The sequence below is a fragment of the Actinosynnema sp. NPDC004786 genome, assembly GCF_053601135.1.
The window spans coordinates 1-54776 of record NZ_JBSGBG010000052.1 but is presented as its reverse complement, the minus strand read 5'-3'; the positions used below and the strand labels follow the sequence as shown (position 1 = coordinate 54776).

General features: G+C 72.8%; 60 protein-coding genes, 2 tRNA genes and 3 pseudogenes. 19 read left to right on the top strand and 46 right to left on the bottom strand.

All coding sequences use genetic code 11. The annotated features are described in order from the left end of the window. The first annotated feature begins 196 nt into the window (after positions 1-196). Positions 197-2449, top strand: a complete 2253-nt coding sequence (locus tag ACWEFJ_RS33545; RefSeq protein ID WP_449716184.1) for a HelD family protein — start codon at positions 197-199, stop codon at positions 2447-2449. Here ACWEFJ_RS33545 and crcB read toward each other — a convergent pair. Genes crcB through ACWEFJ_RS33530 form a run of 3 tightly spaced genes read right to left on the bottom strand, consistent with a single transcriptional unit; the run spans position 2439 to position 3548 of the window. After that, entirely contained in the window at positions 2439-2771 is a 333-nt protein-coding gene (gene crcB, locus ACWEFJ_RS33540) for a fluoride efflux transporter CrcB (protein ID WP_378093683.1), read from the bottom strand. The genes ACWEFJ_RS33545 and crcB overlap by 11 nt on opposite strands. Continuing rightward, on the bottom strand, positions 2768-3121 hold the full coding sequence (locus tag ACWEFJ_RS33535) for a fluoride efflux transporter FluC (RefSeq protein WP_378093681.1): 354 nt from the start codon (positions 3119-3121) through the stop codon (positions 2768-2770). The genes crcB and ACWEFJ_RS33535 overlap by 4 nt, the downstream gene beginning before the upstream one ends. Then, entirely contained in the window at positions 3111-3548 is a 438-nt protein-coding gene (locus ACWEFJ_RS33530) for a MarR family winged helix-turn-helix transcriptional regulator (protein ID WP_378093679.1), read from the bottom strand. The genes ACWEFJ_RS33535 and ACWEFJ_RS33530 overlap by 11 nt, the downstream gene beginning before the upstream one ends. A gap of 417 nt (positions 3549-3965) precedes the next feature. On the opposite strand from ACWEFJ_RS33530, the gene ACWEFJ_RS33525 reads away from it, so the two are divergent. Together ACWEFJ_RS33525 and ACWEFJ_RS33520 are read left to right on the top strand one after the other, a co-directional pair. Then, positions 3966-4772, top strand: coding sequence for an SAM-dependent methyltransferase (locus tag ACWEFJ_RS33525; protein ID WP_378093677.1), 807 nt, complete (start codon positions 3966-3968; stop codon positions 4770-4772). Then, positions 4769-6826, top strand: coding sequence for an EAL domain-containing protein (locus tag ACWEFJ_RS33520; protein ID WP_449716183.1), 2058 nt, complete (start codon positions 4769-4771; stop codon positions 6824-6826). Before ACWEFJ_RS33525 ends, ACWEFJ_RS33520 begins: the two co-directional genes overlap by 4 nt. Positions 6827-6837: 11 nt before the next feature. Here ACWEFJ_RS33520 and ACWEFJ_RS33515 read toward each other — a convergent pair whose 3' ends face one another. The 5 genes from ACWEFJ_RS33515 to ACWEFJ_RS33495 all read right to left on the bottom strand — a co-directional run bounded on the left by ACWEFJ_RS33515 (position 6838) and on the right by ACWEFJ_RS33495 (position 12198). Then, a complete protein-coding gene (locus ACWEFJ_RS33515) occupies positions 6838-8205 on the bottom strand; it encodes an NAD(P)(+) transhydrogenase (Re/Si-specific) subunit beta (protein WP_378093673.1) in 1368 nt (455 codons plus the stop codon). After that, a complete protein-coding gene (locus tag ACWEFJ_RS33510; RefSeq protein ID WP_449716182.1) occupies positions 8202-8522 on the bottom strand; it encodes an NAD(P) transhydrogenase subunit alpha in 321 nt (106 codons plus the stop codon). Before ACWEFJ_RS33510 ends, ACWEFJ_RS33515 begins: the two co-directional genes overlap by 4 nt. Then, the gene (locus ACWEFJ_RS33505; RefSeq protein ID WP_378093701.1) at positions 8519-9610 is read right to left on the bottom strand and encodes a Re/Si-specific NAD(P)(+) transhydrogenase subunit alpha; all 1092 of its coding nucleotides are present in this window, start codon (positions 9608-9610) and stop codon (positions 8519-8521) included. Before ACWEFJ_RS33505 ends, ACWEFJ_RS33510 begins: the two co-directional genes overlap by 4 nt. A gap of 107 nt (positions 9611-9717) precedes the next feature. Continuing rightward, positions 9718-10887, bottom strand: coding sequence for a nitric oxide synthase oxygenase (locus tag ACWEFJ_RS33500; protein ID WP_378093671.1), 1170 nt, complete (start codon positions 10885-10887; stop codon positions 9718-9720). Between the two features lie 192 nt (positions 10888-11079). Next, positions 11080-12198, bottom strand: coding sequence for an FAD-dependent monooxygenase (locus ACWEFJ_RS33495; protein WP_378093669.1), 1119 nt, complete (start codon positions 12196-12198; stop codon positions 11080-11082). Between the two features lie 53 nt (positions 12199-12251). Between ACWEFJ_RS33495 and ACWEFJ_RS33490 the strand changes: the two genes are divergently transcribed. Together ACWEFJ_RS33490 and ACWEFJ_RS33485 are read left to right on the top strand one after the other, a co-directional pair. Then, a complete protein-coding gene (locus tag ACWEFJ_RS33490) occupies positions 12252-12836 on the top strand; it encodes a TetR/AcrR family transcriptional regulator (RefSeq protein WP_449716181.1) in 585 nt (194 codons plus the stop codon). A 136-nt stretch (positions 12837-12972) separates the two neighbouring features. After that, entirely contained in the window at positions 12973-14127 is a 1155-nt protein-coding gene (locus tag ACWEFJ_RS33485) for a macrolide family glycosyltransferase (protein ID WP_449716180.1), read from the top strand. Positions 14128-14170: 43 nt separating this feature from the next. Here ACWEFJ_RS33485 and ACWEFJ_RS33480 read toward each other — a convergent pair whose 3' ends face one another. From ACWEFJ_RS33480 to ACWEFJ_RS33470, 3 genes are read right to left on the bottom strand one after another with little or no spacing between them, the layout of a single operon-like run. Then, positions 14171-14413: a helix-turn-helix transcriptional regulator gene (locus ACWEFJ_RS33480; protein ID WP_378093663.1), complete on the bottom strand. Its 243-nt coding sequence runs from the start codon at positions 14411-14413 to the stop codon at positions 14171-14173. After that, a complete protein-coding gene (locus ACWEFJ_RS33475; RefSeq protein WP_449716179.1) occupies positions 14410-15261 on the bottom strand; it encodes an ABC transporter permease in 852 nt (283 codons plus the stop codon). Before ACWEFJ_RS33475 ends, ACWEFJ_RS33480 begins: the two co-directional genes overlap by 4 nt. Then, the gene (locus ACWEFJ_RS33470) at positions 15258-16130 is read right to left on the bottom strand and encodes an ABC transporter ATP-binding protein (RefSeq protein WP_378093699.1); all 873 of its coding nucleotides are present in this window, start codon (positions 16128-16130) and stop codon (positions 15258-15260) included. The genes ACWEFJ_RS33475 and ACWEFJ_RS33470 overlap by 4 nt, the downstream gene beginning before the upstream one ends. A 188-nt stretch (positions 16131-16318) precedes the next feature. Between ACWEFJ_RS33470 and ACWEFJ_RS33465 the strand changes: the two genes are divergently transcribed. Together ACWEFJ_RS33465 and ACWEFJ_RS33460 are read left to right on the top strand one after the other, a co-directional pair. Continuing rightward, on the top strand, positions 16319-17518 hold the full coding sequence (locus tag ACWEFJ_RS33465; RefSeq protein ID WP_378093659.1) for a cytochrome P450: 1200 nt from the start codon (positions 16319-16321) through the stop codon (positions 17516-17518). Then, entirely contained in the window at positions 17515-17709 is a 195-nt protein-coding gene (locus ACWEFJ_RS33460; RefSeq protein ID WP_378093657.1) for a ferredoxin, read from the top strand. The genes ACWEFJ_RS33465 and ACWEFJ_RS33460 overlap by 4 nt, the downstream gene beginning before the upstream one ends. A gap of 51 nt (positions 17710-17760) precedes the next feature. On the opposite strand, the gene ACWEFJ_RS33455 is transcribed toward ACWEFJ_RS33460, so the two are convergent. The 8 genes from ACWEFJ_RS33455 to ACWEFJ_RS33420 all read right to left on the bottom strand — a co-directional run bounded on the left by ACWEFJ_RS33455 (position 17761) and on the right by ACWEFJ_RS33420 (position 23893). Then, on the bottom strand, positions 17761-18108 hold the full coding sequence (locus ACWEFJ_RS33455; RefSeq protein WP_449716178.1) for a type II toxin-antitoxin system PemK/MazF family toxin: 348 nt from the start codon (positions 18106-18108) through the stop codon (positions 17761-17763). Further along, positions 18095-18325 (bottom strand): ribbon-helix-helix domain-containing protein, encoded by a 231-nt coding sequence (locus ACWEFJ_RS33450; protein ID WP_378093653.1) that lies wholly within the window; start codon positions 18323-18325, stop codon positions 18095-18097. The genes ACWEFJ_RS33455 and ACWEFJ_RS33450 overlap by 14 nt, the downstream gene beginning before the upstream one ends. A gap of 161 nt (positions 18326-18486) precedes the next feature. Continuing rightward, positions 18487-19452, bottom strand: coding sequence for an LLM class flavin-dependent oxidoreductase (locus tag ACWEFJ_RS33445; RefSeq protein ID WP_449716177.1), 966 nt, complete (start codon positions 19450-19452; stop codon positions 18487-18489). Between the two features lie 238 nt (positions 19453-19690). After that, entirely contained in the window at positions 19691-21133 is a 1443-nt protein-coding gene (locus tag ACWEFJ_RS33440) for an MFS transporter (protein ID WP_449716176.1), read from the bottom strand. A gap of 153 nt (positions 21134-21286) precedes the next feature. Further along, positions 21287-22357 (bottom strand): sigma-70 family RNA polymerase sigma factor, encoded by a 1071-nt coding sequence (locus ACWEFJ_RS33435; protein WP_378094259.1) that lies wholly within the window; start codon positions 22355-22357, stop codon positions 21287-21289. A 339-nt stretch (positions 22358-22696) separates the two neighbouring features. Next, positions 22697-22771 (bottom strand) — tRNA-Ile (locus ACWEFJ_RS33430). A gap of 86 nt (positions 22772-22857) precedes the next feature. After that, positions 22858-23703: an oxygenase MpaB family protein gene (locus ACWEFJ_RS33425; RefSeq protein WP_449716175.1), complete on the bottom strand. Its 846-nt coding sequence runs from the start codon at positions 23701-23703 to the stop codon at positions 22858-22860. A gap of 118 nt (positions 23704-23821) precedes the next feature. Then, positions 23822-23893 (bottom strand) — tRNA-Asn (locus tag ACWEFJ_RS33420). Positions 23894-24031: 138 nt separating this feature from the next. Here ACWEFJ_RS33420 and ACWEFJ_RS33415 point away from each other — a divergent pair. Further along, entirely contained in the window at positions 24032-24268 is a 237-nt protein-coding gene (locus tag ACWEFJ_RS33415) for a hypothetical protein (protein ID WP_378094263.1), read from the top strand. Positions 24269-24343: 75 nt separating this feature from the next. Here ACWEFJ_RS33415 and ACWEFJ_RS33410 read toward each other — a convergent pair whose 3' ends face one another. The 3 genes from ACWEFJ_RS33410 to dnaG form a co-directional block, all read right to left on the bottom strand. Continuing rightward, complete coding sequence (locus ACWEFJ_RS33410; protein ID WP_449716174.1) at positions 24344-25090, bottom strand: trans-aconitate 2-methyltransferase; 747 nt, start codon at positions 25088-25090, stop codon at positions 24344-24346. 67 nt (positions 25091-25157) lie between these two features. Continuing rightward, positions 25158-25670, bottom strand: coding sequence for a hypothetical protein (locus tag ACWEFJ_RS33405; protein ID WP_449716173.1), 513 nt, complete (start codon positions 25668-25670; stop codon positions 25158-25160). Next, a complete protein-coding gene (gene dnaG, locus ACWEFJ_RS33400; RefSeq protein WP_378092887.1) occupies positions 25670-27565 on the bottom strand; it encodes a DNA primase in 1896 nt (631 codons plus the stop codon). Before dnaG ends, ACWEFJ_RS33405 begins: the two co-directional genes overlap by 1 nt. A gap of 34 nt (positions 27566-27599) precedes the next feature. Here dnaG and ACWEFJ_RS33395 point away from each other — a divergent pair, with 34 nt between their 5' ends. Continuing rightward, positions 27600-28499: a sigma-70 family RNA polymerase sigma factor gene (locus ACWEFJ_RS33395; RefSeq protein ID WP_449716172.1), complete on the top strand. Its 900-nt coding sequence runs from the start codon at positions 27600-27602 to the stop codon at positions 28497-28499. Positions 28500-28662: 163 nt separating this feature from the next. Here the strand turns inward: ACWEFJ_RS33395 and ACWEFJ_RS33390 are convergent, their stop codons facing one another. The 5 genes from ACWEFJ_RS33390 to ACWEFJ_RS33370 form a co-directional block, all read right to left on the bottom strand. After that, complete coding sequence (locus ACWEFJ_RS33390) at positions 28663-29229, bottom strand: carboxymuconolactone decarboxylase family protein (RefSeq protein ID WP_449716171.1); 567 nt, start codon at positions 29227-29229, stop codon at positions 28663-28665. A gap of 61 nt (positions 29230-29290) precedes the next feature. Then, positions 29291-30337: a serpin family protein gene (locus ACWEFJ_RS33385; protein ID WP_449716170.1), complete on the bottom strand. Its 1047-nt coding sequence runs from the start codon at positions 30335-30337 to the stop codon at positions 29291-29293. After that, positions 30316-30498, bottom strand: a complete 183-nt coding sequence (locus ACWEFJ_RS33380) for a hypothetical protein (protein WP_378092900.1) — start codon at positions 30496-30498, stop codon at positions 30316-30318. Before ACWEFJ_RS33380 ends, ACWEFJ_RS33385 begins: the two co-directional genes overlap by 22 nt. 86 nt (positions 30499-30584) lie before the next feature. Beyond that, on the bottom strand, positions 30585-31847 hold the full coding sequence (locus ACWEFJ_RS33375; RefSeq protein ID WP_449716169.1) for a deoxyguanosinetriphosphate triphosphohydrolase: 1263 nt from the start codon (positions 31845-31847) through the stop codon (positions 30585-30587). Between the two features lie 17 nt (positions 31848-31864). Beyond that, positions 31865-32503, bottom strand: coding sequence for a YdcF family protein (locus tag ACWEFJ_RS33370; RefSeq protein ID WP_378092905.1), 639 nt, complete (start codon positions 32501-32503; stop codon positions 31865-31867). A 46-nt stretch (positions 32504-32549) separates the two neighbouring features. On the opposite strand from ACWEFJ_RS33370, the gene ACWEFJ_RS33365 reads away from it, so the two are divergent. The 3 genes from ACWEFJ_RS33365 (at position 32550) to ACWEFJ_RS33355 (ending at position 34717) form a co-directional block, all read left to right on the top strand. Next, positions 32550-33281, top strand: coding sequence for a Type 1 glutamine amidotransferase-like domain-containing protein (locus ACWEFJ_RS33365; RefSeq protein ID WP_378092907.1), 732 nt, complete (start codon positions 32550-32552; stop codon positions 33279-33281). Between the two features lie 15 nt (positions 33282-33296). Beyond that, a complete protein-coding gene (locus ACWEFJ_RS33360) occupies positions 33297-34169 on the top strand; it encodes a serine hydrolase (RefSeq protein WP_378092909.1) in 873 nt (290 codons plus the stop codon). 86 nt (positions 34170-34255) lie between these two features. Then, the gene (locus ACWEFJ_RS33355) at positions 34256-34717 is read left to right on the top strand and encodes a DUF6194 family protein (RefSeq protein WP_378092911.1); all 462 of its coding nucleotides are present in this window, start codon (positions 34256-34258) and stop codon (positions 34715-34717) included. Between the two features lie 43 nt (positions 34718-34760). On the opposite strand, the gene ACWEFJ_RS33350 is transcribed toward ACWEFJ_RS33355, so the two are convergent. The 3 genes from ACWEFJ_RS33350 to ACWEFJ_RS33340 form a co-directional block, all read right to left on the bottom strand. Beyond that, positions 34761-36215, bottom strand: a complete 1455-nt coding sequence (locus ACWEFJ_RS33350) for a SulP family inorganic anion transporter (RefSeq protein WP_378092913.1) — start codon at positions 36213-36215, stop codon at positions 34761-34763. A 210-nt stretch (positions 36216-36425) separates the two neighbouring features. Next, a complete protein-coding gene (locus ACWEFJ_RS33345) occupies positions 36426-36764 on the bottom strand; it encodes a hypothetical protein (RefSeq protein WP_449716168.1) in 339 nt (112 codons plus the stop codon). Positions 36765-36949: 185 nt separating this feature from the next. After that, positions 36950-37369, bottom strand: a complete 420-nt coding sequence (locus tag ACWEFJ_RS33340; RefSeq protein WP_449716167.1) for an anthrone oxygenase family protein — start codon at positions 37367-37369, stop codon at positions 36950-36952. A 95-nt stretch (positions 37370-37464) separates the two neighbouring features. On the opposite strand from ACWEFJ_RS33340, the gene ACWEFJ_RS33335 reads away from it, so the two are divergent. Next, positions 37465-38391 carry an AraC family transcriptional regulator gene (locus ACWEFJ_RS33335; protein ID WP_378092919.1) on the top strand — a complete coding sequence of 309 codons (927 nt, stop codon included), beginning with the start codon at positions 37465-37467 and terminating at the stop codon, positions 38389-38391. A gap of 88 nt (positions 38392-38479) precedes the next feature. Here the strand turns inward: ACWEFJ_RS33335 and ACWEFJ_RS33330 are convergent, their stop codons facing one another. Both ACWEFJ_RS33330 and ACWEFJ_RS33325 read right to left on the bottom strand, forming a co-directional pair. Beyond that, positions 38480-39865: a glycine--tRNA ligase gene (locus ACWEFJ_RS33330; RefSeq protein ID WP_449716166.1), complete on the bottom strand. Its 1386-nt coding sequence runs from the start codon at positions 39863-39865 to the stop codon at positions 38480-38482. A gap of 152 nt (positions 39866-40017) precedes the next feature. Next, positions 40018-40398: an antibiotic biosynthesis monooxygenase family protein gene (locus tag ACWEFJ_RS33325; RefSeq protein ID WP_449716165.1), complete on the bottom strand. Its 381-nt coding sequence runs from the start codon at positions 40396-40398 to the stop codon at positions 40018-40020. A gap of 17 nt (positions 40399-40415) precedes the next feature. On the opposite strand from ACWEFJ_RS33325, the gene ACWEFJ_RS33320 reads away from it, so the two are divergent. The 3 genes from ACWEFJ_RS33320 to ACWEFJ_RS33310 are packed head-to-tail and all read left to right on the top strand — an operon-like array spanning position 40416 to position 41556. Beyond that, positions 40416-40682: a DUF6703 family protein gene (locus ACWEFJ_RS33320; RefSeq protein ID WP_449716164.1), complete on the top strand. Its 267-nt coding sequence runs from the start codon at positions 40416-40418 to the stop codon at positions 40680-40682. A gap of 44 nt (positions 40683-40726) precedes the next feature. Continuing rightward, a complete protein-coding gene (locus tag ACWEFJ_RS33315) occupies positions 40727-41128 on the top strand; it encodes an ArsR/SmtB family transcription factor (protein ID WP_378092926.1) in 402 nt (133 codons plus the stop codon). After that, entirely contained in the window at positions 41125-41556 is a 432-nt protein-coding gene (locus tag ACWEFJ_RS33310; RefSeq protein ID WP_378092928.1) for a Fur family transcriptional regulator, read from the top strand. Before ACWEFJ_RS33315 ends, ACWEFJ_RS33310 begins: the two co-directional genes overlap by 4 nt. Here ACWEFJ_RS33310 and ACWEFJ_RS33305 read toward each other — a convergent pair. Both ACWEFJ_RS33305 and ACWEFJ_RS33300 read right to left on the bottom strand, forming a co-directional pair. Then, a complete protein-coding gene (locus ACWEFJ_RS33305; protein ID WP_378092930.1) occupies positions 41544-42278 on the bottom strand; it encodes a TIGR03943 family putative permease subunit in 735 nt (244 codons plus the stop codon). The genes ACWEFJ_RS33310 and ACWEFJ_RS33305 overlap by 13 nt on opposite strands. Positions 42279-42291: 13 nt before the next feature. Beyond that, on the bottom strand, positions 42292-43302 hold the full coding sequence (locus ACWEFJ_RS33300; protein ID WP_378092932.1) for a permease: 1011 nt from the start codon (positions 43300-43302) through the stop codon (positions 42292-42294). Between the two features lie 178 nt (positions 43303-43480). On the opposite strand from ACWEFJ_RS33300, the gene ACWEFJ_RS33295 reads away from it, so the two are divergent. Next, a complete protein-coding gene (locus ACWEFJ_RS33295; RefSeq protein ID WP_449716163.1) occupies positions 43481-44269 on the top strand; it encodes a hypothetical protein in 789 nt (262 codons plus the stop codon). Between the two features lie 332 nt (positions 44270-44601). Here the strand turns inward: ACWEFJ_RS33295 and ACWEFJ_RS33290 are convergent, their stop codons facing one another. From ACWEFJ_RS33290 to era, 5 genes are read right to left on the bottom strand one after another with little or no spacing between them, the layout of a single operon-like run. Continuing rightward, positions 44602-44874 carry a hypothetical protein gene (locus ACWEFJ_RS33290; RefSeq protein ID WP_378092935.1) on the bottom strand — a complete coding sequence of 91 codons (273 nt, stop codon included), beginning with the start codon at positions 44872-44874 and terminating at the stop codon, positions 44602-44604. Then, positions 44874-45236, bottom strand: a complete 363-nt coding sequence (locus ACWEFJ_RS33285) for a hypothetical protein (protein ID WP_378092955.1) — start codon at positions 45234-45236, stop codon at positions 44874-44876. The genes ACWEFJ_RS33290 and ACWEFJ_RS33285 overlap by 1 nt, the downstream gene beginning before the upstream one ends. Positions 45237-45295: 59 nt before the next feature. Beyond that, positions 45296-46117 carry an isoprenyl transferase gene (locus ACWEFJ_RS33280; protein ID WP_378092937.1) on the bottom strand — a complete coding sequence of 274 codons (822 nt, stop codon included), beginning with the start codon at positions 46115-46117 and terminating at the stop codon, positions 45296-45298. A gap of 40 nt (positions 46118-46157) precedes the next feature. Next, the gene (recO, locus tag ACWEFJ_RS33275; protein ID WP_378092939.1) at positions 46158-46910 is read right to left on the bottom strand and encodes a DNA repair protein RecO; all 753 of its coding nucleotides are present in this window, start codon (positions 46908-46910) and stop codon (positions 46158-46160) included. Next, complete coding sequence (era, locus tag ACWEFJ_RS33270) at positions 46911-47807, bottom strand: GTPase Era (RefSeq protein WP_378092941.1); 897 nt, start codon at positions 47805-47807, stop codon at positions 46911-46913. Between the two features lie 282 nt (positions 47808-48089). Between era and ACWEFJ_RS33265 the strand changes: the two genes are divergently transcribed. Next, positions 48090-48944 (top strand): C39 family peptidase, encoded by an 855-nt coding sequence (locus ACWEFJ_RS33265; protein WP_449716162.1) that lies wholly within the window; start codon positions 48090-48092, stop codon positions 48942-48944. 4 nt (positions 48945-48948) lie between these two features. Here ACWEFJ_RS33265 and ACWEFJ_RS33260 read toward each other — a convergent pair whose 3' ends face one another. The 6 genes and pseudogenes from ACWEFJ_RS33260 to ACWEFJ_RS33235 all read right to left on the bottom strand — a co-directional run. Then, positions 48949-49281 (bottom strand): cytidine deaminase, encoded by a 333-nt coding sequence (locus tag ACWEFJ_RS33260; protein ID WP_378092945.1) that lies wholly within the window; start codon positions 49279-49281, stop codon positions 48949-48951. Beyond that, positions 49274-50614 (bottom strand): hemolysin family protein, encoded by a 1341-nt coding sequence (locus ACWEFJ_RS33255; protein ID WP_449716161.1) that lies wholly within the window; start codon positions 50612-50614, stop codon positions 49274-49276. The genes ACWEFJ_RS33260 and ACWEFJ_RS33255 overlap by 8 nt, the downstream gene beginning before the upstream one ends. Continuing rightward, positions 50586-51140 carry an rRNA maturation RNase YbeY gene (gene ybeY, locus ACWEFJ_RS33250; protein ID WP_378092949.1) on the bottom strand — a complete coding sequence of 185 codons (555 nt, stop codon included), beginning with the start codon at positions 51138-51140 and terminating at the stop codon, positions 50586-50588. Before ybeY ends, ACWEFJ_RS33255 begins: the two co-directional genes overlap by 29 nt. Before the next feature lie 5 nt (positions 51141-51145). Next, positions 51146-51511 (bottom strand): annotated as a pseudogene (locus tag ACWEFJ_RS33245) (PhoH family protein); the annotation flags it as partial. 255 nt (positions 51512-51766) lie between these two features. Continuing rightward, positions 51767-52240, bottom strand: a pseudogene (locus ACWEFJ_RS33240) (LAGLIDADG family homing endonuclease); the annotation flags it as partial. Positions 52241-52591: 351 nt separating this feature from the next. Further along, a pseudogene (locus ACWEFJ_RS33235) lies at positions 52592-53302 on the bottom strand (PhoH family protein); the annotation flags it as partial. Between the two features lie 146 nt (positions 53303-53448). On the opposite strand from ACWEFJ_RS33235, the gene ACWEFJ_RS33230 reads away from it, so the two are divergent. Then, complete coding sequence (locus ACWEFJ_RS33230; protein WP_449716188.1) at positions 53449-54225, top strand: GNAT family N-acetyltransferase; 777 nt, start codon at positions 53449-53451, stop codon at positions 54223-54225. Here the strand turns inward: ACWEFJ_RS33230 and ACWEFJ_RS33225 are convergent. Further along, positions 54222-54563, bottom strand: coding sequence for a histidine triad nucleotide-binding protein (locus ACWEFJ_RS33225; RefSeq protein ID WP_449716160.1), 342 nt, complete (start codon positions 54561-54563; stop codon positions 54222-54224). The two genes, ACWEFJ_RS33230 and ACWEFJ_RS33225, sit on opposite strands and share 4 nt — an antisense overlap. Between the last annotated feature and the right edge of the window lie 213 nt (positions 54564-54776).

Genomic DNA, 54776 nt, shown 5'->3' with positions numbered 1-54776 from the left:
CCGTCGAGCACCGCTCGGCGGCGGCTCTCGCGCGTCACGGACCCGGTCACGGGCGGGCCTCGGCGAGCGCGGTTGTTCACGCACCGCGGCGAAGAACGTGTAGTAGATTAGACGTTCTGCGCGGGACAAGGCGCAGGGAACTGTCAGCCGATAGCGACACAGGCTGATAAACCACGCTATCCAGAAATGAGGCACGTTGTCAAGCCCCTCCGATGACCTCCGGCTCGCGGAAACCGAGTCGGAGCAGGAATACGTGTCGATGCTGTACGGCAGACTGGACGACCTCCGCGAACAGAGCTCGAAGCGCCTGGCCTCGGCGCTGCGGCAAACGGGCGGCACGCACCAGATGCGCTCCGAGCGGGACACCTCGGTGGCCATGTACTCCGACCAGTTGGCGCAGTACAGCGCGGTGGAGAACGGGTTGTGCTTCGGCCGGCTCGACTTCGACACCGACGACCGGTTCTACATCGGCCGAATCGGCTTGTTCGACGAGGACAAGGAGTACGAACCGCTCCTGATGGACTGGCGCGCGCCCGCCGCCCGCCCCTTCTACCTGGCCACCGCGGCCGCGCCGGAGGGCGTGCGCCGGCGCCGGCACCTGCGGACCAAGCAGCGCAAGGTCGTCGGGTTCGACGACGAGGTGCTGGACATCAACTCGGTCGACCCGACCCGCCCGTCCGAGGGGCTGACCGGCGAGGCGACCCTGCTGGCCGCGGTGAACGCGAGCCGCACCGGCCAGATGGGCGACATCGTCGCGACCATCCAGGCCGAGCAGGACAGGATCATCCGCACCGAGCTGAACGGCGTGGTCGTCGTGCAGGGCGGTCCGGGCACGGGCAAGACGGCGGTGGCGCTGCACCGCGCCGCCTACCTGCTCTACACGCACCGGCGGCAGCTCGCCAAGCGCGGCGTGCTGGTGGTCGGCCCGAACGCGACGTTCCTGCGCTACATCGGCCAGGTGCTGCCGTCGCTGGGCGAGACGGGCGTGCTGCTGTCGACCGTCGGCGAGCTGTTCCCCGGCCTCACCGCGGTGGGCCGCGAGCCCGCCGAGGTGGCCGCGCTGAAGGGCCGCATCGAGATGGCCGACGTGGTGGCGCGCGCGATCCGGGACCGGCAGGAGGCGCCGGGCCTGGTCGAGGTGCCGTTCGACCAGGACGTGCTGCGGCTGGACCGGCGCGCGATCAGCGACGCCCGCGGCCGGGCGCGGCGGACCCGCCGCCCGCACAACGAGGCGCGGCGCACGTTCCAGCGCGAGATCATCTCGACGCTGGCGGCGCAGGCGGTGTCCCGGCTGGGCAGGCACCTGCTGGACCAGGCCGACGTCGACGACATCCGGCGCGAGCTGCGGGAGGACCCCGCGGTGCAGGCGGTCGTCGAGCGGCTGTGGCCGACGCTGTCGCCGCAGCAGCTCCTGGAGGACCTGTACGCCTCGCCGAAGCGGATCGCCAAGGCCACGCCGAAGATGTCGCCGGCCGAGCGCGAGCTGCTGCTCCGGCCGCGCGGCTCGGAGTGGACGCCCGCCGACGTGCCGCTGCTGGACGAGGCGGCGGAGCTGCTCGGCGAGGACGACACCGAGGCCAAGGCGCGGGCCGAGCGGCAGCGGCGGCAGGCGATCGACTACGCGCAGGGCGTGCTGGACATCCTCGACCTGGAGGACGACGCCGACCCGGACATCCTGATGGCGACCGACCTGGTGGACGCCTACCGGCTGGCGGAGCGGCACGGCGCGGAGCGCTACGAGACGGCGGCCGAGCGGGCGGCGGCGGACCGGACGTGGACGTTCGGGCACGTCATCGTGGACGAGGCGCAGGAGCTGTCGCCGATGGCGTGGCGGACGCTGATGCGCCGCTGCCCGTCCAAGTCGATGACCGTGGTCGGCGACATCGCGCAGACCGGCGACATCGCGGGGGCGTCGTCGTGGCACGAGGTGCTGTCGCCGTACGTGATGGACCGCTGGAAGCTCACCGAGCTGACGGTGAACTACCGGACGCCGTCGGAGATCATGGCCGTGGCGGCGGACGTGCTGGCCTCGGTGGACCCCGACCTGGCGCCGCCGACGTCGGTGCGCGACAGCGGGTTCGAGCCGTGGAGCCTGCGGGTGGACTCGGTGCCCGACGCCCTGCCCGCGGTGGTGGGCAAGGAGCTGGCCGCGATCGGGGACGGCAAGCTGGCGGTGATCGTCCCGGCGGCGTCGGTGGCGTCCCTGCGCGCCGCCGTGCCGGGCGCCTCCGACGACCTGGAGGCGCAGGTCGTGGTGCTCGGGGTGGTCGACGCGAAGGGCCTGGAGTTCGACTCGGTGCTGGTGGTGGACCCGGCGGGCATCCTGGCCGAGTCGCCGCGCGGCGCGAGCGACCTGTACGTGGCGCTGACCCGGGCGACGCAGCGGCTCGGCGTCGTGCACACCGGCGACCTGCCGGAGGTGCTGGGCAGGTTGGCGCCTACCGGGTGAGGGCGTAGCCGAGGGCGGCCGCGGCGACGCCGGCGGCGATGCTGCCGGCGGCGTTGGCGAACGCCTGCCGGTGGCGGCCCTCCTCGGCCAGCCGGATCGTCTCGTAGCTGAACGTGCTGTACGTGGTGAGGCCGCCGCACAGGCCGGTGCCCAGGAGCGCGACCAGGGTCGGCTCGGCGCCCGCCACGCAGCCCAGGACGAACGAGCCGACGACGTTCACCGCGAGGGTGGCCCAGGGGAACGACCTCCGCAGCCACCGCGCGGTGAGGTACCGCAGCGTCGCGCCGACCGCGGCGCCGACGAACACCAGCGCCGCGGTCATGCCGTGACCCGGCGGGTCACGGCCATGGCGGCGAACGTCGCGCCCACGGCCAGCAGCAGGGTCGCGAGCAGGTACGCGAACGCCGCGAGGCCGCCCAGCCGCACGGCGTCCAGCGCGTAGCCGGAGAACGTGGTGAAGCCGCCGAGCACGCCGATGCCCAGGAACGGCCGGGCGAGCGGGTGCAGGCGCGGCGCCACGACCATGAGCACGCCGATCAGGGCGCAGCCCAGCACGTTGACCAGCACCGTGCCGAGGGGTCCGGGCACCACCGCCGCCAGGCCGTGGCGCGCGGCGCCGCCGAGGCCGCCACCCAGGGCGACCGCGGCGACGACCCGGACCTCAGTGCGCACGGAGGTGGTCCACCAGGTGGTCCAGGGCGGACAGGGCGCGGACCACGTCGGCGCGCTCGGCCGGGTCCAGCTTGTCCAACGCCGCCCCGATGCGCTTCTCGTGGGCGGACTGCCAGATCGCCAGCTGCTCGTGCCCGCGCGGGGTCACGGAGAGGCGGGCCACCCGGCGGTCGGTCGGGTCGCCGCCGCGCTCGACCAGCCCGCCCTCGATCAACTGGCCGACCAGGCCGCTGACCGTGTTGGGCGCGAGCCGCAGCTCGGCGGCGAGGTCGCCCACGCGCATGGGCGCACGCTCGGCGAGCGTCTGGAGCAGCTCGACCTGCGCCATCGGCAGGGAGTCCCACGGCCAGTCCGACCGGATGCTCGTGCGCAGCGCCCGCCGGAGCCTGGTGACCACGTCGGTGAGCGAGCGTGCCTCGTCTGACATGCGCGAAGGGTACTGGGTCGGAACATCTCGGGAACCGATCCGATCGGAGCGCGAGCGATCGTGACCGTCGCACCGCCCGCAGGGCCGTGACCTGCGACGAAAGAGCGCGGCAACGGTTCGGGGCACGCCACGTCGGACGGCTCGGAGCGATCCGCGTCACATCGCGGCGCCCGCATCGCGGGACGGTTGGACGGGGGCCGGCGGGGTTGCGCGCCGCGTCCGCCGCGCGGGCTGACCACTCGCCACGGGTGTGAGCGCAGCGTGTTCGAACGCACACTTTCCGTGGTGGTGCGATCACCCCATGTACGCCGATCGGGGACAAGCGGCTCCGCCCTCTGCCCACGACGCCACCCGGCTCAGTAATCTCGCCCCGCCGGGGCGACGGCTCCGTCGGGCACACACACGGGTGAGGGAGCGGTGGCGGATCGGCTGGGCTGGATCCCCGACGACGTCGACACCGGGATGCCCAGCGCGGCGCGCCTGTACGACTACCTGCTCGGCGGCGGCCACAACTTCGCGGTCGACCGGGCGCTGGCCGAGAAGTTCCTGCGCGCCCAGCCCAACGCCCGCACCATCGCCCGCCTCAACCGGGCGTTCCTGCGCCGGGCGGTGCTGCACCTGGTGGACGCGGGCGTGCGGCAGTTCCTCGACCTGGGCTCCGGCATCCCGACCGTCGGCAACGTGCACGAGATCGCGCAGAAGGCCGCGCCCCGGTCGCGCGTGATCTACGTGGACTACGAGGACGTCGCCGTCGCGCACAGCCGGATGATCCTCGCCGGCAACGGGCGCGCCGCCGTGCTCCAGGAGGACATGACCGACCCGGCCGCCGTGCTCGCGGGCGTCCGCGCCACCGGCCTGGTCGACTTCGCCGACCCCGTCGGGGTGCTCGCCGTCGGGGTGTTCCACTTCGTGCCGCCCGAGCGCGACCCGGCCGGCGTGGTGGCGGCGTACCGCGACGCCGTGCCGCCGGGCAGCTTCCTGGCCCTGTCCCACTTCACCACCGACCTGCAACCCCACGAGATGGCCCGGGTGGTGGCCGTGATGGACGAGAGCGCGGACCCGATGTTCCCGCGCGACCGGGCCGGGATCGTCGCCCTGTTCGACGGCTTCGAGCTGGTGGAGCCGGGCGTGGTGCCGCTGCCGCTGTGGCGTCCCGAGGAGGGCGCCGTCGAGGAGGACGCGGACCGCGCCGGGATCCTCGCGGGGTTGGGCCGCAAGCGGTGACCGACGCACCGCCGCCCGCCCGGACCCGGCGGCAGGAGATCGCCCGCGAGTGGATGCGGGCGGTCTACCCGACCGCGTACGTGCCGATGTCGCCCGTCGAGATCGAGCTGTACCTGCTCGACCTGGTGGACGTGGTCGCCGAGGCCCTGCGGGCCGAGCCGTTCACCGCCGACCCGGTCGTCGTGGTGGGCGAGCGGCTGGTCGAGGCGCGCTTCACCGGCCCGGAGACGCTGCGGCGCACGGTGGACGTGCTCGGGCGCGCCCTGCCCGCCGACCCCGGGGCGCGGGACGTGCCGGACCTCGTGACGAGGGTCGTCGCCGTGCTCGGCGGCGTGGCCGCGGGGTTCGCCGCCGCGCTGCGGACCGACGCGCTCGACCAGCAGGAAGAGGTCAAGCGGGCGCTCATGGCGGCCAAGCTCCAGGCCGAGCGGGTGCTCGAGGTCAGCGAGGCCCGGTTCCGCGAGGTGTTCGACTCCTCCGCGCTCGGCATCGCGATCACCGACCTGGACGGCCGGTGCGTCGAGGTGAACGAGGCGCTGGCCGGGATGGTCGGCCGCGACCGCGCCGGGCTGGCCGGGCGGCGGCTGGTCGAGCTGTTCGACCCGGTGGACGGCGTGGCGATGGAGAGCACGTACCAGGCGGTCGCCGCCGGCCGGGAGGTCCGCGTCCGCGAGCGGCGGCGGCTGCTGCGCGAGGACGGCGAGCCGGTGTGGGCGCACCTGGTGGTGTCGCCGCTGCCGGCCGCCGACGGCGCACCGGCCTACCACGTGACCATGGTCGAGGACGTCAGCGAGCTGCACCTGCTGCAGAAGAACCTGGACTTCCAACTGCTGCACGACTCGCTCACCGGGCTGTCCAACCGGCAGCGCTTCGCCACCCGGCTGGAGGCGCTGCACGGCACGTCGACCCACGGGATCACGCTCTACCACCTCGGGCTGGACGCGTTCTCCGCGGTGAACAACGGGCTCGGGCACGCGGTCGGCGACCGGCTGCTCACCGAGATCGGGCACCGGCTCGAAACGCTGGTCCAGGGCGAGACCGCGGTGGTCGCGCGGATGGGCGGCGACGAGTTCGCGATCGTGGTGGACAACTCGCCGACCACGCCGAGCGTGCCCGCCATGGTCGACCGGATCAACGAGGCGCTGGGCCGCCCGATGGACGACGGCACCGCCGCGGCCGCCGCCATCGGCGTGGTCGACCGGCCGCCCGCCGCGTGGGACGTCGCCGAGATCCTGCGCGCGGCGGACGCCACCCTGCGCCGGGCCAAGGCGTGCGGCAAGCGGCAGTGGCTGCCCTACGACCGGCACGCCGACCAGCTGTTCCGGACCCGGCAGGCGCGGGCCGCGCGGATGCCGGGCGCGTTGGCGGAGCGCGAGCTGGAGGTCGAGTACCAGCCCGTGGTCGACCCGACCACCCGCCGGGTGCTCGGGCACGTGGCCCGGCTGCGCTGGGACGACCTCGGGCACGACGAGTGCGTGGCGCTCGCCGAGGAGACCGGGCTGTCCCTGGCGCTCGGCCAGTGGGCGCTGGGCGAGGCCGCCGCCGACGCGAACGGTCCCGCGTCGTTCGGCGTGCTGCACTTCGAGCTGTCGCCGATGCAGTCGCGCGACGAGGACCTGGTGCGCACGGTGGTGCGGACGCTGGAGGAGACGGGCCTGCCGGTGTCGCGGCTGCGGGTCTTCCTGGACGCCCGGTCGATGCTCGACGTGCCGGGCGACGACACCGCGCAGGTGTTGCGCGACAACGGGATCGCCGTCGGCCTGACCCGGTTCAACGGCGGGCAGGCCGAGCTGTCGCTGCTCGACGACCTGCCCGTGGACGCGCTCGTGCTCGACCCCTCGGTGGTGCGCCGGCTCGCCGACCGGCCCCCGTCGTTCCTGCACGAGGCGGTGTCCCGGATGGTGGCCCTGATCCGGGACTCCGGGGTGTCGGTGACGGTGCCCGACGTCTCGACGCCGGACCGGGCGGACTGGTGGACGGGCGTCGGGGTGGACGCCGCGTACGGCGACCACCTCGCGCCCGCCGTGCCCGTCTACGAGCTGTCCGACGCCTGAGCGGTGCGGCGCTAGACCTGCTTCACCGCGGCCAGCAGCTTGGTCAGCGACTCCTTGGCGTCCCCGAACAGCATGGTGGTCTTCGGGTTGTAGAGCAGGGTGTTGTCCACGCCCGCGAACCCCGGCCGCATCGAGCGCTTCATGAACACCACGGCCTTGGCCCGGTCCACGTCGAAGATCGGCATGCCGTAGATCGGGCTGCTCGGCTCGTCCCGCGCGCCCGGGTTGACCACGTCGTTCGCGCCGACCACGAGCACCACGTCGACGCTGCCGATGCCGGGGTTGACGTCGTCCAGCTCCTTCAGGTGCTCGTACGGCACGTCCGCCTCGGCGAGCAGCACGTTCATGTGGCCCGGCATCCGGCCCGCGACCGGGTGGATGCCGTAGTGCACCGTGACGCCGCGCTGCTCCAGCACCTGCGCCAGCTCGCGCGCGGCGTGCTGGCCCTGCGCCACCGCCAGGCCGTAGCCGGGGACGACCAGCACGGAGTGCGCGTAGCCGAGCAGGATGGCGACGTCCTCCACCGTGCCGGCGCGCACGGTGCGCTGCTCCTCCGTCCGCGCGGTGGCCGCGGTGGCCTGGAACGCGCCGAACAGGATGTTGGTCAGCGAACGGCCCATGGCCTGCGCCATCAGCCGGGTCAGGATGGTGCCGGACGCGCCGACGAGCGTGCCGGACACGATCAGCAGGGTGTTGGCCAGCACGTAGCCGGACGCGGCGACGGCCAGGCCGGTGAACGCGTTGAGCAGCGAGATCGCGATGGGCACGTCCGCGCCGCCGACCGGCAGCACGAACAGCGCGCCCAGCGCGAGACCAGCCACCGCCAGCAGCACGAGCAGCACGCCGTTCCCGGTGAGCACGACCGCCAGCGCGAGCAGCGCGCTCACCGCCGCCACGCCGATGGCGAGGAACTGGCCCGCGGGCAGCAGCACGGGCCGGGTGGTCATGATCTCCTGGAGCTTGAGGAACGTGACCACGCTGCCGGAGAAGCTGACCGAGCCGATCAGCACGGTGAGCACGGTGGCGACCTGGAACAGCACCGAGCCGTGCGGCACGGCGAGGAACTCGGTCAGCGCCACCAGGGCGGCCGCCGCGCCGCCGACGCCGTTGAACAGCGCGACCATCTGCGGGATGGCGGTCATCTTCACCGACCGCGCGGCCGGGATGCCCACCACCACGCCCGCGGCCACCGCGAGCAGGATCGCCGGTCCGTTGTGGACCGCGCCGTGGACGTACGCCGTGACCACGGCCAGGGCCATGCCCGCCGCGCCGAGCAGGTTGCCCGCGCGGGCGTGCTTCGGCGTGCTCAGGCCCTTGAGCGCGAGCACGAAGCACAGGGCGGCGACCAGGTACGCGAGCTGGACCCAGGTGGGGCTCATGTCCCGCTCCCCCGGTGCCCGTTGCCCTCGCTCGGGACGGGTTTGGCCTTGTGCCCCTTGAACATCTCCAGCATCCGGTCGGTCACCACGAAGCCGCCGACCACGTTGACCGTGGCGAGGAAGACCGCGAGCAGCCCGAGCGTGATCTCCAGGGCGTTCCCGGCGCGGCCGGTGATGAGGATGGCGCCGACCAGGATCACGCCGTGGATCGCGTTCGCGCCCGACATCAGCGGCGTGTGCAGGATCGTGGACACCTTGGACACGACCTCGAAGCCGACGAACACGGCCAGCACGAAGATCGTCAACAGGTCGATCACGGCAGCTCCCTCCTCAGCTCGCCCGCGTGCGTGAGGCAGCAGCCGGACAGCACCTCGTCGGCGAGGTCCGGCTCGACCCGGCCGTCCTTGGTCATCATCATCAGCAGGTTGGCGACGTTGCGCGCGTAGAGCCGGCTCGCGTGCACCGGCATGGAGCTGGGCAGGTTCCGCGCGCCGTAGACCAGCACCTCGCCGACCCAGGTCTCCTCGCCGGGGCTGCTGGCGGTGACGTTGCCCCCGGACTCGGCGGCCAGGTCGACCACCACCGAGCCGGGCGCCATGGCCTTGAGCATGTCGTGGGTGACCAGCACGGGCGCCTTGCGGCCGGGGATGGCGGCGGTGGAGATCACCACGTCGGCGGCGGCCACCCGCTCCGCGATCAGCTCGCGCTGGCGCTCCAGGAACGTCTCCGACTGCGCCTCGGCGTAGACGCCCTGCTGCGTCTCCAGGTCCAGCTCCAGGAACCGCGCGCCGAGGCTCTTGACCTCTTCCTTCGCCGCCGCGCGCACGTCGTACGCCTCGACCACGGCGCCGAGGCGGCGGGCGGTGGCGATGGCCTGGAGCCCGGCCACGCCCGCGCCGAGGACGAGCACCTTGGCGGGCGGGATGGTGCCCGCGGCCGTGGTGAACATGGGCAGGAACTTCGGCAGCCGGGCGGTGGCCTCGACCACCGCCCGGTAGCCCGCCACCAGGGCCTGCGACGACAGGGCGTCCACCGACTGCGCCCTGGTCACCCTGGGTAGCAGGTCCAGGCTGAACGCGGTGACCTTGTTGGCCTTGAGCACCTCGATCAGCTCCGGCTCGGCGTTCGGCTGGAGGAAGCTGATCGTGATGTCGCCCTCGCGGAGGGCGGCGGCCTGCTCGGGGGTCGGTGGTTGCACGGAGACGACCACGTCGGACTGGCCGGCCGGGTGGTCGGCGATGACGTTCGCACCGGCTGCGCGGTAGGCGGCGTCGGAGGCGTGGGCGTGTCTGCCCGCTCCGGCTTGCACGTCGACCGTGAGTCCGGCACCGATCAGCGTGGTCACCGTTTCCGGTAGACCGGCTACGCGGCGCTCAGCGGGCCGCGCCTCGACGGGTATGCCCACTCTCACGGAGAGTCACCCTAGACCGCTGAAGGTGATCTACGCCACACGTGGGCGTTGACGTTAACCGTACATACGTCTTGCTGAGACCGGGGCGTGTCCGGGCGCGTTCAGTGGATCACCGGGCACACGCCCCTGGTGTCGCCGGGGAAGAAGTTCGGCACCAGCTCCCGCTTGTCGTAGTAGCGGTGGAACACGCTGGTGACGCCGCTGGACATGGGCGGCACGATCCACGTCCAGTCCGCCGGGCACGAGCGGCCCGCCGCCTCCTCCTTCTCCAGGTGGGTGAGGAACCGGTCGGACTCGGTGTGGTGGTCGGTGATGGTCACCCCGGCCTCGCCGAACGAGTGCAGCACCGCGCGGTTCAGCTCGACCAGCACCCGGTCCTTCCACAGCGTCCGGACCGAGGAGGTGTCCAGGCCCATCCGCCGGCCCAGGTACGGCAGCAGGTCGTAGCGGTCCACGTCGGCGAAGTTGCGGGCGCCGATCTCGGTGCCCATGTACCAGCCGTTGAACGGCGCGGCCGGGTAGTCGACCCCGCCGATGCGCAGCCGCATGTTGCTGATCGCGGGCACGGCGTGCCAGCGCAGCCCGAGGTCGGCGAGCCAGGGCAGCTCGGGGTGGCGGATCGGCACCTCCAGCACGGCGTCCGCGGGCAGCTCGACCAGGCACGGCTCGGCGTCCTCCCGCTCCACGACCAGCGGCAGCACGTCGAACGGACCGCGGCGGGCGGGCGGTCGCCAGCCCAGCGCGACGGCCTGCTCGGTGAGCGCGACGTTGCGCCGGTCGCCCAGCACGCCGCCGTCCGAGCCGACGTAGCCCGCGTAGCGGATCAGCTGCTCGTTGCGGATGCGCGGTCCGGGCCGGCCGGGCTCGTCCGGCGCGAACACGGTGATCACGGGGCGGACCTTGCCGCCGTTGGTGGCCAGCCGCAGGTGCTCGACGCACTCGTCGGCGACCTCCTTGGGGTCGCCGAGGTCGCGCAGGTCGCGGACCTTGAGGCTGCGCCAGTACAGCCGGCCGATGCAGCGGGCGCTGTTGCGCCACGCCACCCGCGCGCCGAAGGTCAGCTCCTCGGGCGTGTGCCGGTAGGTGCCGGTGGCGGCGACCTCGGCGTGCACCTCGGCGAGGCGGTGCTCGACTGGGCCCAGCTCGGGGTGCTCGGCGCGGTGCAGGCGGAGGAACTCCTCGGCTTCGGCGAGGTCGACGGTGTCGGCGGCGGGATCGGTGGTCGCGGTCGCGGGGATGGCTTCAGCCGGGCACGAGGGGACGGGGGCCATGGCGCGACACCGTAGTTGGCCCCCGGCTCCGATCGCACCGCCGTGACGCGGGCCGGCCCGCAGCGAAGCCGCGCAGTTCGTGCCACAGAGTGAGCGCTTGATCGCGCAGAAGAGTGAGCCTTCCTGCGAGAACGAGTGATATTCGATCGTTATCCGCACGAAGCCCGGCGGTAATATGTGATTTAGATCACGTCATGGATTTCCACTATCGGGTGACAACGACGGTGGGGTCCACCCGAGCACCCGGGCCATGCCGCCGACGCCGATCCCCGCCGGGACGGCGCGCACCACCGCGTTGCGGACCGCCACGGCCACCGGGTTGCGCAGCCGGTGCCCCACCCGCCCGGCCAGCCTGGACATCCTGGCCACGGCCTGCGTGCGCGGCCGGCGCTGCCGGTCGTAGGCGGCGAGCGCGGAGGGCACGTCGTCGGCGCGGGCGCACGCGGCGGCCAGGACCACGGCGTCCTCGATCGCCATGCACGCGCCCTGCCCCAGGTAGGGCGTCATGGCGTGGGCGGCGTCGCCGAGCAGCGCCACCCGGCCGCGCCCGAACGTCGGCAGGGGTTCGGCGAGTTCGTGCAGGTCGTGCCGCAGCACGGCGCCCGGCGGGGTGGCGTCGAGCAGCGCGGGGATCGGGTCGTGCCAGTCGCCCACGAGCCGCCGGACCTCGGCCGCCTCGTCGTCGGCCCGGCCGCCCGCGGGCGTGACGAGGGCCGCGTACCAGCAGACCCGGCCGTCACCGAGCGGCAGCACGCCGAACTCGACGCCGGGGCCGAGCGTCTGGCCGAGGGGCAGGTCGCGCGGGAACTCCGCCGTCGTCACGCTCCGCCACGCCGTGGAGCCCGCGTACACCGGCTGGGGCATGGCCGGGAACAGCTCCTGCCGGAGCCGGCTGCGGATGCCGTCGGCCGCGACCACCAGGTCCGCGTCCAGGTCGTCCGCCGACCGCACCTCGGTGTCGGTGACCAGGCACGACTCCGGCAGCGCCGAGCGCAGCACGCGGTGCAGGTCGGCCCGGTGCACCGCCACGACGTGCCCGGCCCGCGCCGGGTCCACGTGCGTCAGCGTCCGCCCCCTCGGGTCGCGCAGGTCGCCCGCCACCCGCGGCGTGCCGATCCGCCGCACGGCGTCGGCCAGGCCGAGCGCCCCCAGCGCCCGCAGGGCGTTCGGCATCACGCCCACCCCCGCGCCGACCTCGCCGAACCGAGGCGCGCGTTCGAGGACCACGACCTCCCACCCGACGCGGCGCAGGGCCACCGCCGCCGCGACCCCGCCGAGGCCGCCACCCACCACGACCGCTTTCACGACCACCCCGTTCTACACCTGTAGAGGTCTCGTACTCTACAGGTGTAGAAGGAGGGGATGTGACCGAGCGCAGGGACGTGCTCGCCGACGCGGCGATCCACGTGGTCGCCACCCTGGGCATGCGAGGGCTGACCCACCGCGCGGTGGATGCGCGGGCGGGCGTGCCCACCGGCTCCACGTCGGCCTACTTCCGCACCCGGAAGGCGTTGGTGGAGGGCGTGGTGCGGCGGCTGGCCGACCTCGACGACGCCGAGGTGACCGCGGCGGCGGTGGCCGCCGAACCGGATCCCGACCGGCTCGCGGAGGGCATCGCGCACGTGCTCGACGGGTGGCTGACCACCGGCCGCGAGCGCACCCTGGCCCGGTACGCGTGCCTGCTGGAGGCCACCCACCACCCCGAGCTGCGCGGCATCCTGGCCCACGGCGAGCGGCCGCGGGCGCAGGCACGCGCGCTGCTCACGGCACTGGGCGCGCCGGACCCGGAGCGGCAGGGCCGCGAGCTGGTGGCGTTCGTGGACGGCCTGCTGTTCGACCGGCTGGTCGGCGCGGGCTCGCTCGGCGCGCCCGCGCCCGGCACCCCGGAGAGCCGCGCCGAGCTGGCCGCGGCCGTGCGCGCGGCGCTGCGGGGCGTGCTCGGGAAATGAGTGGCGCCCGCCGCTAGGGTGGGTCGCATGTGGGCATTCCGGGTCTTCTACCTCTGAGTCGGGTCAGCCGTCCGACCCCGCGCGCCGGGCGCGCCGGGGTCTTCGAGCCGACCCTTCACCCAGACGGAGATCACCCGTGTCGCACATCGCTTTCTTCAACATCCCCGGCCACGGCCACGTCAACCCGACCCTGCCCGTCGTCACCGAGCTGGTGCGCCGGGGCCACCGCGTGACCTACGCCGTCTCCCCCGGTTTCGGGCACATCGTGGAGCAGGCGGGCGCGACGCCCGTCGTCCACCCCACCGGCCTGCCCGCCGACGACCGCGAGTGGCCGACCGGGATGGCGCCCGCCATGCGCCTGTTCCTCACCGAGGCGAAGACCGTGCTGCCGCTGCTGGAGGCGGCGTACGCCGACGACCGGCCGGACCTGGTCGTGTACGACATCGGCGCGTGGACCGCGCGCGTGCTGGCGCGGCGCTGGGGCGTGCCGGCGATCCAGTTCTCCCCCACCTTCGTGGCCTACGAGGGGTGGGAGGAGGAGATGGCGCACCTGTACGACCACCCGGACGTGGAGGCGTTCTTCGCCGAGCTGGACGAGTGGCTGGCGGCCGAGGGCTGCCCGATCCCGGGCCGCACGTACGTCGGCCACCCGGACCGCGCGGTGGTGAGCATCGCCCCGGCCTTCCAGCCCCACCGCGAGTCGGTGCACCCCAAGTACACGTTCGTGGGGCCGTGCCTGGACGACCGGTCGGCGTTCCAGGGCACCTGGGAACCGCCCGCGGACGGCAAGCCCGTGCTGCTGGTGTCGTTCGGGTCGGCCTACACCAACGAGCCGCGGGTCTACCGCGCGTGCTTCGAGGCGTTCGGCGACCTGGACTGGCACGTGGTGATGAACATCGGCAAGCACGTCGACCCGGCCGAGCTGGGCGAGCCGCCCGCCAACGTGGAGCTGCACCGCTGGGTGCCGCAGCTGGAGATCCTGGCGCACGCCAAGGTGTTCGTCACGCACTGCGGCATGGGCGGCACGATGGAGGGCCTGCACCACGGCGTGCCGATGGTCGCCCTGCCCGCGCTGGGCGAGCAGGCCATGAACGCCCAGCGCCTGGTCGACCTCGGCGTCGGCCGGCACCTCGACCGGGACGCGGTCACGGCCGAACAGCTCCGGTCCGCCGTGCTGGAGCTGGCCGACGACCCCGGGGTGGCGCGGCGGCTGGCCGCGATCCGGGCCGAGATCCGCGCGGCCGGCGGCACGACCGCGGCGGCCGACGTGATCGAGGCGGAACTGCGCTGAGCGACGAGGGGGCGGCGCCCGTCGGACGCCGCCCCTCCCGCGCCTACGCGGACCGCTCGGAGCTGCTGCCCAGCCGGGGGAACGGGTCGGTCGAGAACACGACCTCCACCGGCACCTCGAAGTACTGCGCGATGCGCAGCGCCAGGTACAGGCTGGGGCTGTACTCACCCCGCTCCAGGTAGCCCACGGTCTGGTAGTGGATGCCCAACGCCTCGGCGAGCTGCCGACGCGACACCCCCCGTTCCGCGCGCAGCATGGCGATCCGGTTGTAGACGCTTTCGCTCATCGCACCCTCTGCAGCGCCGCCTGCCTGCGCTGCTCCATATCCGCTCCGGACTCCCGGCGAGCCATCCGACGCAGGATCGTAGGCGCAAGCAGGAAGCCCAGCACCGCCCACACCCCGAGCACGCCGACCAGCTCCGGGATGCGCCACACCCCGCCCAGCTCCGCCGCCGCGGCCGAGTCGGGCAGCAGCGCCGCCCGCGCGCCGTGGCCCGCCCAGTACACCGGGAACACCTGCGCCACGCCCTGGACCCAGCCGGGCAGCGCGGTGATCGGGTAGAAGATGCCCGAGATGGCCACGATCCCCATCATCGGCAGCATGGTGATGCCCATCGCGCCGCCGGGGCTCTTGCTGATCGACCCGGCGACCGCGCCCCAGGGCAGCATCGACGCCATGCCCAGCGCCAGCACGGCGACCAGGCCGAGCACGCCGCCCACGCCCGCGTCCGCGAACACGTTCACCAGGAACAGGCCCGGCACGAGCACGACCAGCAGGCCGGTCAGGGAGTCCAGCGAGGTCTGCACCGTCCGGCCGACCAGGTAGCCGAGCATGCCGTGCGGCACCGCCTTGGCCCGCAGCAGCGTGCCGTCCTCCCGGTTGACCGAGAGCTGGCCCGCGGGCCCCACCAGGCTGCCGAAGACGATCCCCATGCCGAGCATGCCGGGCAGGGTGAGCGCGGCGAGCGTGATGCCGGAGCCCTCGACCGGCGAGTCGCGCTGGAACCACAGCACGGTCAGGAAGCCGACCGAGAGGAACAGGTTGTAGAGCTGGTCGGAGCTGCCCAGCGAGTGCCGGAACTCCCGCACCCCGCGGTCCACGCCCAGCCGGACGGCGTGCGACTTGCCGGTCACCGGAGCGCCACCTCCTCCTCCGTCGCCTGGCCGCTCTCGTGCCGCTGCACGAGCGCCATGTAGGTGTCCTCCAACGTGCTGCGCCGCACCTCCAGCTCCGAGATCCCGGTCGCGTGCTGGCGGAACAGGTCCCGCACGAACGCGGTCGCGTCCTCGGCGGTGTGCACGTGCCGCAGGCCGTCCTGCGTCCAGCGCACCTCGGACTTGCCCGCGACCCGGCGGCTGAGCTGGTCCGGGCTGCCGTCGGCGATGATCCGGCCGCCCGCGAGCACCAGGATGCGGTCGGCCAGCCGCTCCGCCTCGGCCAGGTCGTGCGTGGTGAGCAGGATCGTCATGCCCTCCAGGTCCGACAGCCGGTGCACCAGGTCGTGGAAGTCGCGCCGGGCGTGCGGGTCGAACCCGGCCGTCGGCTCGTCCAGGAACAGCAGGTCCGGCTTGCCGACGATGCCGATCGCCACGTCCAGCCGCCGCCGTTGCCCGCCGGACAGGCTGCTGATCTTCTTGTGCGCGTGCCCGGTCAGGCCGACGGTCTCGATCAGCTCGTCGGTGTCGAACGGCCGCGGCTGGTGCGGCGTGGTGTAGGGCGCGTAGTAGCGGCCGAGGTGGTGCAGCAGCTCGCGCACCCGCCACCGGCCGTGGTCGCGCCAGGACTGCAGCACCACGCCGAGGCGGGCGCGCCACGCCTCGTCGCCCTTGGCCGGGTCCACGCCCAGCACCCGGACGTGGCCGTCGGAGGGCAGCCGGAAGCCCTCCAGGATCTCGATCGTCGTGGTCTTGCCCGCGCCGTTGGGCCCGAGCAGGGCCAGCACCTCACCCGGTCCCGCGGTGAAGTCGACCCCGTGCAGCACGTCCGTCGTGCCGTAGCGCATCCGCAGATCGCGCACCTCGATGACCAAGGATCCCTCACCTCCCCCTTGTCAGAGTTCTCCCGCGTTTTGTAGCACACCTGCTATCAGACGTACTACAGCCGTTCCCTTACGGCATATTTACTTCACGGCTTCCTGAAACTTCTGTACGTTGCGAAGCAGGTCCCTTAACGCACTGGGAGGTGTGCGAGATGACCGAAACGCTGTACGCCGAGCTGCCCACGCAGCGCAGCACGGCGTTCGACCCGCCCGCGGAGTTGGGGTTGCTCCGCGAGCGGGCCCCGATCAGCCGGATGAAGTTCCCGGACGGGCACCTGGGGTGGCTCGTGACCAGCTACGAGCTGGCCCGGGAGGTGCACGCGGACCGCCGGTTCAGCAGCCGGGCCGAGCTGCAGCACACGCCGCGCCGGGTCGCGGGGCAGCCGATCGCGCAGCGGCCCCCGGCCAAGCCGGGCATGTTCATCGCGATGGACGCGCCCGACCACACCCGCTACCGCAAGCTGCTCACCGGGCAGTTCACCGTGCGGCGGATGAGCCGGCTCATGCCGCGGATCGAGCAGATCGTGGGCGAGCACCTGGCCGCGCTGCGCGCCGCCGGGTCGCCCGCGGACCTGGTGGCGAACTTCGCCCTGCCGGTGCCGTCGATGGTGATCTGCGAGCTGCTGGGGGTGCCCTACGACGAACGGGAGGTGTTCCAGCGCGACACCGCCAAGGTGTTGAGCCTGGACTCCACGTTCGAGGAGATCATGGCGGCCTTCGAGCGGCTGGAGGAGTTCGTGCTCCAGCTCGCCAGGCGCAAGCACTCCGAGCCCGGCGACGACATGCTGTCGGGGCTCATCGCCACCGGCGAGCTGACCGACGAGGAAGTCGCCAACATGGGGCTGCTCCTGCTCGTCGCCGGCCACGAGACCACGGCGAACATGCTGGGCATCGGCACGCTGCTGCTGTTGCGGCACCCCGAGCAGCTGGCCGCGCTGCAGGCCGACCCGTCGTTGGTGGACAACGCGGTCGAGGAGATGATGCGGTACCTGAGCATCATCCAGTTCGGCACGCTGCGCACCGCGTTGGAAGACGTGGAGGTCGGCGGCGTGGTGGTTAGGGCGGGCGAGTCGGTGTCGATCTCGGTGGCCGCGGCCAACCGCGACCCGGCGCGGTTCGAGCGGCCGGACGAGTTCGACGTCCGCCGGTCCGCGTCCGGGCACATCGCGTTCGGCCACGGCGTGCACCAGTGCCTCGGGCAGCAGTTGGCCCGGATCGAGATGAGGATCGGGTTCAGCGCGCTGTTCCGGGAGTTCCCGGACCTGCGGCTCGCCGTGCCGGCCGACGAGGTGCGCATGCGGTCGGACATGGCGATCTACGGCGTGCACGAGCTGCCGGTGGAGTTCTCGTGAGGATCGAAGTGGATCCGGACCGGTGCGCGGGGTCGGGCATGTGCGCGCTGACCGATCCGGAGGTGTTCGACCAGGACGAGGTGGACGGGACGGTCGTGCTGCTGCAGCCGTCGCCGACCGGCGGGCACGAGCGGGCGGCGCGTGAGGCGGCGCACCTCTGCCCGGCGGGAGCCATCCGCGTCGTGGGGTGACGGGGGTCGCCGGGGCCGCTCGCGGGCGGTCCCGGCGGTGCTCCGCGCGGCTCAGAGGGCGAGGTGCACGCGCAGGGCCTCGTCGAGTTGCTTGAGCACGGCGGGCGGCAGCCCGCCGATCCGGGCGCGGAGCCTGGCCGCGGCGACCGTGCGCACCTGCTCGGCCTGCGCCTTGGAGTCCGCGCCGAGCCCGCAGTCCTTGGCGGGCAGCAGCACTTGGAACGGGTACACCTTCGCGGTGTTGGAGGTGATGGGCACGACGGTCACCACACCCCGGCCGCCCCGTCCGGCGGCCCGGTTCGCCGCGTCGTTGCTCACGACCACGGCCGGGCGGACCTTGTTCGCCTCGGCGCCGCGCACCGGCTCCAGGTCCACCCAGTAGATGTCACCTCGCCGCATCGACGACACCGTCCGGGGCGGTCACGTCCCACACGTCGGCGTCTCCTCCGGCTTCCCACTCGTCCCACGCGCTCGCGTAGGCGTTCTCCAGCCCTGCCTCGCGCAACAACGTGATTGCCTGGTGGATCACCGACGACCGCGAGGCGCTCCGGTGTTGCCGGAGGTAGCGATCAACGAACTCTACGTCCTCCTCGGGGAGGCTCACACTGATTTTCATACTTCCGATGCTACCTGCGGTACTACCGCCCGACCACCGCCGGGCGCACGCGCTGCGGGGCGGGCCATCGCGCCGGTTCCACCCCCGCACGTCGAGGTGGCCGCGATCGCCCGCCCCCGGTCGGCGCGCGTGGGACCGCGGCGCCTTCCCCGGTCGGGACCTCAGTCCACCGCGATCTCGTGGATGGCGGGCACCACGTTCTCGCCGATGGTGCGGAGCATGTCGTCGTAGTCGGTGAACGTGTTGATGCGCAGGATGATGTGCCGGCAGCCGGCCTCGATGAACTCGCGCAGGTGCTCGACCAGGCCCTTCTCGGTGCCGCCGAAGTAGTTCTGGTAGTTCGACATGGTCGTCTGCGGCAGCTGGTAGTACCGGGTGGTGTACTCGTTGAGCGCCGCCTCGCCGGCCGCGGTGTCCTGGCCGATGTTGACGTTGATGTACATCGTGGGGCGGATGTCGTCGGGGTCGCGGCCGATCGCCCGCGCGTGCTCGCGGATCCGCTCCAGCGAGTGGCGGTAGCCCTCGGCGTCGATGTGCACGGGCATCCAGCCGTCGTACAGCTCCGCGGTGCGGCGGACCGCCTTGGGCTTGCCGTTGCTGGCCAGCCAGATGCCGGGTCCGCCGGGCGTGCGCGGCGGACCCTGGTGGCGCAGCTCGTTCAGGTTGTAGTACTTGCCCTTGAGGTCGCCCTCCCGGCCCTCCCACACCGTCTTGAACGCCCGGACCGCCTCGTCGACGCGGGTGATGCGCTCGGTGTAGGTCATGGGGACCAGGTCGCTCTCGTTGTTCACGGGCAGCGGCTCGCCCATGCCGAGGCCCATCTTCAGCCGGCCGCCGCTGAGCTGGTCCAGCGTCGTGATGGCGTGCGCCAGCGCCTTCGGCTCGCGCAGCACGGCCGTCAACGCCGCCGTGCCGATGGTGACGTGCTCGGTCACCATCGAGATCGCGCCGAGCAGCGACAGCGGTTCGAGGCGGGGCCGCGTGACGAACGAGTCGCCGACCCACACCGAGTCGAACCCGAGTTCCTCCACTTTTTTCGCGAGCGCGATCAGCGGTGCCGCCGCATCGGTCGGGTACAGCATCGAATATTCGCGCACGGGCAGCGCCACACCAATTTCCGGACTCACCCTCGACTCCTCCCGGGTAATCTTTCGGCAATCATCTCCCCATACACTTGAATTGATAGCACGGCCCGTGGCCGGGTCGCTTCTTCGCACCTGCCTTGACGGTCCGGCGGCGGCTTCCCGGAGAAGGCGTCCTTCGTACTGCCGAAACGGCGGGCGAGAAAAGGTCGCGGACGGCGGCCGGGCAGGCCGTCGTCCGCGACCCGGAATTGTTAGGGATCGTTTCCGGACGCCGGGGGCGTTACGCCTTCTCCGCCTGGGCGACGGGGCTGGGCGCGGCGGGCTGGGGCGCGGGCGCGGCGGCCGGGCGCCTGGCCGGCATGCCGAGACCGATGAGCATGCCCACGAACGCGAGCACGGCGACCGCGGTCATCGACCCCGAGAAGCCGTCGGCGAACGCCTCGGACGTCGCGTAACCGCCGACCGCGCCGAACACGGCGACCGACACCGAGGTGCCGAACACGCCGCCGAACATGCGCAGCATCATGAACACGCCGGACGCCTGGCCGATCTGCTGCGGCTGCACCGCGGTCACGACCGCCTTCTGCGCCGCGGGCATCGCCGCGGTGATGCCCGCCGAGCCGATGACCAGGGCGGGCAGGATCTCCAGGTAGGACGTGTCGGTGTCGATCGCGACGGCGATCCACGCCATGCTGATCGCCTGCAGGAACAGGCCGCCGACGACGAACTTGCGCTCGCCGACCTTGTCGACCAGCCGGCCCGCGATCGGGGCGCACACCATCAGCGTGCCGGTCCACGGCATCAGCATCAGGCCGGCCACGAGCGGGCCGTGGCCCTTGACCAGCTGGAAGTACTGCGCGAGGAAGAACATCGTGCCGTACAGCGAGGCGAACACCAGGAAGTTCGCCGGGTTGGCGGTGGAGAACGCGCGCAGCTTGAAGAAGCCCATCGGCACCATCGGCCGCGGCGTGCGCTTCTCGTAGAACACGAACGCCACCATCAGCACCACGCCGAGCACGATCGAGGCGACGACCTCGGCGCTGCCCCAGCCCGCCGCGTTGCCGCGCACGAGCGCCCAGATGATGCCGAACGCGCCGAGCGTGACCAGGCCGAGGCCGCCCAGGTCGAGCTTGTTGTTCGGGCCGGTGCTCTCGTCGACCTTCCGGGAGGCGAGCAGGATCGCGACGATGCCGATCGGCAGGTTCAGCCAGAAGATCCACTGCCAGGCCAGGCCCTGGGCGATCGCGCCGCCGATGAACGGCCCGCTGAACGTCGCCAGACCGGTGAGGCCCAGGTAGAGGCCCATCGCCTTGCCACGCGTCTGCGGCGGGAAGACCGCGGTGATGAGGGTGAGCGACAGCGGTAGCACCATCGCCGCGCCCGCGCCCTGGAAGGCCCGGGACACGATCAGGAAGATGATGTTCGGCGAGATCGCGCACGCCACCGACGCGACGGTGAACAGCGCCAGACCGGTGTTGAAGATCTTCCGCCGGCCGAACCGGTCACCCAGCGCGGCGCCGGTCAGCAGCAACACCGCGAACGTCAGGTTGTACGCGTTGACAACCCATTCGAGTTGTTCGATCGACGCGGTCAGGTCCGCGCGGATGGTGCTCAGCGTCGTCGTGACGACGAGGCTGTCCAAGGCCATCATGAACGACGCCAGCGAGGCGAGCCCCAATGTCCACGCCTGCTTGGACGACATCCGTCCCGTTTCCGTACTCACCGTTCTCCTTCGGTTCATCCCATGGTTTTCGAGCAGGCGGGGGCCGTGGCTCGACACCACCACCTCGCCGGGTAACCCGTCGAGATCGCCGACGGGCGCGGTGGAACACCCCGGGGATTCCCGGGGTCGTGTTTCCGGATCAGCGCCGGGAAATCAGGCGCGCAGTGATCGCGGCAATCCGAAGATCTGCAGGAGCGAGTTGTCGTGGAACCGGGTCAGGCCGGTGATCCGGTCGCCGGTCAGGGTCAGCACCAGCACGCCGTGCGCGTGCAGGATGGGCGTTCGCGGGTCGCGCAGGTAGATGCCGAACGCCGGCTGGCCGTTGGCCCGCGTCGGGATCAGCACGTGGCGCATCCCGTCGCGCAGCGCCACCGTGGCCAGGAAGTGCCGGATGTCGTCCAGCCCCTGGTACTCCAGCGGCATCGGCGGCATGGTGAGCCGCGCGTCGTTGGTCAGCAGGTCCACGATCGCGTCGACGTCGCCCGCCTGGAACGCGCGGGCGAAGTCGTCCACGACGCGGCGCTCCTGCGGCGAGTTCGGCAGCGGCGCGCTCGCCCAGTCCGGTCCCGGCAGCTCCTGCGCCAACGCGCCCCGGGCCCTCTTCAACGCGGAGGTGACCGCGCTCTCGCTGGTGTCGAGGATCGTCGCGACCTCGGCGGCCCGGAACCCCAACACGTCCCGCAGCACCAGCACGGCCCGCTGCCGGGGCGGCAGCTGCTGCAGGGCGGCCAGGAACGCGAGCGACACGGACTCCCTGACCTCGTACCGCGCCTCCGGCCCCGGCAGGTCGTCGGCGATCTCGTCGAGCAACGCGTCCGGGTACGGCTCCAGCCAGCTCGGCTCCGCGCGGCGGTGAGATGGCTCGGGCAACGGGACCTCCGGTTGGTAGGTCGCATAGTCGTTCGGCCGACGTGTGCCGGCCCGCAGTGCGTTAAGGCAGCGGTTGGTCGCGATCCGGTACAGCCAGGTCCGCACCGAGGCCCGCTCCTCGAACGCGCCGATCCCCCGCCACGCCGCCAGCAAGGTCTCCTGCAGCAGGTCCTCGGCGTCCTGCACGGACCCGAGGATGCGGTAGCAGTGGACCTGCAACTCCCGCCGGTAGGGCTCCACGAGCCCCCGGAACGCCTCCCCGTCCCCACCACGGGCCAACCGGAGCAGCTCCTCGGCCGAGCGCTGGCCGCGGTGCGCGGCGTCGGTCCCCCTGGCCTGTGGGATCCCTCGCATGGTGGCTCCTTCTTCCTGTGGCCACCCCCGCCGGCCGTCGGTGCGGCACGGGCCGGTGAGGGCTTTGGACGGTGGTGCGTGGTCTGACGTGCGCGGATGGGCTCTCGGAAGGTATGGACACCGCGGGGCCCGGAAAGTGGGCGCTCCCAGGTCACGTTTCCGACACGACACCCCGTGCACCAACCGTAGTACCGCCGCTACCAGCGGTCATAGCGCGAAAGAGCCCTCCTGGGGCTGGGGACCGCGGATGACGCGTGGGGTCGTGGACGCAACCGCCCGGACGAGCCGCCCGACCGGCGGCCTCGACCGTCCAACCCAACGTTCCCGCTGGTCGAAGAGTGGGGCGGGTGGGGTTCGAACCCACGACCTGACGGATTATGAGTCCGCTGCTCTGACCGGCTGAGCTACCGCCCCGGTGACGTGCGGTTCCGGAGGGTACAGAGGGAGGTTCCTCCCCGTCTCGACAACCCGGGCGGCGTGACCAAGCTGTGCCGGGCGGACTACGGGGCTCCGAGGTCGGACGGCCGGTAGCCCGTCGGGTAGCCCGGGTAGGTGCGGTTCTTCGGGTCGTTGGTCAGGCGCGGGGTGCGGCGGGGTGGGAGGAGGCGGACCGCGTGGGCGCGCAGGCGCAGGGACGCGTCCGCCGCGCGCACCAGCCACCGCGGCTGGGCGGGGAAGCCGAAGGCGGCCAGCATCCGGTCGTCCAGCATGGCCAGCACCGCCCGGGACGTCATCGCGCGCGGCGCGGGGTACCAGGAGCAGAACAGGTCCAGGGTGTACCGGCCGATGGCGCGGTTGGTGTCGCTGTAGGTGAAGTGCCGGTCCTCGTACTCGCGCTTGAACTCCAGGTACGACTCGTACGTGGTCGGGATCGCCTTGATGCCCATCCGCGCGCCGACGGCCGAGTAGAAGTGGAACGCGCCGAGCCGCTCGTGGTCGGTCAGCGGCCGCCAGCCGTACCGGGTGATCCACTCGATCGGGTCGAAGATGAACGTCGACAGCACGTACCGCATGTCGTCGTTGGCGATGTCGTACCGCCCGTGCAGCCGGTTCACCACGCGCAGCGCCTCCCGGCCGCGCGGCGAGTCGTAGCCGTGGTCGATCAGCTCCGCCATCAGCAGCGCCGTGTCGTCGTACCGCTGCTGCGGCCGGCGCTCGAACTCGCCCGTGCGCGCCAGCAGGCCCGAGATCGACGGCACGCAGTAAGTCCGGAACAGGGCGAACTCCAGCGCGCGGACGTAGTCCCACGGGAACTCGTAGCCCGACGAGATGCGCATGATCTCCACGTGGTCGCGCTCGGGGTCCAGCGAGGTGATCCGGCGGCGGTTGGCGAAGCGGTCGGCCATGTGGCCCAGCCTGCCCGAAAGATCCGGCCCCGAACGTGTGACAAACGGGTGACTCGCGGGTACCCGCACCCCATGAGACGAAGAAACCCCAGGTCCGCGGACCTGGGGTGCCATCGCGCTCCCCCTACTGGATTCGAACCAGTAACCCTTCGATTAACAGTCGAATGCTCTGCCATTGAGCTAAGGGGGAATGTTCTGTTGTAGGCCGGACCTCCCGGCCCGACAGGACGTAACTCTAGCGCATCCCGAACAGTGCTCGCGCACACCCCCCTCCCCTCCGGTAGGAAGGGGTGTGACCAGGCACGATCCAGGAGGGAAGGACCACCCCATGAAGGGCATCCTGCTCGGCGCCGCCATCGGCTACGTCCTGGGCGCGCGCGCCGGACGGCAGCGCTACGACCAGATCGTGCGGGCCTACCGCGCCCTGGCCGACCACCCGGCCGTCCAGGGCGCGGCGGGCATCGTGCGCGCCAAGGTGGGCGAGAAGACCGGCTTCGGCCGCCACCAGTCGAACGCCAACGCCAACGGCCACCGGCGCGACCCGGTCATCCCGCGCGCCAACTGACCGCGCGAACCGACCGCGCCAAGAGACCGCGCGCCGCCGGGGCCGCCCTCCACCAGGGGGCGGCCCCGGCGCGTGTCACGGCACCCGCGCCACGGCGAACACCCGGCGGAACGGGAACCACGTCGTGCCGTCCGCCCGCCGCGGGTACGCCTCGCGCAGCAGCGGCGCCAACCGCCCTCGGAACGCCGCCCACCCCTCGTCGTCCAACGCCGCCCGGATCGGCCGCAACGCCGTCCCCGTGATCCACTCCAGCACGGCGTCCTCCCCCTCCAGCCGCTGGAGGTACGTCGTCTCCCACGCGTCCACCGCGCAGCCGTCCAGCACCTCCGCGTACCCCTGCGGGTCCAGCACCGGCGACGGGCGCAGCAGGCCGCGCAACCCCGGCCACGACGAGTCGACCAGGGACCGCACCAACTCGTGCGACGGCCCGGAGAAGTTGCCCGGCACCTGCATCGCGAGCCACGCGCCGGACGGCAGCGCCCGCACCCACTTCCGCAACAGGTCCTCGTGCCCCGGCACCCACTGCAAGACCGCGTTGGTCACCACCACGTCGGTGTCCGGCGCGGGCTCCCACGCGGCCACGTCGGCGACCCGGGCGTCGACCCCGCGCGCCCGTGCGGCGGCGACCATCTCCGGCGACGAGTCCAACGCCTCCACGACCGCCGCAGGCCACCGCGCGCCGAGCGTCTCGGTCAGGTTGCCGGGACCGCAGCCCAGGTCCACCACCCGCCGCGGCGACACGGCCCCGACCCGGGCCACCAACTCGTGGAACGGACGCGACCGGTGGTCGGCGAACGCCAGGTACTTGCCCGGATCCCACATGCGCACACCCCGTTTCACAGTACGGACGTACTGCTTACAGTACGCGCGTACTGCGAACCCGGCCGGCTCAGTCGCGCAAGCGGGCGATCTTCGCCGCGACCGAGGCGGCGACCTCGCGGACGCGCTCCACGTCGACACCCGGGTCCGGCCGCACCTGGAGCACCACGCCGTCCCGCCCCGCGACCTTCCGCTGCACGAACCACGCGCCCACCGTCGCGTTGTGCTCGCGCGTCTTGATCGACCCGGTCACGCGCTCGTGCACGACCTGGGGCACCTTGCCCGGCGACTCCAGCGGGAACCGCCGGGCCGGCAGGTCGCGCAGCACCACGGCGTCACCCGCCGTGCCGTCCTCGACCGCCTCGACCACCGCCAGCGCGTTCCCGCTCCACGTGGCCTTGCTGACCAGGTGCCACCCGACGCGGCGCGGCCGCGGGTCGTCCGGCAGCCACAGCCCGTGCGACGTCGCCACGAGCCAGCCGGAGCCGACCGCGGCCGACGCCAGCACGTGCTCGTCGGCCTCCAGCGACCCGGTGAACCCCTCGGGCGCGCCCGAGCCGAACAACCTCCGGAACAGCCCCATCACAGCCCGCCCACCGCTTGTTGGCCCAACGCCTTGTGGTAGTCCTCCAGGGCGATGAGGTCGCCGAACAGGGCCCGGTACTCGTCCGGCTCCTCGATCGGCGACACCCGCCGCAGCCGAGACTTGATCTCGGTGATCTGCCCGGCCACCAGGATCTGCTGCAACCGGGCCAGCACGCTCTGCACGTACCGGTACTCGTCCTCGGCCTTGACCCGCAACGGCTCCACGGCCAGCTCGGTCAGCACCGACCGCACGGCCTGCTGCCGGCACGCCTGCGACACGGCGTCCAGGAACGCGGGCCCCGCCAGCCCCGACGACACCCCGCCCGCCTCCCGGATCGCCTGGTGCAGCGCCAGGTACGCGGGGTGCGTGAACGCCTCGTCGGGCAGCGAGTCGTAGTACGGCCCGGCCATCTCGGGCAGTTGCAGCGCCGCCTTCAACGCCTCCCGCTGCGCCCACAGCGCCGGGTCGCGCGGGTCGGGGCGCGGCGGGCCGTCCACGTCCACCGCGAGCGCGCCCTGGTTCGGGTCCGCCGGCGCGGCACGTCGACTCGGCGGGGCCGCGCGCCCGGTCGCGGTCTCGCGCACCCGGCGCACCACCGCCGCCTCGTCCTCCCAGCCGACCCACCAGGCGAGCCGGGTGGCGTACCCGTCCCGCTTGGCCCGGTCCTTGATCTGGGCCACGAACGGCACCATGGTCTTCAACGCCTCGACGCGGCCGTCCACCGAGTCCAGGTCGTAGTCCTTGAGCCGCGTCCTGATGGCGAACTCGAACAGCGGCGTGCGGCGGGCCACCAGGTCGCGCACGGCCACGTCGCCCTTGGCCTGCCGCAGCTCGCACGGGTCCATGCCGTCCGGCGCGATGGCGATGTAGGTCTGCGCGGAGAACGCCTGCTCGCCCTCGAACGCCTTCAGCGCCGCCTTCTGGCCCGCCGCGTCGCCGTCGAAGGTGAAGATCACCTCGCCGTTGAGCGAGTCGTCGATCAGCAGCCGGCGCAGCACGTTCATGTGGTCCGCGCCGAACGCCGTGCCGCAGGACGCGACGGCCGTGGGCACGCCCGCCAGGTGCATGGCCATGACGTCGGTGTAGCCCTCGACCACGACGGCCTGCCGGCGCTTGGCGATCTCCCGCTTGGCGAGGTCCAACCCGAAGAGCACCTGGGACTTCTTGTAGATCGGGCTCTCGCTGGTGTTGAGGTACTTGGCCTGGATCGGGTCGTCGTCGAAGATCCGGCGCGCGCCGAACCCGACCACGTCGCCGCCGAGGTCCCGGATCGGCCACAGCAGCCTGCGGTGGAACCGGTCGATCGGGCCCTGCCTGCCCTCCTTGGTGAGCTGGGCCTTGATCAGCTCGGTCAGCTCGAACCCGCGCCCGAGCAGGTGCTTGGTGAGCCGGTCCCAGCCGCCGGGCGCGAACCCGCAGCCGAACTGCCGGGCGGCGGCCTCGTCGAACCCGCGTTGCGCCAGGAACTCCCGCGCGGCCAACGCCTCGGGCGTGGCCAGCTGCTCGGCGTAGAACTCGGCGGCGGCCCGGTGGGCCTCGATGAGCCGGCTGCGGGTGCCGCGGTCGCGCTGGATCGTCGCGCCGCCGCCCTCGTAGGTGAGCTGGATGCCCGCCCGGTCGGCCAGCCGCTCGACGGCCTCCACGAACCCGAGGTGCTCGATCTTCATCACGAACGCGATGACGTCGCCGCCCTCGCCGCAGCCGAAGCAGTGGAAGGTGCCGTGCGAGGGGCGGACGTTGAACGAGGGCGACTTCTCGTCGTGGAACGGGCACAGGCCCTTCAGCGCGCCGCCACCGGCCCGGCGCAGCGAGACGTGGTCGCCCACGACGTCGTCGATCCGGCTCCGGTCACGCACCAACGCGATGTCGCTCTCCCGGATGCGTCCTGCCACGTCGAGCGAGTCTAGTGCTGGCAGACTGGGACCCGTGACCGCCGCCGAGCAGACCCTGGCCTCCGCCTTCACCGGCCACCGCTCGCACCTGGTGGGCGTGGCGTACCGGCTCACCGGGAGCGTCGCGGACGCCGAGGACGCGGTGCAGGAGGCGTGGCTGCGGCTGTCCGGGTTGAGCGAGCAGGGCCGGGCCGGCATCCGTGACCTGCGCGGCTGGCTGACGACCGTGGTGGGCCGGATCTGCCTGGACCGGCTGCGGTCGGCGACCGCGCGGCGGGAGCGCTACGTGGGCCAGTGGCTGCCCGAGCCGCTGCTGACCACGGGCGAGGACGACCCGCTGGACGCGGTGGTGCGCGACGACGGCGTGCGGATGGCGGCGCTGGTCGTGCTGGACCGCCTCACGCCCGAGCAGCGGGTGGCGTTCGTGCTGCACGACGCGTTCGACGTGCCGTTCGCGGAGATCGCCGAGGTGCTGGGCTGCCCGGTCGCCACCGCGCGCCAGCACGCGTCCCGGGGCCGGCGTGCCCTGGCCGAGGCCGAGCCCCCGCCGCGGGTGGCGCTGGACGAGCAGCGCGAGGTGCTGGAGCGGTTCCTCGCGGCCGTGGCGTCGGGCGACCTCGACGCCGTGGTCGGTCTGCTGCACCCCGACGTGGTGATGGTCGGCGACGGCGGCGGCAAGGCCAGGACCGCGGTCCAGGTGGTCAGCGGCGCGGACAAGGTGGCGCGCCTCATCCTCGGCCTCATGCGCCGCTACGGCGATGTCGAGGGCCGGTCCGCGCTGGTCAACGGCGACCTGGGGCTGGTGTTCGCCGCCCAGGGCGAGCTGACGCCGCGGGTCGAGGCGATCGTGGTGCGGGACGGCAAGGTGGCCGGCGTGTACGACATGTCGAACCCGGACAAGCTGACCCACGTCCGGTTCCCCGACCCGGCCTGAGCACGGCCGGTGACGGTCCGCCAGGACGGGGCGACTCCGGTGAGATCCCCGGAGCCGCCGCGTGCGCGCAAAGGCATGCCGGCCCTCGGCACGGCGCGCCGGCGCCCACCCCAAGGCCACCGGGTAGGGGGACCCCGGAGCGCGGCGCCGGCGCGCCGTGCGGTCACGGCATGGGGACCCGGCAGGCGTCGCCCGACGTGAAGCCCTGGTCCGTGATGCCGAACGCGGAGTTGAAGCGGCCCCGCTGGTTCTCCAGCGCGATCAGGTAGGTCAGCTCGACCAGCCCTTCGTGCCCCAGCCGCCGGTCCAGTTCGGCGACCTGCTCGTCGGTCACCGCGGTCGGCGTCTCGGTCATCGCGTCGGCGTAGGCCAGGGCCAGCTTCTCCAGCTCCGTGTACTTGTCGGACGTCCGGTAGTCGTGGATCTCCTTGAGCCGGTCGATGTCCAGCCCCTCGTGCTTGATCAGCATGGTGCCGAAGTCGACGCACCACGAGCAGCCGAGCTTCACCGCGGTCAGGTAGACCACCAGCTCCCGCAGCGACACGGGGAGCGTCCGGGCGCCCTTCTCCACCGCCATCTCGTGCCGCGCACTGGCCATGAACAGCTTCCGGTGGTGCGCGGCCACCGTGAAGGGCTCCGGCACGGCGCCGAACCGGCGCTTGGCGAACCGGTAGGCCAGGCGCACCAGCGGGTTGGCCTGCCTGGTCGTGACGACCGGGATCCTGGGCATGTCCCCTCCTCGTTCTCGGGTCTTCACCCGGTGGACGAGGAGGGGCGCGCCGACGTGACGGCTACGGCGTGACGACCTGGGCGAAGAAGAAGATCGCGCCCGTGTCGACGTGCCGGACGAGCAGCAGGTAGGGACGGTCGACGCGGACCGTCCGCGCGGGCTCCACCGGCATGAACGAGGTGAGCCGCATCACCAGCGCGGTCGCCGCCGCGCCCTCGAAGCCCTGCTCGTCCAGCCGCAGCACGGCCTGGTGCACCACGTCGTCCACGTACAGGCGCGGGTCGGGGCTCAGGCCGGTGAGGTCGGCCTCGTCGGTGAACAGGGTCCGCACGCCGACCCGTTGCAGGGCCTCCACCAGCGACGTCTGCACGGACAGCTTCAGCCTGGGCAGGAACAGCTCGATCCGCTCGCGCTCCAACGCGTCCAGCACCTCGGGCACGCCCTCGGTGCCGCCGAGGTCGCCCTCCGGCAGCAGCACGACCGCCTCGACGCCGCCGCGCGCCGGCACGGCCACGGCCTCCCACCCGGCCCGGCGGGCGTAGCGCATCGAGCCCTCGCGGCGCATCGTCGCGACCTCGCCCGCGCCGCGGAACGGCCGGTCGGCGGTGTCGTGCCCGGGGAACTCCTCGGCCCACGCCGCCTTCAGGTACAGCGCGTTGACCAGGGTCGCGACCGTGTCGGAGGTGATCGTGCCGGGGGCGAGCAGCTCGGGGATCAGCTGGTGGGTCGTCTCGGCCACGTCGGCGTTGATGAGCTTGCGCGCGCCTTCGGGGTCCTCGGCGAACGGGGCCGGTCGGGCCTTCGCGCCCGGCCAGCCGGCGAGGTCGGTGAGGAAGCCCTCGTCGATCGGCAGCGCCTCCCACGACCACAGCGTGTTGGCCACGGCGAACTCGGCGTCGTCGCCGACGACCGCGCCCTTGAGGAGCTTGGCGTGGTCCGCGCCGAGCAGCGCGACCAGCTCCGCCTCCGTGGCGCCGCGCGCGCCCTGCGCGGCCACGCCGAGCGCGCTCGCCACCGAGTACGGCGACCAGCACGCGTTGCGGGCGCGGTCGGGCGCGACGGCGTCGTGGAGGGTGAGGGCGAACGTCAGGTGCGTTCGATCAGGCACAGGGTCTCCTTGACCGCTATGGGGTCGTCCGGGATCGGACGTTCCCCCGCGCCGCTCACGGGTCCGAGCGGCTGGGGGTGGCGGGGTTCGCGCACCCCGGCGGAGCCGTCGTCGGGTTCGTCGTCCCACCCGTCGTACGGGAACTCCCCACCGACGTGCACCGGATCGCGGGTCGGTCTGCGCCACGGCCACGGACGGCCTGGCGGTCTCCTGGACTCATCGGCCATGACCTCGAGTGTGCCACCGGTCACAGGGGTTCGGGGGCGACGTTCGCCAGGGACCTGCGCCACGCGACGGCCTGGGCGTCGGTGAGCGAGGCGACCTGGTCCACGACGACCCGCAGCCGTTCGGCGTCGGTGCCGGCGGCGGCCCACGCCGGGTGGAACGCGGGGTCGAGGGTGTCCGGGGCGCGCATCAGCAGGAGGTGGACCAGCTCGGCGACCAGTTCGCGCTGCCGGGCCTGCGCGGCCAGCCGCGCCGGGTCGCTCATGACGTACCGCACGGCGACGGCCTTGAGCAGCGCGACCTCGGCCGCGACGCGGGGCGGCACGACCAGGTCGGCCCGGTACCGGCTCAGCGGGCCGTCGCCGTACGCCTCGCGGGTCGCGCCGACGGCGGCGGAGGCGAACCTCCCGACCAGTTCGCTGGTGAGCCGCTTCAACGCCACCTGGGCGCCCAGCGACCCGTCGTACCGGGCCAGCTCGGCGATCACGGGCAGGCCGAGCAGGTCGGTGGCGGTGGCTTCGAGCGCGGACGTCGGCTCGTCGGAGAAGTGCTTGGCGGCCAGGCCCGCGATGGCGGCGCGCTCGGCCGGGTCGCCGAGCGCGGACAGGCTGATCCGGTGCGCGAGCACGCCGTCCTCCACGTCGTGCACGGAGTAGGCGACGTCGTCGGCCCAGTCCATGACCTGCGCCTCCAGGCACCGCCGGTGGTCCGGCGCGCCCTCGCGGACCCAGTTGAACACGGGCACGTCGTCGTCGTAGGCCCCGAACTTGGCCGTGCCGGGGCGGCGGGTCCACGGGTACTTGGTGGCCGCGTCGAGGCACGCCCGGGTCAGGTTGAGGCCCACCGCGGTCTTGGGTTCGAGCCGGGTCAGGATGCGCAGGGTCTGGGCGTTGCCCTCGAAGCCGCCGCACGGCCCGGCCAGCTCGTCGAGCGCGCGTTCCCCGTTGTGCCCGAACGGCGGGTGCCCGATGTCGTGGGCCAGCCCGGCGGTGTCGACCAGGTCCGGGTCGCAGCCCAGCTCCTCGCCGATGCCGCGGCCGATCTGGGCGACCTCCAGCGAGTGGGTGAGCCGGGTGCGCGGCACACCGGTGACCTCCGCGCCCTCGTGCGGTCCGACGACCTGGGTCTTGCCCGCGAGCCGGCGCAGCGCCGCCGAGTGCAGCACGCGGGCGCGGTCGCGGGAGAACGGTGAGCGGCGCTCGGCGCGCGCTCCGGGCAGCACCGCCGTCTTGGGCAGCTCGGGGAGCAGCCGCGCGGTGTCGTGCGCGGTGTAGCCCTGGCTCATCCGCTCAGCGTAAGGGGCTACAGCAGGATGCCGTCGAACGCGCCCGCCGGCGCCTTCATCAGGTGGTAGTAGAGCAACGCGCCGGTCTCGCGGCGGATGTAGAACAGCTGGGTCTCCCGGGTCTGCACGTTCGGCCCGCTGCGGGTCGGGGACGTCCACGCGGACAGGCCCTCGTCCTCGGCCATCGTGCGCGCCCGCAGCGAGTGCCACGGGTCGCTGACGATCACGGCGGTGGTGAGGGACTTCTCGCGGGCGGCGGCGGCGAGCGCCCGGATGCTGCCCAGCGTGTCGGTGCCCTCGCCGACCTCCAGGATCCGGTCGGCGGGCACGTTCCGCTCCTCCAGCCAGATCCGCCCGGCCTGGCCCTCGGTGAAGTTGTCGCCGGGCTGCCGGCCGCCGGTGGTGGCGATGTAGCGGACCACGCCCTGCTCGTACAGCCGGCGGGCGTGCTCCAGCCGGGCCTCCAGCACGTCGGAGGGCACGCCGTTGAACTGGGCCGCGCCGAGGACCACGGCCATGTCGGCGTGGGTGCGGTCGTCCTCGCGGGCGACCTGCCACACCCGGAACGCCGTGCCGCCGACCACGAGGAGCCCGATCGCGAGGCCGCCGAGGACGACGCGTGCCAGCAACCTGCGGAGTCTCGGCAGGAACGTCACGCCCCGGATGATCCCACACGCGTCCCGGGCTGCCAGGATCGCGGGCATGGCAGCAGACCAGCCGACGATCGTGGCCACCTCGGGCGGTTTCCGCGCCGGGCGGCGGACCAACCTCGAGTTCCACCGACTCGTGCACCACGCCGTGGACCTGTCCGGCGCGCACGGCCGCAAGCCGCGGCTGTGCCACGTCGGCACCGCGGCGGGCGACCAGCGGTGGTTCAACGCCGACATCTCCGAGGCCGGTCGGGTGGCGGGCTGGGAGGTGTCGCACCTGAACCTGTTCACCATGCCGCCGACGACCGACCTCCGCGGTTTCCTGGGCGAGCACGACGTGGTGTGGGTGGGCGGCGGGTCCGTGGCGAACCTGCTGGCCGTGTGGGCGGTGCACGACCTGGGGCCCGCGCTGCGCGCCGCGTGGCAGGACGGCGTGGTGCTCGGCGGCGTGTCGGCGGGGTCGATCTGCTGGTTCGTGGGCGGCTCGACCGACTCGTTCGGCCCGGAGCTGCGCGTGATCGGGAACGGCCTGGGGTTCCTGCCGTACGGCAACGGCGTGCACTACGACAGCGAGGCGGCCCGGCGGCCCACGATCCAGGCCGCGGTGGCGTCCGGCGAGCTGCCGGTGACGCACTGCACCGACGACGGCGCGGGGCTCGTCTACCACGGCACGGAACTCGTGGAAGCGGTGTCCGAACGGCCCGGCGGCGGCGCGTACGTCGTGCGACGTGACGAATCTTCAGGAACCGCACAGGAGGAACCCCTCGACGTCAGGCGGTTGTGAACGGACCGTTGAGGGGTGGGGAAACGCTGGTGGTTGGTCGTGGTCGCGCTGGTCGTGGGCGTCGTCGCGCTCGCGTACCCGCGCCACCCCGACCACGGCGCGCTGGCGGGTCCTTCGGGCGCCGCGCCGGCGACCACCTCCGCGGAAACCCCGCACCCGGCCGCGCCACGCACCGTCGAGGAACCCGCCCCGGACCTCTCGGCGGCGGTGGCGCGGGCGGTCGCGGCGGCGGGTGACGCCGACCTCGGGCTGGCCGTGGTGGACCTGCGGACCGGGGCCGCGGCCGGCCACGACGCCGACACCCCGTTCCGCTCGGCGTCGTTGAGCAAGCTGGTGGTCGCGGTGGACCTGCTCACGTCGGGCGAGGTGCCGGCCGCCGACCTGGACCGGCTGGCCCGCGCGCTGAGCCTGAGCGACGACGACGCCATGAACGCGTTGTGGACGCTGCACGACGGCATGGGCGCGATCGACCGGGTGGCCGCCCAGGCCGGCCTGACCGCCACCCGCGCCCCCGCCGACGCGTCCCAGTGGGGCGATGTCGAGATGTCGGCGGGCGACGTGGCCAGGCTGTACCGCTACATCGCGACCCGGCTGCCGGACGCGCAGCGCGACGTCATCGTGGACGCCCTGTCCGCCGCCTCCCCCACCGCCGCCGACGGCTTCGACCAGGCGTACGGCCTGCTCGCGCCGGGCGTCGGCGGGTACGCCAAGCAGGGCTGGATGTGGTACCTGCCGGCCGACCTCTACCTGCACACCTCCGGCGTCGTCGGCGACCGCTACGCCATCGCCGCGCTGTCGGTCCAGACGGGCGTCGCGGAACAGGCCGCGAAGGACCGGCTGACCGCCGTGACCGACGCGCTGATCGCGGGCCTCACCCCGGCCGCCTGACACCCCGGGTTGAAGGTTCTACGAGCCTTTCCAGGCCGTCTTCGCGGGGAAGTCTCATAAAGGACTTCAAAGATACGGTTGAAGGGGTGAACGCCGAAGAATTGACGGACCACATCACCTCGACCTTCCCCGGCACGCGCGCCATGGAGGCGCACGGCGACGTGTTCTTCCTCTACGACCCCGACGGCGACCTGCCGCCGGAACGTCAGATGCCGTACGCGACGATCGTGACCGGCGACCACTACGAGCGGGTGTCCCGGCTGGGCGAGCCGGGGGCGTACCGGCTCAACATCGGGCTCACCAAGGCGACCTACACGGCGATGTTCGGGCCCGTGCCGACCGGGCGCGACGCCGACGGCGTGTTCGACACCGGGTTCGACTACGCGGAACGGGACCGGCTGATGCCGCACCCCGTTTACGCGTCGCAGCACTGGGTCTGCGTGGTGTCGCCGAGCGGGGCGACCCTCGACGCCGTGCGGCCCCTGCTGGTCGAGGCGCACGGCTTCGCGGCGCGCAAGCACGCCAACCACGCCAAGCGGGCGAAGTAGGGGCGGCCCGGCGCGAGGGCGGTCGCGCCGGGCCCCCGCCGGCTCAGTCCGCGGCCGGGCGGATCACCTCCACGCCGTCGCGCCCCGCGGCCCAGTGGTCGATCGCCTGGCCGCACGCCTGGTCGAGGTGGCGGACGCCGGTCAGGTCGACCCGGACGGGCCGGCCGTCCGGCACCGCCTCCAGCGTCTCCAGCAGGCCGGGCAGCTTGAGGAACGTCGCGTTGCCGCGCACCGCCACGTGGTGGTGGTCCTCGCCGTGCGCGGTCACCGTGACGGTCAGGCGGGACATCTCCCAGGCCGTCTTGACCACCGCCGCCAGCAGGCCGGCGAGGGTGCCGGTGAGCAGGTCGGTCAGCACGATCAGGCCCGCGGTGAGGACCAGCACGACGGCTTCCGCCCGGTGCGCGCGGGCCATCTCCACGACCTGCCGGGGCGCCAGCAGCTTCCACCCCGCCTGCACCAGCAGCGCGGCGAGGACGGCGAGCGGCACGTACGACAGCACGCCCGGCAGCAGCACCACGAACACCAGCAGCCACAGCCCGTGCAGCACGCGGGACAGGCGGGTGCGGGCCCCGGCGTCCACGTTGGTCGCGCTGCGCACGATCACGGCGGTCATCGGCAACGCGCCGAGCACGCCGCACACCGCGTTGCCGACGCCCTGCGCGACGAGTTCCCGGTTGTACCGCGTCCGCGGCCCGTCGTGCATGCGGTCCACGGCCGCCGCGCTGAACAGGCTCTCCGCCGACGCCACGAGGGCGAACGTCAGCATCGCGCCCAGCACACCGGCGTCCAGCAGGGAGAAGTCGACCAGGGTCACGACGTCGGTCAGCGAGCCGACCGAGATGCGCGGCAGCGGCAGCACGGCGGCCGCCGCGGAGGCGACCACGACGGCCACCAACATCCCCGGCACGGCGCGCCACGGCGTGCGCTTCCACAGCGACGCCACGACCAGCGTCAGCACACCCACCGCCAGGCCGCTCAGGCCCACGGAGGTCGTCACGGCGTCGCGGGCGAGGTCGACCAGGCCGGTGATCTTCGCGCCGGTCGTCGCGGGCTGGTCCTGCCCGGCGAACGGGTAGAGCTGGCCCAGCACGAGCACCAGGCCGATGCCGGCGAGCATGCCCTGCACCACGGCGGGCGAGATGGCGCGGAACCAGCGGCCCAGCCGCAGCAGGCCCATCGCCACCTGGAGCAGGCCCGCGCCCAGCACGATGAGGCCGAGGGCGCGCACGCCGTGCGCCGCGACGGTGTCCGCGACCAGCACGGTCAGGCCCGCCGCCGGTCCGCTGACCTGCATGGTGCTGCCCGGCAGCAGGCCGACCACGAGGCCGCCCACCACGCCGGTGACGATGCCGAGTTCCGCCGGGACGCCGGAGGCGACGGCGATGCCCACGCACAGCGGGAGCGCCACCAGGAACACCACCAGCGACGCGCCGACGTCGGGCCAGAGGGTCGGGCGCACCCGGGTCGGGGCGGGGCGTTCGGTCCGGGTGCTCACCGGTCGGCCCCCGGCAGCTCGGGCCGGCCGTGCACGGCGCGTGACCCCGTGCGGGAGGAAGGCGTTCGGCGGTCGGTGTGCCCGCGTCCCATTTCCCGGGACACGCGGGGCGAATATGCACGGGCGCGTGCGGCCCGCGGTTGGAATTGCATCGGATTTCCCCACTCGTCGGTGTTCGAACGGTGCGATCGACTGGCGGTGGGGTGCCGATCAGTTCCGGAACACCTGGAGGGCCGACGGCGTGGACCACGAGCGGAGGTGTTCGCGTCGCCCCCGGTCCACGGGCGGGTCCGTGCCGGTGGTCACGTCGAGGCGCCGGTCGACGGGCACGGCGCGGGACCGTCCCGCCGCAGGTCGGGCCGGTTGCGGACGCTTCACCGCGTGGCGCGGCTCCGGGCCGCCGCGGCACTCCCGGCCGGGTTCCTCCTCGGTCCCCGCGGCCACCGCGTGACCCGGGACCGGGCGCGCGGGCTTGGCGTGGCCCAGCGGTGAAGGGGCCAGCACGGCGACGAGCGCCACGACGATCGCGACGACCACGACACGCGTCATGACACCCCCCGATGAACCGTGCCCGTGATGAAGTCTCACGGAGCAGGGTGACGTGAGGGTTAATGTGGGGCCTTCGGCGCGCGTTTCGCGCGATATTCACTCGATGGTTCGTGACGCAGGTCATTCACCGGGAGTCTGTTCACGCACCGTGACCACCCCTGGGCCGAGCCTGGAGTGCGGCGGCGCTAGTCGAGCGCCGCGAGCGTGAACGACGCGGCGGCCGCGAGCGAGCACAGGGCCCGGACGTGGTTCGCGGGCACCCACTCGCGCAGGTAGCGGGCCCAGTCCTCGGCGGCGCCCCGCCGTGCCAGCCGGTCGTTGCGCGGGATGTGGAACCCGATCGTCAGCACGATCCCGCCCAGGACGTACAGGGCCGCGCCGGCCCACGCCCACGGGCCGCCCTCGAACGCCGCCACCACGCCGACGACCGCCGTGCCGAGGAAGACGCCGAGGAACGCGGGGTTGACCACGGCGAGGTTGACCGCCCGCATGGCCGCGACACCGACCGCGGGCTCGGCCCGCCGCAGGCCGGGCATGACCATCGCGGAGAACGCGAAGAACACTCCGGCCATCATCCCGCAGCCGAGGGCCGCGACGATCGTCACCGTGGGGACCATGCCGCCCAGTCAAACCGACCGGCCCCCGGCTTCCCATCGCCGAAACCCTCGACCGCATACCCGCGCGTCTTACCCTTGCGCCCGTGGACGCTCTCGCCGGGCTGCTGGACGGACCGCGCGCCCGCGGCGCGTTCCTCGTGCGCACCGTGCTGGACCCACCGTGGTCGCTGCGCGTCGAGGACCGCGCGCCGCTGACCGTGGTGGCGGTGGTGCGCGGCGAGGGCCGGCTGCTGCCGCACGACGACCGGCCCGTGCCGCTGCGGACCGGTGACGTGGCGGTGCTGCGCGGGCCCGACCCGTACACGCTCGCCGACGACCCCGCCACGCCGGTGCAGGCGGTCGTCCACCCCGGCGGGATCACCACCACGCCGGACGGGTCGGCGCTGTGCGAGCAGTGGGGCCTGGGCGTGCGCACGTGGGGCACGCGCCCGGACGGCGAGGTCGTGCTGCTCAGCGGCACCTACCAGCTGGACGGCGAGGTGAGCCGGCGGCTGCTGTCGGTGCTGCCGCCGTTCCTCGTGGCGCCCTCCGCGGACCTGCCGCTGGTGCCGCTGCTGGCCGCCGAGACCGCCCGCGACCAGCCGGGTCAGGAGGCGGTGCTGGACCGCATGCTGGACCTGCTGCTGATCTCCGTGCTGCGGGCGTGGTTCTGCCGCCCGGAGGCGCGCACGCCGAGGTGGTACTCCGCCCACGCCGACCCCGTGGTCGGGCGGGCCTTGCGACTGCTGCACGCCGACCCCGCGCGACCCTGGACGGTGGCCTCGCTGGCCGGGGCGGTGGGCGTGTCGCGGGCGGCGCTGGCCAGGAGGTTCACCGACCTGGTGGGCGAGCCGCCGATGGCCTACCTGACCGGCTGGCGGCTCACGCTCGCCGCGGACCTGCTCCGCGAGCCGTCCGCGACCCTGGACGCCGTGGCCCGCCGGGTCGGCTACAGCACGGGCTTCGCGCTGAGCACGGCGTTCAAGAGGGAACGCGGCGTGAGCCCGTCCGAACACCGCGCCAACGCCTAGGCCCGCCGCGCCCCTTCGGCAGCCCTCCGGCCCCGTGCAGCGCGACTACGCCCGGCGAGCCGCCGTACGTGGGCCCCGTCCGGGGCGGTCACGCGCCGATCAGGCGTGCGGCGAGGTAGCCCTCCAGCTGGTCCATCGAGACGCGTTCCTGCGCCATGGTGTCGCGCTCGCGCACGGTCACCGCGTGGTCGGTCAGCGTGTCGAAGTCGACCGTGACGCAGAACGGCGTGCCGATCTCGTCCTGCCGCCGGTAGCGGCGGCCGATGGCGCCGGCGTCGTCGAACTCGATGTTCCAGTGCTTGCGCAGCGCGTTGGCCAGGTCCTTCGCCTTCGGCGACAGCTCGGCGTTGCGCGACAGCGGCAGCACGGCGGCCTTGACCGGGGCCAGCCGGCGGTCCAGGCGGAGCACGACGCGCTTGTCCACGCCGCCCTTGGCGTTCGGGGCCTCGTCCTCGGTGTACGCCTCCAGCAGGAACGCCATCATCGGCCGGCCGACGCCCGCGGCGGGCTCGATCACGAACGGCCGGTAGCGCGAGTTCGTGGCCTGGTCGAAGTACGACAGGTCCACGCCGGAGTGGTTCGAGTGGGTGTTCAGGTCGAAGTCGGTGCGGTTGGCGATGCCTTCCAGCTCACCCCACTCCTGGCCGCCGAACTGGAAGCGGTACTCGATGTCGACGGTCCGCTTGGAGTAGTGCGACAGCTTTTCCTTGGGGTGCTCGTAGTGCCGCAGGTTCTCCTTCGAGATGCCCAGCTCGGTGTACCAGCGGGTGCGCTCGTCGATCCAGTACTGGTGCCATTCCTCGTCCGTGCCCGGCTCGACGAAGAACTCCATCTCCATCTGCTCGAACTCGCGCGTGCGGAAGATGAAGTTGCCCGGCGTGATCTCGTTGCGGAAGCTCTTGCCGATCTGGCCGATGCCGAACGGCGGCTTGCGCCGGGACGTGGTCTGCACGTTGAGGAAGTTCGTGAAGATGCCCTGCGCGGTCTCCGGGCGCAGGTAGTGCAGGCCCTCGTCGGTCTCGACCGGGCCGAGGTGGGTCTTGAGCAGGCCGTTGAACATCTTCGGCTCGGTGTACCGGCCGCGGGTGCCGCAGTTCGGGCACGGCACGTCGGAGACGTCGCCCTCGGCGACCTGCTTGCCGGTGCGCTCGGCGTACTCCTCGACCAGCGTGTCCTGCCGGAACCGCTTGTGGCAGGAGTTGCACTCGATCAGCGGGTCGACGAACGCCTCGACGTGCCCGGACGCCACCCACACCTCGCGCGGCAGGATCACCGACGAGTCCAGGCCGACGACGTCCTCGCGGCCGCGGACCATGAAGTTCCACCACTGGCGCTTGATGTTGTCCTTCAGCTCGACGCCGAGCGGACCGTAGTCCCAGGCCGACCTGGTGCCGCCGTAGATCTCGCCGCACGGGTAGACGAACCCGCGACGCTTGCACAGGCTGACGACGGTCTCGATGCGATCGGCTGCCACGGACGCTCCATCGGGAGATGCGGAACGGGACGGGAATGGGGCTTGTCAGCCTAGTCCCCGTCGCCGGACCACCTCCGGGCGACCGGTCGCACGCGCCCGGACCGCCGGTCGCGGATCCCCCCGGACGGTCGGCGTGCGGAGCGCGGGAACGCTCAGCGCGGGGTGGCCGGGCCGGCGGCCTCGCCCAGGCGGACGGTGCCGGCGTCGTGCGCCAGCAGGCTCACCTCGCGCCGGACCTCGCCGTCGGCGGCGACCAGCAGCGGCTCGTAGGCGGCCGGCTCGTCGGTGCTCGCCTCGGACAGCAGGGGGATGACGTGCTCGCGCACCTCGAACGGCGACAGCGCCCGCCGGTAGGCCACCACCGAGTCGAACTCGACGGTCAGCACGAACCGGTCGGCCTCGTCCGTGGACCGCGACAACTGCGCGCGCCGGCACCCGGGCTGGCCGGTGAGCAGGGACAACGCCCGGTCGACGCGCCCGGTGAACGCCTCGACGCCGGATTCCGCCACGGTGAAGCGGCACACGAGCAGCACGGTGCAAGGATGCCACGGTGGCTGGTAACTCGAAGCGGACCCTGATCCCCGGTGCCGGACCGCTCTCGCGGGTGCCCGCGCCGGCGGCGTTCCTGGTGGTCCTGGCGCTGTTCGGGCTGGGCGTGTGGCTGGGCGGCGCGGTGGGCGCTCTGCTGCTGGGCGTGCTGGCGGCGGGGGTGGCGGTGCTGCTGGCGACCACGTGGCCCCTGCTCACGCCCAGCGCGCGCGTGTTGAGACTGCTCGTCCTCGGCGTCCTGGTGCTCATCGCCGTGTCGGTGCTCTAGCGCCGTAGTATCGGTGGTGAAAATCCATACCACCGGGAGGCGTCGTGACGGTCGGAGTGCGGGGGGACCACGTGCACTCACCGGAACGCCGCGTACCACCACCGGCGCCGCCGAAGCCCGCCGACACCCTCGCCGCGGCCGGTGAGCTGCTGCGCGCGCTCGCCGCGCCGGTGCGGATCGCGATCGTGCTGCAGTTGCGGGAGGCGGACCGCTGCGTGCACGAGCTGGTCGAGGCGCTGGGCGTGGCCCAGCCGTTGATCAGCCAGCACCTGCGGGTCCTCAAGGCCGCCGGCGTGGTGCACGGCGAGCGGCACGGCCGCGAGGTCGTCTACCGGCTCGTGGACGAGCACCTCGCGCACATCGTGGTGGACGCGGTCGCCCACGTGGACGAGGGACCCCCCGACGTCGACCGGACCGACCGCACGCCCCGGACGGAGGAGATGTGACCACTGGCGAGCGCCCGACCACCGCGGTCCCCGGGCTGCGGTCGACCAAGCAGCGGACCGCCGTGTCGAAGCTGCTCGACTCGCTCGGCGAGTTCCGCTCGGCCCAGGAGCTGCACGAGGAGCTGCGCAAGCGGGGCGAGGGCATCGGCCTGACCACGGTCTACCGCACGCTGCAGTCGCTGGCCGACGCGGGCGAGGTGGACGTGCTGCGCACCGACTCCGGCGAGGCGATCTACCGCCGCTGCTCCCAGCACCACCATCACCACCTGGTGTGCCGGAGCTGCGGCCGCACGGTCGAGGTCGAGGGGCCCGCAGTGGAGAAGTGGGCCGACCGGGTCGCGGCGGAGAACGGGTTCGTCGAGGTCAGCCACACCGTCGAGATCTTCGGCACGTGCCGCGAGTGCTGCGCGAGGACTCAGCCCTCGTAGGTGTCCTCGGGCGTGGCGATCGGCACCACCCGCGCCACGGTGAACGTCGGCACGAACGCGTTCTCCTTGGTCGCCGAGCCGGGCACGACCCGGCCGGTGGCCTCGACCCACTGGTCGGTGGGCAGCGCGCCGAAGTCCTGGCCGACCATCCTGGCCTTGACCGGCGAGGCGTCCGCGGCGCAGCACGAGATGGTCAGCCGGGCGATGAACACGTCCCCGTCCTTGCGCACCACGAACCCGGTGAGCCGGACCGTGCGGTCGTCCAGCGACCCGGAGTCGTCCCAGGCCGTGCGGGTGACGAACTCGCCGATGGTGAGCGGGACCACCTCGTCGGACGGCAGCGGCGCGAACCCGCTGGACGCCTTGGCCTCCTGGGCGGCGTTGCGGTCGGACCGGTTGACGGTGTCCGCGCCCAGGGCGGGCGGGCTGATCAGGAACACCGCGAGCACGGGCAGCAGCAGCATCCACGGGCTGCGTGACGTGCCGTGCTCGTGACCGGCGTGGACGGCGGCGTCGGGCGCGGTCCCGTCCGGGTCGGCCTGGCTCGCCCGGATGTCGCGCACGATCGACACCACCGCCAGCACCACCATGACCGCGCCGGTCGCCACCAGCCACGGCTGGAGCGACTCCTTGACGTACCGCAGGTAGGTGCCGGTCAGCGCGAGCTTCAGCAGCGCGCCGCCGAGCAGCACCAGCAGGATGTTCTGGGTCTCTCGCCTCATCGGTCCGCACACCTCACAGGAACACCGCTCCCGCCGCCAGGGCCGACGCGATCGCCACCACGAACGTGGCGGGGGCGAACCGCGCCGCGAAGGACTTGCCGAACGCGCCCGCCTGCAGCGCGACGAGCTTGACGTCGACCGCCGGGCCGACCACCAGGAACACCAGCCGGGGCAGCAGCGGCAGCGCCGACATGGAGGCGGCGACGAACGCGTCGGCCTCGCTGCACAGCGCCAGCACCACGGCCAGCAGCGACAGCACCACCACGGCCAGCACGACCTGGCCGCCCAGCGTCTCCAGCCACGCCTGCGGCACGAGCACGTTGAACGCCGCCGCGAACACGCCGCCGAGCACCAGGAACCCGCCCGCGTCCACCAGGTCGTGCCGCGCGGTCTCGGCGAACACCGCCCACCGGGACGTGCCGTCGTGGTCGGGCAGGCGGCTCAGCGCCCGTTCAGCGATCCACTCGGCCTTGCCGAACCGGGTCCACAGCCAGCCCATGACCACCGCGGTGAGCAGCGCGCCGGCGAACCGGGCGGGCACCATCCCCGGCGCGTTGGGGAAGGCCACGGCCGTGGACACGAGCACGATCGGGTTCACGGCAGGCGCGGCGAGCAGGAACGTCAACGCCACGGCCGGCGCCACGCCCTGCTGCATCAGCCGGCGCGAGACGGGCACGGACGCGCACTCGCAGCCGGGCAGCGCCACCCCGGCGACCCCGGCGACGGGCACGGCCAGCCCGGTCCGGCGCGGCAACGCCCGGCGCAACGCGCTCGCCGGGATGAACGCCGCGATCGCGCCGCTGATCAGCACACCGAGGACGAGGAACGGCAGCGCCTGCACGCACACCGCGACGAACACCGTGGACGCCGTGCGCAGCACCGGCACGTCCAGCACGCCGACCAGCCAGTCCTGGAGCACCAGCGCCAGCACGAGCAGCACGCAGAGCACTTCGAGCGACGTGATCTTCCACCGCGTCGGCGGTCGTCGCCGGCGGGAGCCCCGGATCTCGCCAGTGATTGTCACTTTCGAAATGATGCCAGAACACCGGCGCTCCGCTCACCGACCTCCGGGGCGTTTCCCACCCGCTTCCGAGTGGCCGCCCCGTCGGACACCCGCGTCCGGACGGGTGACGTCCGGCGGCCGCCGCAACGCCCGCGCCCCGCTCCGCGATGACAGGGGACATCGACGTCAGGCGGTGAGGATGAGCGACGACTGGTTCCTGAACTACGCGCACCGGCACGAGATGACGCCGGGCTACAGCCCCGACGACGACGTGCCGGACCCGTACCTGCCCGGCGACGCCGTGCCCGCTCGGGAGCCCAAGAGCAGGGGCGGGTCGCAGCGGGCGGCGCGCCCCGCACCGGTCGGCGGCGGTTCCCTGCCCGCGGCGGACCGGGGCGGTCCGTGGGAGGTCGCCGCACGCAGGTGGCTGACGCGCAACCCGCGGCGCAGCAACCGCGAGTGCCTGCGCGCGCTGCGCGAAGCGGGACACCGGGGTGGCAGCACGAAGCTGATCCAGCGGATCCGCGACGGGCTGCCCAAGGGTGTGCGGACCCGATCCGTGCCGCCCGCAGGCGCCAAGGCGGGCGCCGCCGGGAAGGCCCGCGCCGACGCGCCCCGGTCCACCGGGTCGCAGCGTGGGGCGTCCCAGCCGGTCAAGCCCTCGCCCGGAACCCGGCGCGACGCGGTGAGCCGCCGACACCGGGCCCGGGCGCGGCCGGCGTGGCACGACGTCGCGCTCCGGTGGCTGGCCGCGCACCCCGGTGCGAGCAACAACGAGTGGCTGGAGGCCATCGCGGAGCAGGGGTGCGTCGGCGTGACGAAGTCCGACCTGACCGCCCTGCGCCGTGAGATCGGACCGGTCCGACGCGCTCCGCGACCCGGCCGGCCGGTCGCGCCGGCCCCGGCCCCGGTCCCGGAGCAGCCGGGACACCGCTACTGCGACGGCTGCGGCATGGCCCTCAACCTCGACGGCCGCTGCCGCTGCTGACCTCGAGCGCCCGGCACCGCGGCGAGCCGGACCTGGTGCCGTCGATCTGCGCGTGGTTCGAGGAACGCGGGTTCGAGCGGCGGTGGCTGTCCGACCCGGACGCGGGTTTCGGCGTGGGCTTCCACCGCTTCCGCGGCCCCTGAGCGCGGGCACGCGCATGTTCACCCGGTTCATCGCAAGCCGCGCAGGGTCCGCAAGCTACGCACGGATCCTCGCAAGCTACGCAGGGGTCCTCGCAAGCTGCGCAGGGGTCCTCGCCCAGGGGACCCCTGCTTTCATTCTGCCGGCGGGGTCCGACAATTCCGGGCCTCCGCGGCTCCGCCGGCCGTCGGCTACTCGGCCGACCCGTCCTCTTCCCGCAGCTCGGCGATGGTCGCCAGCACGTCCGCCGCCTCCGTCACCGGCAGCAGCGGCTCGACCACGGCGGTCACGCCGCGGCTCGCGGCCAGCACCTCCTCGGCCAGCTTCACCGCGTCGTCACGGTCGTAGGGCCCGCACACGAACGACGCCCACTCCTCCCCCGCCGACGCCTCGAACGTGACGGCCCACGGCAGGCCCTCCACGTCGGTCTCGTCGTCGGGCTCGTACACGATCACACCGGCCATCAGGCACCCCCGGTTCCGGCCAGCAGCTCGTTGCGCAGCTGCGAGGCGGTGGACACGACCAACATCAGCAGCGTGCTCAGCGGTTCCGGCTTGAGCCCCTCGGCCGGGAACGCGTAGCGCAACGTCACGTCCATCCCGCGCTCGGTGTGCACCACGCCGAGCGTGCCGAACAGGCCCTGACCGGCGCGTTCCGCGGCGGACACGGCGAGGTTCCGGTCGTCGGGCAGGTCCCACGCCACCACGCAGGTCAGGCTGAGCACGGTCAGCCCCTCGGCCAGCCGCATCGCCTGCACCGCGCACGGCACGTCCGCGTGCCGGAAGCTCAGCGCGCCGTCGTCGTCGACGTGCACCTCGTGGAACATCTCCAACGCCTCGCGGGCCGCGGTCAGCAGCTCCGCGGTCACCTTGGCGTCCTGGTCGGTCACTCCGGATCCTCCACGTCGGGCTTGTCGACGGCGCCGCCGAAGCGCCGGTCGCGCATGGCGTACGCCTCGCACGCGCGCCACAGGTGCAGCCGGTCGAAATCCGGCCACAGGATGTCCTGGAACACCAGCTCCGCGTACGCCGACTGCCACAGCAGGAAGTTCGACGTGCGCTGCTCCCCGGACGGCCGGATGAACAGGTCCACGTCCGGCATCTCGGGCTGGTACATGTACTTGGCGACGGTGCGCTCGTCCACCTTCTCCGGGTTCAGCTTGCCCGCCGCGACCAGCCGGGCGATCTCCCGCGCCGCGTCGCCGACCTCGGCCCGCCCGCCGTAGTTGATGCACATCGCCAGGTTCAGCACGTCGTTGTCCTTCGTGCGCTCCTCGGCGACCTCCAGCTCCTTGATGACGCTGCGCCACAGCCTCGGCCTGCGGCCCGCCCACCGCACCCGCACGCCGAGCTCGTCCAGCTCGTCGGTGCGGTGGTGGATCACGTCACGGCTGAAGCCCATGAGGAAGCGGACCTCCTCGGGGCTGCGCCGCCAGTTCTCGGTGGAGAACGCGTACAGCGACAGCCACTTCACGCCCATCTCGATCGCGCCCTTGGCCGCCTCGACCACGACGGCCTCGCCGCGCTTGTGCCCCTCGATGCGCGACAGGCCCCGCTGGTTGGCCCACCGGCCGTTGCCGTCCATCACGATCGCGATGTGCTTCGGCACGAGGTCGGCGGGCAGCACCGGGGGCGTGGCGCCGGACGGGTGCGGTTCCGGGGGTCGGGGAACGCGCTGGACGCGCTCAACCCGCCGTCGGCGGAGCATGGCTGTCCTCTCAGGGGTGTGTTCGGTGCGGCAGGCGACTCTATCCGTCGGCGGGCTGCGCCTTGCGCTCGACCAGCGGCAGCGACCGCAACTGCCGCTCCAGGTGCCACTGCAGGTGGGCGGCGACCAGGCCGCTCGCGTCCCGGCGGGCGACCGCGGGGATGCCGTCCACCACGTCCCACCGGCCGTGCAGCAGCGCCGCGAGCAGGCTCAGGGTGTCGCTGGACGGCGTGGCGCTGCCCGGCGGCCGGCACCGCGGGCACACCATGCCGCCCGCGTGCACGTTGAACGCCCGGTGCGGGCCGGGGTCGCCGCAGCGGGCGCACTCGTCCACGGCCGGCGCCCAGCCCGCGAACGCCATGGCCCGCATCAGGAACGCGTCGAGGATGAGCGAGGCGTCCCGCTCCTGCGCGGCCAACGCCCGCAACGCGCCCGTGACCAGCAGGTACAGCCGCAGCACCGGGTCGCCTTCCTCGGGCGTGAGCCGGTCGGCGGTCTCCAGCACCGCGCACCCCGCCGTGTAGCGCTGGTAGTCGTCCACCAGCACCACGCCGAACGCGTCCAGCGTCTCCACCTGGGTGATCACGTCCAGCGACCGGCCCGGGTAGAACTGCACGTCCACGTGCCCGAACGGCTCCAGCCGCGCGCCGAACCGGGACGACGTGCGGCGCACGCCCTTGGCCACCGCGCGCACCTTGCCGTGCCGCTGGGTGAGCAGAGTGATGATCCGGTCCGCCTCGCCCAGCTTCTGCACCCGCAGGACCACCCCGGTGTCCCGGTAGAGGTTCGCCACCTAGAACCCCAGTCTGCGCAACTGCTTCGGGTCGCGCTGCCAGTCCTTGGCGATCTTGATGTGCAGGTCGAGGTAGACCCGCGTGCCCAGCAGCTTCTCGATGTGCCTGCGGGAGGTGATGCCGACCTGCTTGAGGCGTTCGCCGCGGTGGCCCAGGATGATCGCCTTCTGGCTCGGCCGCTCGACGAACACGTTCGCGTGGATGTCCACCAGGTCGTCGCGGCCCTCGCGGGGCAGCATCTCCTCGACCACGACGGCGATCGAGTGCGGCAGCTCGTCGCGCACGCCCTCCAGCGCGGCCTCCCGGATCAGCTCGGCCACCAGGGTCAGCTCCGGCTCGTCGGTCAGCTCGCCGTCCGGGTACAGCGGCGGGCCCTCGGGGAGCTTGCCCAGCAGCAGGTCGGCGAGGGTGTCGACCTGGTAGCCGTCCACCGCGGACACCGGGATGAAGTCGGCGAAGTCCATCACCTGCTGCAACGCGAGCAGCTGCTCGGCGACCTGCTGCTGGCCCACCAGGTCGGTCTTGGTGACGATGCCGACCACCGGCGTGCGCTTCGCGATCTTCTCCAGCTCCGCGGCGATGAACCGGTCGCCGGGGCCGACCTTCTGGTCCGCGGGCACGCAGAAGCCGACCACGTCCACCTCGGACCACGTCTCCCGCACCAGGTCGTTGAGGCGCTGGCCGAGCAGCGTGCGCGGGCGGTGCAGGCCGGGGGTGTCCACGAGGACGAGCTGGCCGTCCTCGCGGTGCACGATGCCCCGGATGGTGTGACGGGTGGTCTGCGGCTTGCTCGACGTGATCGCGACCTTGGTCCCGACGAGCGCGTTGGTCAGCGTCGACTTGCCTGCGTTGGGGCGGCCGACGAAGCACGCGAACCCGGAGCGGTAACCATCCATCCGCCCATTGTCCCCGGCCCCGCCGACCGCGCCGCGTCAGCCCTCTCCCGGTGTTGTCCGGACCGCACGCCACCCGTCCCGGGCCAGGACGGCCCGGTAGGGGAGAGCAGCCGCGCCTTGCCCCGGTCGTCTCGCTCACCGGTGGACGGAGGACTCGATTCTGTCGGTCATGATCGCCGGCCTGGTGCGCGACCACGAAGTGCGCCCGTGCGACGTGGAACCCCCGGCGGCACGGGCGGCTCTCACCGACGGTGATTGGCCGGTGACGACGAGGAGGCACCCGTGACCCGATTGCTCCGCTCGCTGCTCTTACCCGTGTTGGTGGCGTCCGCCCTGGTCGGGGGCGCGCGGGTGGCGTCCGCGGCGTCCGCCACGGTCGGCAACACCGACGGCGACGGCCTCAACATCCGGTCCGCGCCCACGTCCGCCAGTTCATCCCTCGGCCTGGTCTGGGACGGGCAGCGGGTGGACATCTCGTGCCAGGTGCGCGGCCAGTCCGTCACCAACACGCGCGGGTTCACCAGCGACCTGTGGGACTACGTGCCCGCGCTGCGCGGCTACCTCGCCGACGCCTACCTGGCCACCGGCTACGACTACCGCATCCCCGGCGTGCCCGACTGCGGCACCTCCACCGGGCGGCTGGTGCCCGTGTCGCAGTTCCACGGCCAGCCCAACCAGGGCGAGGACTGCGGCCCGGCCAGCGTGGTGTCCGCCCTGCTCGCCGCAGGCGTGACGCCGAGGTCGTGGAACGCGAGCCGCCCGGTCGACGCGATCAACCGCGCCCGCTCGGACATGGGCTACGACCCCACCTGGAACGACCCGAACCGGTTCGGCACGAACGAGTCCGACGTCCACCGCGCGCTGGCCCGCAACGGCGTGAGCGCGACCGTGGTCTTCAACGACCTCAACCGCGTGCTCGCCCACGTCCGCAACGGCCGCCCGGCGATCATGGCGGGCAACATGGTGAGCCTGCCCTGGTCGGGCCGCAACGTGCCGCACTTCCTCACCGTCGCCGCCTACGACGGCGACTACCTGGTGCTCGACCCGGCCTCCCAGCCGATCGTCTACCGGGCGTCCGCGTCGACCCTCTCCGCGTACTTCAACCACGACCTCGGCCGGGCCGGCGTGCTGCTGTAACCCGTCACACGGTCTCCTGCACCGCACCCGACGCGTCGGCGCGCAGCACGGGCGCGCCGGCCGTCAGGTCCCGCACGGCCGCCACGGACGCCGCGTCGACCTCCGAGGACGCCGTGACCACGGCCGCCGCCTCCAGGCCCTCCGCGCCGCTGGACACCGCCGCCGCCACGGCCGCCTGCAGGGCGGTCAGGCTCAGCGACGGCAGGGCGACCGTGGTCGCGGTGTAGGTCCGACCGTCGGTGTCCCGGACCGCCGCGCCCTCGGCCGCGCCCGTGCGCGCCCGCGCCGACCGCGCCAGCGTGATGATCTTCTGGTCCTCGGGGTCGAGGTCACTCACCGGTGGTCCCCTCGCTGTCGTGGCCGTTGTTCACCGGGCGCACCAGCACCGTCGTGATGCGCATCCGCCCGCGTTCGTCCTTGCCGCCCTCGGCCCGCATCCGCAGGCCCGCGATCTCGGCCTCCGTGCCCGGCAGCGGCACGCGGCCCAGCCGCTGCGCCAGCAGCCCGCCGACCGTCTCGACCTCGTGGTCGTCCAGCTCCGTGCCGAACAACGCGTCCAGGTCGTCCACCGGCAGCCGGGCGCTGACCCGCACCGAGCCGTCGTCCAGGTGCTCCACCGGCGGCCGGTCGTCGGTGTCGGACTCGTCGGTGATCTCGCCGACGATCTCCTCCAGGATGTCCTCGATCGTGAGCAGGCCCGCCGTGCCGCCGTACTCGTCCACCACCACCGCCAGGTGGTTGCGCGACAACTGCATCTCCCGCAGCAGGTCCGCGATCGGCTTCGAGTCCGGGATGAACGACGCGGGCTTCATCACGTCCGCCACCGACGTGCCGTTCGGCTCCTCGGCCAGCGTCAGCCGCACCAGGTCCTTGAGGTTCACCACGCCGACGATGTCGTCCACGCTCTCGCCGATCACCGGCACCCGGGTGTACCCGGTGCGCAGCGACAGCGCCAACGCCTGGCGGATCGACTTCGTCTGCTCGATCCACACGATCTCGGTGCGCGGCACCATCACCTCGCGCGCGATCGTGTCGCCCAGCTCGAAGACCGAGTGGATCATCTCCCGCTCGCCCTCGTCCACGACGCCGCGCTCCTGCGCCATGTCGACCAGCTCGCGCAGCTCCACCTCGGACGAGAACGGGCCCTCGCGGAAACCCCGGCCCGGCGTGATCGCGTTGCCGACCAGGATCAGCAGCCTGCTCAACGGCCCCAGCACGCGGCCGAGCACCCGGATCGGGGCCGCCGCGACCAGGCTCACCGCGTACGGGTGCTGCCGGCCGATCGTCCGCGGACCCACGCCGACCAGCACGTACGACACCACGAGCATGCTCAGCCCGGCGACCAGCATCGCCACCCACCCGGTGTCGATGCGACCCAGGCACACCACCGTGACCAGCACCGTCGCCGCCAGCTCGCAGCCCAGGCGCAGCAACAGCAGCAGGTTCACGTGCCGCGGCCGGTCCGCCAGCAGCGCGATCAGCTGCCCCGCGCCCGCCCGGCCCTGCCGCTGCAACGCCTCGACCCGGGCCCGCGACACCGTGCCCAACGCCGCGTCCGCGCCCGCGAACGCGCCCGCCGCCAACACCAGGACCACGGCCAACACCAACAAGCCGGCGGTACCGCCTATCACCCCGACCGCCTCAGGCCGTCGGCTCGGGCCGGTCCGCATCCTCCAGGCCGACGGCCCCGAGGAGCTTCGAGTCGGCCTCGCGCTGCGCCGACTTGCGCTCCGCCTCGGCCGCCGCGGTGCGGAAGTCACCGAGGATGCGGTTCTGCAACGTGAACATCTCCCGCTCCTCGGCGGGTTCGGCGTGGTCGTACCCGAGCAGGTGCAGCACGCCGTGCACGGTCAGCAGGTGCAGCTCGTCCAGCAGGCTGTGACCCGCCTTCTTCGCCTGGTCCTTGGCGAAGTCCGGGCACAGCACGATGTCGCCGAGCAGCGCCGGGCCGAGGCCCGCCGCGTCGGGGCGGCGCGCCGAGTCCAGCTCGTCCATGGGGAACGCCATCACGTCGGTCGGACCGGGCAGGTCCATCCAGCGCTGGTGCAGGTCCGCCATCACGTCCAGCTCCACGAGCAGGACGGACAGCTCGGCCAACGGGCTGACGCCCATCCGGTCCAGGGCGAACCGGGCGGCGGCGACGATGGACGGCTCGTCCACGGTCACGCCCGACTCGTTCGCGATCTCGATGCTCACGGCGCCTATCGTCCCCGGCGCTGCCCGTGCGACCGCGCACCGGGTCCGGCGTGGTGCCTGCGCTGGTCGGCCGCCTCGCCCTCGTCCTGCTCGACCTGCCACTTCTCGTAGGCGTCCACGATGTCCGCCACCAACCGGTGCCGGACCACGTCGTTGCTGGTCAGGACGGAGAAGTGGACGTCCTCCACGCCTTCGAGGATGTCCTTGACCACCTTCAGGCCGCTGCGCTGCCCGCCGGGCAGGTCGACCTGGGTGATGTCGCCGGTCACCACGATCTTCGACCCGAACCCCAGCCGGGTGAGGAACATCTTCATCTGTTCGGGCGTCGTGTTCTGCGCCTCGTCCAGGATGATGAACGCGTCGTTCAGCGTGTTGTGCGTCAGCAGGTAGTCCTCGGTCACGTACAGCGAGTCCGCCGCGGCCACCTGGATGCACACCGCCTCGGTCCGGCCCGCGGGTTCGATGCGGTCGATGAACCGCATCGGCCTGCCACCACCGCCGGACGCGTGGTACTTGTCCCGCTTACGGGCCAGCCGGAAGGGTTCGACGCCCTCCGGGAGCCGGATGTCCACGATGTGGGCGTCGTGGCGGTAGGCCACCGTGCGCCCGTCCACGTGGCCCCCCTTGCGGCCCTCGGCCACCCGGGTCCGCGTGTAGGCGACACCGCCGAGCGACCGGACCAGGCGGATCACGTTGTCCCTGAGCACGTCGGACGTGGTCGTGTACTGGATGCGGCAGGTGCGGCCGGCCTGCGTCACCGGACCGCCGTCGGCGTCCAACAAGCCCTGCAGCACCGCGAGCCGGATCTCGGGCGTGTTCTCGAGGTAGACGTCGGGGATGAACTTCGTGTGCGACCTCGTGCCGAGCAGGTCGAGCGCCCGCAACGCCCCGGTCACCGGGTTCTCGAGCGTCACGACGTCACCCGGCGACTTGACCCGGTTGAGGGTGTGGTTCACCCGGTTCTTCCAGTTCACCGCCACCCCGGTGAGCGCGCCCTGGAGCGCCACCGCCAACTCGGGGTCGTCGGTCGCGAAGGACGGCGTGGTCGAACCCGTCAGGCACCCGTCGCCGAGCAGCAGCCCGAGGGCGTAGGGGTCCATCGGGACCGGCCGCTCCGGGTGCCGGGTCGGGGCACTGAGCAGCGGCAGCTCGTACCGCCGGGCGTGCGCGGCCCGGAGGTTGCCGATCATGTCCTCGGTCCGCAGGACCCTCCACGGCTTGTTGCGACGCCGGTCGGACCTGGTGCGCACGGTCCAGAGGTGATCACCGCAGGCCAACGTCGACGCCCCGTCCTGGGCACTGACCCGGTAGATGTCCTTGACACCCTGCGGGTAGACCCCGAGGACCGGGGTCGGCTCGCCGTTCGAGCCGATCACCAGGTCGCCGACCCGCACGCTGCCGATCGGCCGGAAGCCGTCCGGGGTCAGCACGTTGGTGAACACCGGTTGGGCACGGCCACGCATGTAGGCCAGTGGGGCGACCTCGATCGTGCCCGCCTGGGTCAGGCGCGGGATGGACTCGGGGTCCACCATGTCGTGCAGGGCGTCGTACAGGGGGCGCAGGTACGGGTCGATCTTCTCGTACAGCGTGCCCGGCAGGTAGCCCAGCCGCTCGCCCGCCTCGACCGCCGGCCTGGTCAGGATGATGCGGTTGACCTGCTTGGCCTGGAGCGCCTGCACGGCCTTCGCCATGGCCAGGTACGTCTTGCCCGTGCCCGCCGGACCGATGCCGAACACCACCGTGTTCTGGTCGATCGCGTCCACGTAGTGCTTCTGGTTCAACGTCTTCGGCCGGATGGTCCGACCGCGGCGCGAGATGATGTCGAGGCTCAGCACCTCGGCGGGCGACTCGGCGGTGCCCGCGGACAACATCGCGACCGTGCGGCGGACCGTGTCGGGGCCCACCTGCTGACCCCGGCTGGCCAGCGTGACCAGCTCGGAGAACACGCGTTCGGCGAACGCCACGTCGGCGGGCGCGCCGGAGAGCGTGATCTCGTTGCCGCGCACGTGCACGTCGGCGACCAGCAGTTCCTCGGCGAGCCGGAGGTTCTCGTCGCGCGACCCGAGCAGGGCGAGCACCGCGCCGTCGGGCACGGCGAACTTCGATTGGGCGTCGGCCGCGGCCGGGGTGGTCTGCGGCGTGTTGTCAGCGGTACCGGCCACGTGGCCTCGGGCCCTCTTCCTGCGCGTTCGCGCCGTGCTCGGGTGAGTTCGACTGCTGGTCCCGATGCTAGCCGTCCCCACCGACACTCCGCACCGGAGTAGAAAACGGGTTGGACACGGCCGGTGTACTCGGAGTCGTGGCGACGATGCGCGTGCTCACCCCCGACGACCTGCCCGCCTGCGTCCGGCTGGCGTCGGACCGGGGGTGGCCGGAGGAGCCGGCGAAGTGGGCGTTCCTGCTGCGGGTGGGCACCGGGTTCGGGCTGTTCGAGGGCGACGAGTTGATCGGCACCACGATCGTCACCCGGTTCGGTGATGCGCACGCGGCGGTCAGCATGGTGCTGGTGGCGTCCGCCCACGGCGGGCGCGGGTGGGGGCGGCGGTTGGTCGGGCACGCGCTGGAGTTCGCGGGCACGCCGGTGGTGTCGCTGCACGCGACGTCGTTCGGCAAGCCGCTCTACGAGAAGCTCGGGTTCCGCTCGGTGGGCCGGGTGACCGCGCACGTCGGGGAGTTCCGCGGCGCCGCCCCGGGCACGTCGCGGCCGTTGGCGGAGGCGGACCGGGCGCGGGTGGTGGCGGTCGACGCCGAGGTGTTCGGCGCCGACCGGTCGGGGATGTGGGAGGAGCTGTTCGGGTTCGCCGAGCGGGTGCGGGTGGCCGACGACGGGTTCGCGGCGGCGTGGCGCAACGGGGACGTGACGATGGTGGGTCCGGTGGTGGCGTCGTCGGCGGCGCGCGCGGCGGATCTGGTCGCGGACCTGGCGTCGGGTGTCGTGCGGGTGGACGTGCGGGACCCGTGGCTGGGCGCGTGGTTGGCGCGGCACGGCGTGCCGGCGCGGTTCACCGTCGACCTGATGGTGCGCGGGGAGTTCGGCGGTGACCGCGCGCGGCTGTTCGCGCCGGTGATGCAGGCCCTGGGTTAGGCGAGCGGGCCGAGCCGTCGTCCGCCGAGGACGTGCAGGTGGGCGTGGAAGACGGTCTGGCCGGCGTGGTCGCCGGTGTTGAACAGCAGCCGGTAGCCGGTGTCGGCGACGCCTTCGGCCTTGGCCACCTCGCCCGCGGCCAGGAAGAGGTCGTCCAGCACGCCGGGCTCGGTGGCGGCCAGGGCCACGGCGTCCGGCGCGTGGACCTTGGGCACGACCACGACGTGCGTCGGGGCCTGGGGGGCGATGTCGCGGAACGCCAGCGTGGTGTCGGTCTCGTGCACCACGGTCGCCGGGATCTCGCGGGCGACGATGCGGCAGAACAGGCAGTCGGACATGGCTCCGCAGGCTACCCACCCGGCCACCCCGAACGTTGAATTCGGGGTCCCCGACCGTACGACTCACGCGTCCCCAACGTACGACTCACGCGTCTCGAACGTAGGACACACGCGTTCCGAACGTAGGAGCGTTATTCAGAAGGTCACCAGCCTTGGCGGTAGTGCTCGAGGTTGGTGACGATGCGGATGACGGTGGGGAGTTCGGCCAGGCGT

Bases quoted from the DNA above. Each gene is read 5' to 3' on its own strand.
- crcB (WP_378093683.1), bottom strand. From the start codon at position 2,771: ATGACCGCGGCGCTGGTGTTCGTCGGCGCCGCGGTCGGCGCGACGCTG.
- ACWEFJ_RS33530 (WP_378093679.1), bottom strand. From the start codon at position 3,548: ATGTCAGACGAGGCACGCTCGCTCACCGACGTGGTCACCAGGCTCCGG.
- ACWEFJ_RS33515 (WP_378093673.1), bottom strand. From the start codon at position 8,205: ATGAGCCCCACCTGGGTCCAGCTCGCGTACCTGGTCGCCGCCCTGTGC.
- ACWEFJ_RS33500 (WP_378093671.1), bottom strand. From the start codon at position 10,887: ATGGCCCCCGTCCCCTCGTGCCCGGCTGAAGCCATCCCCGCGACCGCG.
- ACWEFJ_RS33480 (WP_378093663.1), bottom strand. From the start codon at position 14,413: ATGAGCGAAAGCGTCTACAACCGGATCGCCATGCTGCGCGCGGAACGG.
- ACWEFJ_RS33470 (WP_378093699.1), bottom strand. From the start codon at position 16,130: ATGCGCTACGGCACGACGGACGTGCTGCACGGGGTCGACTTCACCGCG.
- ACWEFJ_RS33465 (WP_378093659.1), top strand. From the start codon at position 16,319: ATGACCGAAACGCTGTACGCCGAGCTGCCCACGCAGCGCAGCACGGCG.
- ACWEFJ_RS33455 (WP_449716178.1), bottom strand. From the start codon at position 18,108: ATGCGGCGAGGTGACATCTACTGGGTGGACCTGGAGCCGGTGCGCGGC.
- ACWEFJ_RS33450 (WP_378093653.1), bottom strand. From the start codon at position 18,325: ATGAAAATCAGTGTGAGCCTCCCCGAGGAGGACGTAGAGTTCGTTGAT.
- ACWEFJ_RS33435 (WP_378094259.1), bottom strand. From the start codon at position 22,357: ATGCGAGGGATCCCACAGGCCAGGGGGACCGACGCCGCGCACCGCGGC.
- ACWEFJ_RS33425 (WP_449716175.1), bottom strand. From the start codon at position 23,703: ATGGCCGACCGCTTCGCCAACCGCCGCCGGATCACCTCGCTGGACCCC.
- ACWEFJ_RS33415 (WP_378094263.1), top strand. From the start codon at position 24,032: ATGAAGGGCATCCTGCTCGGCGCCGCCATCGGCTACGTCCTGGGCGCG.
- ACWEFJ_RS33410 (WP_449716174.1), bottom strand. From the start codon at position 25,090: ATGTGGGATCCGGGCAAGTACCTGGCGTTCGCCGACCACCGGTCGCGT.
- ACWEFJ_RS33405 (WP_449716173.1), bottom strand. From the start codon at position 25,670: ATGGGGCTGTTCCGGAGGTTGTTCGGCTCGGGCGCGCCCGAGGGGTTC.
- ACWEFJ_RS33390 (WP_449716171.1), bottom strand. From the start codon at position 29,229: ATGCCCAGGATCCCGGTCGTCACGACCAGGCAGGCCAACCCGCTGGTG.
- ACWEFJ_RS33375 (WP_449716169.1), bottom strand. From the start codon at position 31,847: ATGAGCCAGGGCTACACCGCGCACGACACCGCGCGGCTGCTCCCCGAG.
- ACWEFJ_RS33365 (WP_378092907.1), top strand. From the start codon at position 32,550: ATGGCAGCAGACCAGCCGACGATCGTGGCCACCTCGGGCGGTTTCCGC.
- ACWEFJ_RS33345 (WP_449716168.1), bottom strand. From the start codon at position 36,764: ATGACGCGTGTCGTGGTCGTCGCGATCGTCGTGGCGCTCGTCGCCGTG.
- ACWEFJ_RS33305 (WP_378092930.1), bottom strand. From the start codon at position 42,278: ATGAGGCGAGAGACCCAGAACATCCTGCTGGTGCTGCTCGGCGGCGCG.
- ACWEFJ_RS33295 (WP_449716163.1), top strand. From the start codon at position 43,481: ATGAGCGACGACTGGTTCCTGAACTACGCGCACCGGCACGAGATGACG.
- ACWEFJ_RS33290 (WP_378092935.1), bottom strand. From the start codon at position 44,874: ATGGCCGGTGTGATCGTGTACGAGCCCGACGACGAGACCGACGTGGAG.
- ACWEFJ_RS33285 (WP_378092955.1), bottom strand. From the start codon at position 45,236: ATGTTCCACGAGGTGCACGTCGACGACGACGGCGCGCTGAGCTTCCGG.
- ACWEFJ_RS33280 (WP_378092937.1), bottom strand. From the start codon at position 46,117: ATGCTCCGCCGACGGCGGGTTGAGCGCGTCCAGCGCGTTCCCCGACCC.
- era (WP_378092941.1), bottom strand. From the start codon at position 47,807: ATGGATGGTTACCGCTCCGGGTTCGCGTGCTTCGTCGGCCGCCCCAAC.
- ACWEFJ_RS33255 (WP_449716161.1), bottom strand. From the start codon at position 50,614: ATGCGGACCGGCCCGAGCCGACGGCCTGAGGCGGTCGGGGTGATAGGC.
- ACWEFJ_RS33230 (WP_449716188.1), top strand. From the start codon at position 53,449: ATGCGCGTGCTCACCCCCGACGACCTGCCCGCCTGCGTCCGGCTGGCG.
- ACWEFJ_RS33225 (WP_449716160.1), bottom strand. From the start codon at position 54,563: ATGTCCGACTGCCTGTTCTGCCGCATCGTCGCCCGCGAGATCCCGGCG.